Annotated in this window: 53 protein-coding genes (2 of these 53 only partly in view); 33 read left to right on the top strand and 20 right to left on the bottom strand. The window is 71.3% G+C overall.

Translation table 11 applies throughout. The annotated features are described in order from the left end of the window. Together ACIA5D_RS01360 and ACIA5D_RS01355 are read right to left on the bottom strand one after the other, a co-directional pair. Positions 1-251 carry the 5' portion of a thiol-disulfide oxidoreductase DCC family protein gene (locus ACIA5D_RS01360; RefSeq protein ID WP_396028561.1) on the bottom strand. The gene continues 157 nt to the left of window position 1, outside the view, so the window shows 251 of its 408 coding nt (coding positions 1-251); its start codon is at positions 249-251; its stop codon lies beyond the left edge, outside the window. Beyond that, positions 239-811 carry a GNAT family N-acetyltransferase gene (locus ACIA5D_RS01355; RefSeq protein WP_396027835.1) on the bottom strand — a complete coding sequence of 191 codons (573 nt, stop codon included), beginning with the start codon at positions 809-811 and terminating at the stop codon, positions 239-241. The genes ACIA5D_RS01360 and ACIA5D_RS01355 overlap by 13 nt, the downstream gene beginning before the upstream one ends. 175 nt (positions 812-986) lie before the next feature. Here ACIA5D_RS01355 and ACIA5D_RS01350 point away from each other — a divergent pair, with 175 nt between their 5' ends. From ACIA5D_RS01350 to ACIA5D_RS01325, 6 genes are all read left to right on the top strand, one after another. Next, positions 987-2,213, top strand: a complete 1,227-nt coding sequence (locus tag ACIA5D_RS01350) for a winged helix-turn-helix domain-containing protein (RefSeq protein ID WP_396027834.1) — start codon at positions 987-989, stop codon at positions 2,211-2,213. Then, a complete protein-coding gene (locus tag ACIA5D_RS01345) occupies positions 2,210-2,725 on the top strand; it encodes a DUF2752 domain-containing protein (RefSeq protein WP_396027833.1) in 516 nt (171 codons plus the stop codon). Before ACIA5D_RS01350 ends, ACIA5D_RS01345 begins: the two co-directional genes overlap by 4 nt. A 25-nt stretch (positions 2,726-2,750) precedes the next feature. Then, the gene (dapA, locus tag ACIA5D_RS01340) at positions 2,751-3,644 is read left to right on the top strand and encodes a 4-hydroxy-tetrahydrodipicolinate synthase (protein ID WP_396027832.1); all 894 of its coding nucleotides are present in this window, start codon (positions 2,751-2,753) and stop codon (positions 3,642-3,644) included. Positions 3,645-3,660: 16 nt separating this feature from the next. After that, positions 3,661-5,349, top strand: a complete 1,689-nt coding sequence (locus tag ACIA5D_RS01335) for a ribonuclease J (protein WP_396027831.1) — start codon at positions 3,661-3,663, stop codon at positions 5,347-5,349. Between the two features lie 78 nt (positions 5,350-5,427). Then, entirely contained in the window at positions 5,428-6,987 is a 1,560-nt protein-coding gene (locus ACIA5D_RS01330) for a S1 family peptidase (protein WP_396027830.1), read from the top strand. 60 nt (positions 6,988-7,047) lie between these two features. Then, entirely contained in the window at positions 7,048-7,434 is a 387-nt protein-coding gene (locus tag ACIA5D_RS01325; RefSeq protein WP_396027829.1) for a DUF2784 domain-containing protein, read from the top strand. On the opposite strand, the gene ACIA5D_RS01320 is transcribed toward ACIA5D_RS01325, so the two are convergent. Beyond that, a complete protein-coding gene (locus ACIA5D_RS01320) occupies positions 7,358-7,780 on the bottom strand; it encodes a YbjN domain-containing protein (protein WP_396027828.1) in 423 nt (140 codons plus the stop codon). The genes ACIA5D_RS01325 and ACIA5D_RS01320 overlap by 77 nt on opposite strands. A gap of 65 nt (positions 7,781-7,845) precedes the next feature. Here ACIA5D_RS01320 and ACIA5D_RS01315 point away from each other — a divergent pair, with 65 nt between their 5' ends. Continuing rightward, complete coding sequence (locus tag ACIA5D_RS01315) at positions 7,846-10,341, top strand: DNA translocase FtsK (RefSeq protein ID WP_396027827.1); 2,496 nt, start codon at positions 7,846-7,848, stop codon at positions 10,339-10,341. On the opposite strand, the gene ACIA5D_RS01310 is transcribed toward ACIA5D_RS01315, so the two are convergent. Beyond that, positions 10,292-11,533, bottom strand: coding sequence for a hypothetical protein (locus ACIA5D_RS01310; RefSeq protein WP_396027826.1), 1,242 nt, complete (start codon positions 11,531-11,533; stop codon positions 10,292-10,294). The two genes, ACIA5D_RS01315 and ACIA5D_RS01310, sit on opposite strands and share 50 nt — an antisense overlap. 102 nt (positions 11,534-11,635) lie before the next feature. On the opposite strand from ACIA5D_RS01310, the gene rimO reads away from it, so the two are divergent. From rimO to ACIA5D_RS01280, 6 genes are all read left to right on the top strand, one after another. Further along, positions 11,636-13,096, top strand: coding sequence for a 30S ribosomal protein S12 methylthiotransferase RimO (gene rimO / locus ACIA5D_RS01305; RefSeq protein WP_396027825.1), 1,461 nt, complete (start codon positions 11,636-11,638; stop codon positions 13,094-13,096). Next, positions 13,093-13,677: a CDP-diacylglycerol--glycerol-3-phosphate 3-phosphatidyltransferase gene (gene pgsA, locus ACIA5D_RS01300; protein ID WP_396027824.1), complete on the top strand. Its 585-nt coding sequence runs from the start codon at positions 13,093-13,095 to the stop codon at positions 13,675-13,677. The genes rimO and pgsA overlap by 4 nt, the downstream gene beginning before the upstream one ends. Positions 13,678-13,686: 9 nt before the next feature. Further along, entirely contained in the window at positions 13,687-14,187 is a 501-nt protein-coding gene (locus ACIA5D_RS01295) for a CinA family protein (RefSeq protein WP_396027823.1), read from the top strand. A gap of 157 nt (positions 14,188-14,344) precedes the next feature. Beyond that, positions 14,345-14,743, top strand: coding sequence for a helix-turn-helix domain-containing protein (locus tag ACIA5D_RS01290; protein WP_396027822.1), 399 nt, complete (start codon positions 14,345-14,347; stop codon positions 14,741-14,743). Between the two features lie 262 nt (positions 14,744-15,005). After that, positions 15,006-15,863 carry a PspA/IM30 family protein gene (locus tag ACIA5D_RS01285; RefSeq protein WP_396027821.1) on the top strand — a complete coding sequence of 286 codons (858 nt, stop codon included), beginning with the start codon at positions 15,006-15,008 and terminating at the stop codon, positions 15,861-15,863. A 46-nt stretch (positions 15,864-15,909) separates the two neighbouring features. Further along, positions 15,910-16,677, top strand: coding sequence for a hypothetical protein (locus tag ACIA5D_RS01280; protein ID WP_396027820.1), 768 nt, complete (start codon positions 15,910-15,912; stop codon positions 16,675-16,677). A gap of 635 nt (positions 16,678-17,312) precedes the next feature. Here the strand turns inward: ACIA5D_RS01280 and ACIA5D_RS01275 are convergent. The 3 genes from ACIA5D_RS01275 to ACIA5D_RS01265 all read right to left on the bottom strand — a co-directional run bounded on the left by ACIA5D_RS01275 (position 17,313) and on the right by ACIA5D_RS01265 (position 19,293). Next, positions 17,313-18,107 (bottom strand): DNA-formamidopyrimidine glycosylase family protein, encoded by a 795-nt coding sequence (locus ACIA5D_RS01275; protein ID WP_396027819.1) that lies wholly within the window; start codon positions 18,105-18,107, stop codon positions 17,313-17,315. A 7-nt stretch (positions 18,108-18,114) separates the two neighbouring features. Beyond that, positions 18,115-18,378: a hypothetical protein gene (locus tag ACIA5D_RS01270; protein ID WP_396027818.1), complete on the bottom strand. Its 264-nt coding sequence runs from the start codon at positions 18,376-18,378 to the stop codon at positions 18,115-18,117. 105 nt (positions 18,379-18,483) lie between these two features. Beyond that, positions 18,484-19,293, bottom strand: coding sequence for an S-adenosyl-l-methionine hydroxide adenosyltransferase family protein (locus tag ACIA5D_RS01265; protein ID WP_396027817.1), 810 nt, complete (start codon positions 19,291-19,293; stop codon positions 18,484-18,486). Between the two features lie 84 nt (positions 19,294-19,377). Here ACIA5D_RS01265 and ACIA5D_RS01260 point away from each other — a divergent pair, with 84 nt between their 5' ends. Next, the gene (locus ACIA5D_RS01260; protein WP_396027816.1) at positions 19,378-20,304 is read left to right on the top strand and encodes a TIGR03560 family F420-dependent LLM class oxidoreductase; all 927 of its coding nucleotides are present in this window, start codon (positions 19,378-19,380) and stop codon (positions 20,302-20,304) included. Here ACIA5D_RS01260 and ACIA5D_RS01255 read toward each other — a convergent pair. Then, positions 20,301-21,074, bottom strand: a complete 774-nt coding sequence (locus tag ACIA5D_RS01255; RefSeq protein WP_396027815.1) for an NAD(P)H-binding protein — start codon at positions 21,072-21,074, stop codon at positions 20,301-20,303. The genes ACIA5D_RS01260 and ACIA5D_RS01255 overlap by 4 nt on opposite strands. An 85-nt stretch (positions 21,075-21,159) precedes the next feature. On the opposite strand from ACIA5D_RS01255, the gene ACIA5D_RS01250 reads away from it, so the two are divergent. Then, positions 21,160-21,891, top strand: coding sequence for a helix-turn-helix domain-containing protein (locus ACIA5D_RS01250; RefSeq protein WP_396027814.1), 732 nt, complete (start codon positions 21,160-21,162; stop codon positions 21,889-21,891). 87 nt (positions 21,892-21,978) lie between these two features. Here the strand turns inward: ACIA5D_RS01250 and ACIA5D_RS01245 are convergent, their stop codons facing one another. Then, complete coding sequence (locus ACIA5D_RS01245) at positions 21,979-22,527, bottom strand: GNAT family N-acetyltransferase (RefSeq protein ID WP_396028560.1); 549 nt, start codon at positions 22,525-22,527, stop codon at positions 21,979-21,981. 22 nt (positions 22,528-22,549) lie between these two features. Continuing rightward, positions 22,550-27,097: an ATP-dependent helicase gene (locus ACIA5D_RS01240; RefSeq protein WP_396028559.1), complete on the bottom strand. Its 4,548-nt coding sequence runs from the start codon at positions 27,095-27,097 to the stop codon at positions 22,550-22,552. A 167-nt stretch (positions 27,098-27,264) separates the two neighbouring features. Between ACIA5D_RS01240 and ACIA5D_RS01235 the strand changes: the two genes are divergently transcribed. From ACIA5D_RS01235 to ACIA5D_RS01210, 6 genes are all read left to right on the top strand, one after another. Next, positions 27,265-28,119 carry a DUF4397 domain-containing protein gene (locus ACIA5D_RS01235; protein WP_396027813.1) on the top strand — a complete coding sequence of 285 codons (855 nt, stop codon included), beginning with the start codon at positions 27,265-27,267 and terminating at the stop codon, positions 28,117-28,119. 11 nt (positions 28,120-28,130) lie between these two features. Beyond that, a complete protein-coding gene (locus ACIA5D_RS01230) occupies positions 28,131-29,156 on the top strand; it encodes a class F sortase (RefSeq protein WP_396027812.1) in 1,026 nt (341 codons plus the stop codon). 78 nt (positions 29,157-29,234) lie between these two features. Beyond that, entirely contained in the window at positions 29,235-30,881 is a 1,647-nt protein-coding gene (locus ACIA5D_RS01225; protein ID WP_396027811.1) for a serine/threonine-protein kinase, read from the top strand. A 104-nt stretch (positions 30,882-30,985) separates the two neighbouring features. Beyond that, the gene (locus tag ACIA5D_RS01220; protein WP_396028558.1) at positions 30,986-32,272 is read left to right on the top strand and encodes a hemolysin family protein; all 1,287 of its coding nucleotides are present in this window, start codon (positions 30,986-30,988) and stop codon (positions 32,270-32,272) included. Beyond that, complete coding sequence (locus ACIA5D_RS01215) at positions 32,269-33,300, top strand: hemolysin family protein (protein ID WP_396027810.1); 1,032 nt, start codon at positions 32,269-32,271, stop codon at positions 33,298-33,300. The genes ACIA5D_RS01220 and ACIA5D_RS01215 overlap by 4 nt, the downstream gene beginning before the upstream one ends. 88 nt (positions 33,301-33,388) lie before the next feature. Beyond that, positions 33,389-34,390: a sporulation protein gene (locus ACIA5D_RS01210; protein ID WP_396027809.1), complete on the top strand. Its 1,002-nt coding sequence runs from the start codon at positions 33,389-33,391 to the stop codon at positions 34,388-34,390. A 204-nt stretch (positions 34,391-34,594) separates the two neighbouring features. Here ACIA5D_RS01210 and leuE read toward each other — a convergent pair whose 3' ends face one another. Together leuE and ACIA5D_RS01200 are read right to left on the bottom strand one after the other, a co-directional pair. After that, a complete protein-coding gene (gene leuE / locus ACIA5D_RS01205) occupies positions 34,595-35,212 on the bottom strand; it encodes a leucine efflux protein LeuE (RefSeq protein WP_396027808.1) in 618 nt (205 codons plus the stop codon). Next, a complete protein-coding gene (locus tag ACIA5D_RS01200) occupies positions 35,140-36,402 on the bottom strand; it encodes a bifunctional pyridoxamine 5'-phosphate oxidase family protein/GNAT family N-acetyltransferase (RefSeq protein ID WP_396027807.1) in 1,263 nt (420 codons plus the stop codon). Before ACIA5D_RS01200 ends, leuE begins: the two co-directional genes overlap by 73 nt. A gap of 52 nt (positions 36,403-36,454) precedes the next feature. Between ACIA5D_RS01200 and ACIA5D_RS01195 the strand changes: the two genes are divergently transcribed. The 7 genes from ACIA5D_RS01195 to rny all read left to right on the top strand — a co-directional run bounded on the left by ACIA5D_RS01195 (position 36,455) and on the right by rny (position 44,936). Next, positions 36,455-37,801, top strand: coding sequence for an aminotransferase class I/II-fold pyridoxal phosphate-dependent enzyme (locus ACIA5D_RS01195; RefSeq protein ID WP_396027806.1), 1,347 nt, complete (start codon positions 36,455-36,457; stop codon positions 37,799-37,801). 88 nt (positions 37,802-37,889) lie between these two features. Continuing rightward, a complete protein-coding gene (locus ACIA5D_RS01190) occupies positions 37,890-38,552 on the top strand; it encodes a UdgX family uracil-DNA binding protein (RefSeq protein ID WP_396027805.1) in 663 nt (220 codons plus the stop codon). A gap of 37 nt (positions 38,553-38,589) precedes the next feature. Beyond that, positions 38,590-38,790: a DUF3046 domain-containing protein gene (locus tag ACIA5D_RS01185; protein WP_396027804.1), complete on the top strand. Its 201-nt coding sequence runs from the start codon at positions 38,590-38,592 to the stop codon at positions 38,788-38,790. 197 nt (positions 38,791-38,987) lie between these two features. Next, a complete protein-coding gene (recA, locus tag ACIA5D_RS01180; RefSeq protein ID WP_396027803.1) occupies positions 38,988-40,034 on the top strand; it encodes a recombinase RecA in 1,047 nt (348 codons plus the stop codon). 522 nt (positions 40,035-40,556) lie between these two features. Continuing rightward, on the top strand, positions 40,557-41,255 hold the full coding sequence (locus tag ACIA5D_RS01175; protein WP_396028557.1) for a regulatory protein RecX: 699 nt from the start codon (positions 40,557-40,559) through the stop codon (positions 41,253-41,255). Positions 41,256-41,336: 81 nt separating this feature from the next. Further along, the gene (locus ACIA5D_RS01170) at positions 41,337-42,827 is read left to right on the top strand and encodes a hypothetical protein (RefSeq protein WP_396027802.1); all 1,491 of its coding nucleotides are present in this window, start codon (positions 41,337-41,339) and stop codon (positions 42,825-42,827) included. A gap of 384 nt (positions 42,828-43,211) precedes the next feature. After that, positions 43,212-44,936, top strand: coding sequence for a ribonuclease Y (rny, locus tag ACIA5D_RS01165; RefSeq protein WP_396027801.1), 1,725 nt, complete (start codon positions 43,212-43,214; stop codon positions 44,934-44,936). Positions 44,937-44,939: 3 nt separating this feature from the next. On the opposite strand, the gene ACIA5D_RS01160 is transcribed toward rny, so the two are convergent. Genes ACIA5D_RS01160 through ACIA5D_RS01145 form a run of 4 tightly spaced genes read right to left on the bottom strand, consistent with a single transcriptional unit; the run spans position 44,940 to position 48,198 of the window. Then, positions 44,940-45,806 (bottom strand): amino acid ABC transporter permease, encoded by an 867-nt coding sequence (locus ACIA5D_RS01160; protein ID WP_396027800.1) that lies wholly within the window; start codon positions 45,804-45,806, stop codon positions 44,940-44,942. Next, positions 45,803-46,477 (bottom strand): amino acid ABC transporter permease, encoded by a 675-nt coding sequence (locus ACIA5D_RS01155; RefSeq protein ID WP_396027799.1) that lies wholly within the window; start codon positions 46,475-46,477, stop codon positions 45,803-45,805. The genes ACIA5D_RS01160 and ACIA5D_RS01155 overlap by 4 nt, the downstream gene beginning before the upstream one ends. A gap of 54 nt (positions 46,478-46,531) precedes the next feature. After that, the gene (locus ACIA5D_RS01150) at positions 46,532-47,401 is read right to left on the bottom strand and encodes a glutamate ABC transporter substrate-binding protein (RefSeq protein WP_396027798.1); all 870 of its coding nucleotides are present in this window, start codon (positions 47,399-47,401) and stop codon (positions 46,532-46,534) included. Positions 47,402-47,454: 53 nt separating this feature from the next. Then, positions 47,455-48,198: an amino acid ABC transporter ATP-binding protein gene (locus ACIA5D_RS01145; RefSeq protein WP_396027797.1), complete on the bottom strand. Its 744-nt coding sequence runs from the start codon at positions 48,196-48,198 to the stop codon at positions 47,455-47,457. Positions 48,199-48,338: 140 nt separating this feature from the next. On the opposite strand from ACIA5D_RS01145, the gene ACIA5D_RS01140 reads away from it, so the two are divergent. Together ACIA5D_RS01140 and miaB are read left to right on the top strand one after the other, a co-directional pair. Next, positions 48,339-48,833 carry a hypothetical protein gene (locus tag ACIA5D_RS01140; RefSeq protein ID WP_396027796.1) on the top strand — a complete coding sequence of 165 codons (495 nt, stop codon included), beginning with the start codon at positions 48,339-48,341 and terminating at the stop codon, positions 48,831-48,833. Beyond that, positions 48,830-50,317: a tRNA (N6-isopentenyl adenosine(37)-C2)-methylthiotransferase MiaB gene (gene miaB / locus ACIA5D_RS01135; RefSeq protein ID WP_396027795.1), complete on the top strand. Its 1,488-nt coding sequence runs from the start codon at positions 48,830-48,832 to the stop codon at positions 50,315-50,317. The genes ACIA5D_RS01140 and miaB overlap by 4 nt, the downstream gene beginning before the upstream one ends. Here miaB and ACIA5D_RS01130 read toward each other — a convergent pair whose 3' ends face one another. The 3 genes from ACIA5D_RS01130 to ACIA5D_RS01120 are packed head-to-tail and all read right to left on the bottom strand — an operon-like array spanning position 50,318 to position 53,247. Continuing rightward, positions 50,318-51,178 carry an SCO2523 family variant P-loop protein gene (locus ACIA5D_RS01130; protein ID WP_396027794.1) on the bottom strand — a complete coding sequence of 287 codons (861 nt, stop codon included), beginning with the start codon at positions 51,176-51,178 and terminating at the stop codon, positions 50,318-50,320. Beyond that, a complete protein-coding gene (locus tag ACIA5D_RS01125) occupies positions 51,178-51,999 on the bottom strand; it encodes an SCO2524 family protein (protein WP_396027793.1) in 822 nt (273 codons plus the stop codon). The genes ACIA5D_RS01130 and ACIA5D_RS01125 overlap by 1 nt, the downstream gene beginning before the upstream one ends. 39 nt (positions 52,000-52,038) lie before the next feature. Beyond that, the gene (locus ACIA5D_RS01120) at positions 52,039-53,247 is read right to left on the bottom strand and encodes a DUF349 domain-containing protein (RefSeq protein ID WP_396027792.1); all 1,209 of its coding nucleotides are present in this window, start codon (positions 53,245-53,247) and stop codon (positions 52,039-52,041) included. Between the two features lie 181 nt (positions 53,248-53,428). Between ACIA5D_RS01120 and miaA the strand changes: the two genes are divergently transcribed. From miaA to ACIA5D_RS01105, 3 genes are read left to right on the top strand one after another with little or no spacing between them, the layout of a single operon-like run. Then, positions 53,429-54,340, top strand: coding sequence for a tRNA (adenosine(37)-N6)-dimethylallyltransferase MiaA (miaA, locus tag ACIA5D_RS01115; RefSeq protein WP_396027791.1), 912 nt, complete (start codon positions 53,429-53,431; stop codon positions 54,338-54,340). 7 nt (positions 54,341-54,347) lie between these two features. Beyond that, positions 54,348-55,181: a diaminopimelate epimerase gene (dapF, locus tag ACIA5D_RS01110; protein ID WP_396027790.1), complete on the top strand. Its 834-nt coding sequence runs from the start codon at positions 54,348-54,350 to the stop codon at positions 55,179-55,181. Further along, positions 55,181-55,927: a glycerophosphodiester phosphodiesterase gene (locus ACIA5D_RS01105; RefSeq protein ID WP_396027789.1), complete on the top strand. Its 747-nt coding sequence runs from the start codon at positions 55,181-55,183 to the stop codon at positions 55,925-55,927. The genes dapF and ACIA5D_RS01105 overlap by 1 nt, the downstream gene beginning before the upstream one ends. Here ACIA5D_RS01105 and ACIA5D_RS01100 read toward each other — a convergent pair. After that, positions 55,924-56,261, bottom strand: the final stretch of a protein-coding gene (locus ACIA5D_RS01100) for an NAD-dependent malic enzyme (protein ID WP_396027788.1). Its footprint extends 1,123 nt past the window's final position; the window shows 338 of its 1,461 coding nt (coding positions 1,124-1,461); its start codon lies beyond the right edge, outside the window; the stop codon is at positions 55,924-55,926. The genes ACIA5D_RS01105 and ACIA5D_RS01100 overlap by 4 nt on opposite strands.

Genomic DNA, 56,261 nt, shown 5'->3' with positions numbered 1-56,261 from the left:
ACCTGCCAGAAACGGCCGGCGTCCTTCAGTAGCAGGGCGATGGCGTCGGGGCCGGAGGCTTGCGTTTCTCCGGAGACCCACTGGACAGCCTCTTCGCACTCCTCCTGCGTGAGCCCGAGGGAGTCCAGGTCGGCGAACTGCCACGGGATGATCCGCGCGCGGGTGGGGATGCGGCGCTCGATGAACTCGGCGCAGGTGGTGCAGAAGGAGCAGTCGCCGTCGTAGACGAAGGTGGCGGTCACGACGGCAATTCTGCGCTCAGGTCGACGTGCAGGCGCAACTGGGGGACCAGCATGTCGTCGACGTCGAGCGCGCGGCCGGCGCCGTCGGGGGACCAGCCCGCCGAGGCCAGGAACTTCTGCGTCGCCGCGTCCTGCTCGTAGGCCCAGGCCACGGCGTGCGTGAAGCCGTCCTCGCGCCAGAGGTCGACGGTCGCGGAAAGCAGCCGGCTGCCGTGGCCGCGGCGGCCCCAGCGCGGCTCGACCAGCATGTCGGTGATCGCCGCGAAGTCGTCGGGCAGCGACGGCTCCTCGGGGGCCAGGGCCTCGTCGTCGGCGGGGCCGGCGGCCGCGAAACCGACCACCTCGGTGGCCGACTCGCCCTGCTCGACGGCGATGAGCACGCGATGGCGCGGCGACGGGAGCTGCTGGATCGTCTGGCGCCAGGCGCCGGCCAGGGTCGCCTCGTCGAGGCCGGCCAGGACGTGCGGGGGGAACATCCGCCGGTACGCCGTGCGCCAGGTGGAGAGCTGGATGCGGGCGATCTCCGCGGCGTCCTCGGGACGCGCGGGACGGACGAAACCGAGTGCCATGCCGCGAGCCTACAGAGGGGTGGCGTAGCGCAATTCCGGCAGCTCCGCCGTCGTGCCGCGCGGCGCCACCAGGGTCTGCGATCCGGGCGTGACCGGCCGGGTGCGCAAGTGATCGGCGCGCACTGCGGGCTCGAGCGAGTGATTTTGTCGTACCCCCGGTCTAGCGTGCTCAGCGATGGCACTCGAATCGCTCTCCGTCGCTCAGGCCCGGCGCGTCGCGCTCGCGGCCCAGGGCTTCACCGACCCGAAACCGGGCGGTGCCACCGACCTGCGTCACCTGCGCCGCGTGCTGCGCCGGCTGCATCTGATCCAGATGGATTCGGTGAATGTGCTGCAGCGCGCCCACTTCATGCCGCTCTACAGCCGCCTCGGCCCCTACCCGGTCGATCTGCTCGAGCGGGCCGCCTACCGAAAGCCCCGGGAGCTGTTCGAGTTCTGGGGTCACGAGGCCTCGCTGATCACCACCGACCTCCAGCCGCTGTTCCGCTGGCGCATGGCCCGGGCGGCCGATTTCGCCTGGGGCAACATGAAACGCGTCGTGGCCGAGCAGCCCGAGCTGGTGGCCTGGGTGCTCGACGAGGTGCGTGCCCGCGGGCCGATCACCGCGGCCGAGATCGAGCACGACGCGCCCCGCCGCAAGGACCACTGGGGGTGGAACTGGTCGGTGGTCAAACAGGCGCTCGAGTGGCTGTTCTTCACCGGCCAGGTGACTGCGGCCGAGCGCACGACGTCGTTCGCCCGGCGCTACGACCTGCCGTCACGGGTGCTGCCCGCGTCGGTGCTCGACGCTCCGACCCCGGCCTATCCCGATGCGATCCGGGCGCTGGTCGAGATGTCCGCGCGGGCGCTCGGGGTGGCCGCCGAGCCGGAGATCCGCGATTACTTCCGGTTGCCGGTCGAGGGCTTCAAGCAGGCGGTGTCCGAGCTCGTCGAAGACAAGGTGCTGATCCCCGTGACGGTGAAGGGGTGGAAGCAGCCGGCCTACCTGCACCATCTCGCCAAGATCCCGCGGTGGGTCCGGGCGGCGACTCTCGTCAGCCCCTTCGACCCGCTGATCTGGGAGCGCGGCCGAACCGAGCGATTGTTCGATTTGTCCTATCGTATAGAGATATATGTTCCTGCGCCGCAGCGCCTCTACGGCTACTACGTGCTGCCGTTCCTGCTGGGTGATCGTTTCGCGGCCCGGGTCGATCTCAAGGCCGACCGCAAGGCCGGCGAGTTGCAGATCCCGGCCGCCTGGCTCGAGCCGACGGCCGACCAAGAGGAGACCGCTGCCGCGCTGGCCGTCGAGCTCCATCGGCTGGCCGGCTGGCTGGGCCTGCACACGATCACGACCCCGGCCAAGGGCGACTTCGCCGGCCCGCTGAGCGCTGCGCTCGCGGGTGTACCGTCGCAGCCATGACCCTGGCAGATGAGCCCGTGCAGGGTCCGCCCCTGCCACCGGGGTGGGGTTACGCGCCGCCACGCCCCGACCCGGTCACCCGGTTCGTCCAGCGCGTCTGGACCAAGTCGCCGGTCTGGGCCGCCCCGGTCGCGCTGCTCGTCTGCATGTCCGGCGCGGTGGGCTACACGCTGGCCACCCACCCGGCCGACGCGGGCGCCGGCGACGCGCCGACCTGCCTGCTCAAGTACACGACCGGATTCGTCTGTCCGGGCTGCGGCGGCACCCGGGCGGCGTGGTACCTGTTGCACGGCGACGTCCCCGCGGCCGCCCGGCACCACGCGGTCTTCACGTTCGCCGTCCCGTTCCTGCTGTACATGTACGTGGCCTGGGCCGGAAAACGGCTGTTCAACTGGAACCTGCCGCAGCTCAGGATCGGTCCGGGGGCGATGATCGCCTTCGTGGCGGTCTGGGGCGTCTGGAGCGTGCTGCGTAACCTGCCCTGGGCCCCGTTCACCGCTTTCTACGTCTGAGCGGCGCGTCCGATAGGTTGTCGGTATGACGCACGACCCGCGACCCTTCGGACGGCTACTGACCGCCATGGTCACCCCGTTCGCTCCGGACGGCTCCCTCGACGTCGAGGGCGCGGCGAAATTGGCCACCTATCTCGTCGACGAGCAGCGTAACGACGCGCTCGTGATCAGCGGGACCACCGGCGAGTCCCCGACCACCTCCGACGCCGAAAAGGAGACGCTGCTCCGCGCGGTCATCGAGGCGGTCGGCGACCGTGCCCGGGTGGTCGCGGGCGTCGGCACCAACAACACGGCACACACGATCGAGCTGGCACACGCCGCGCAGAAGGCGGGCGCCAACGGCTTGCTGGTCGTGACGCCGTATTACAACAAGCCCCCGCAGGCCGGCGTCGCCCGGCACTTCCTGACCGTGGCCGACGCCGTCGACCTGCCGATCATGGTGTACGACATCCCGCACCGGGCCGGCACGGCGATCGCCACCGAGACCATGCTCCAGATAGCGGAGCACGAGCGGATCGTCGCGGTCAAGGACGCCAAGGGCGACTTCACCGCCTCCTCCGTGGTCACCGCCCGCACCGGCCTGGCCTATTACTCCGGCGACGACGCGGCCACGCTGCCGCTGCTCGCGGTCGGCGGGGTCGGCCTCGTCGGCACGTCCACCCACTTCACCGGGCCCATCGCCAAAGACATGATCGAGGCGTACGAGCGGGGCGACGTCGCCGCCGCCCTGGCCCTGCACCGGAAGGCGTTGCCGCTGTTCACCGGCATCTTCCGGTCACCCGGCACCATGCTGGTGAAGGCCGGCCTGCGAGTCCGCGGGCTGCCCGCCGGCCCGGTGCGGTCTCCGCTGGTCGACGCCGGCGACGAAGAACTGAACCAGTTGCGCGAGGACGCCGCGAAAGCCGGCATCGTCCTCTAATCAGAGAAAGACGCGAATGAGTCAAGCTCACGTGGAGCTGGATCCGCCACCGCCGCTGCCGGAGGGCGCCCTGCGCGTCACACCGCTCGGTGGGCTCGGGGCCATCGGCCGCAACATGACCGTGCTCGAGTTCGACGGCAAGCTGCTCATCATCGACTGCGGGGTGCTCTTCCCCGACGTCGAGCAGCCCGGTGTCGACCTGATCCTGCCCGACTTCACCCCGATCCTCGACCGCCTCGACGACGTCCAGGCGATCGTGCTCACTCACGGCCACGAGGACCACATCGGCGCCGTGCCCTACCTGCTGGCCCACAAGGCCGACATACCGCTGGTCGGCTCCGAGTTCACGCTCGCGCTGGTCGAGGCCAAGCTGGCCGAGCGGCGGCTCGACCCGTACACGCTGACCGTGCGGGAAGGGCAGACCGAGCGGCTCGGCCCGTTCGAGTGCGAGTTCTTCGCGGTCAACCACTCCATCCCCGACGCGCTGGCGGTCGCCGTGCGCACGCCGGCCGGCCTGGTGCTGCACACCGGCGACTTCAAGATGGACCAGGTGCCGCTGGACGGCCGCATCACCGACCTGGCCGGCTTCGCCCGGCTCGGGGCCGAGGGTGTCGACCTGCTGCTGAGCGACTCGACGAACGCCGAGGTGCCCGGTTTCGTGTCGCCCGAGCGTGACATCGGCCCGGTGCTCAGCTCGATCTTCAGCAAGGCCCGCGGCCGCATCATCGTGGCCAGCTTCGCCTCGCACGTGCACCGCGTGCAGCAGGTGATGGACGCCGCCTGGGAATACGACCGCAAGGTCGCCCTGATCGGCCGATCGATGGTGCGCAACATGGGCATCGCCCGCGACCTCGGTCTGCTGAACATCCCGGAAGGCCTGCTGGTCAGCCTCGACGAAGCGACCAACATGCCGGGCGACGAGATCGTCTTCATGTCGACCGGGTCGCAGGGCGAGCCGATGAGCGCGCTCGGCCGCATGGCGACCGGCGATCACCGGCACATCACCATCGAGCCGGGCGACACCGTCGTGCTGGCCAGCTCGCTGGTGCCGGGCAACGAGACCTCGGTCTACCGGGTGATCAACCGCCTCTCCCGGGCCGGCGCCACGGTGATCCACAAGGAGACGGCCCGGGTGCACGTCTCCGGCCACGCCCCGGCCGGCGAGCTGCTGTTCCTGCTCAACGTGGTGCGGCCGAGCAACCTCATGCCGGTGCACGGCGAGTGGCGGCACCTGCGCGCGCATGCCCAGCTCGGCATCGAGTCGGGCGTGGCGGCCGACCGGGTGGTGCTCTGCGAGGACGGCGACGTCGTCGACATGGTCGAGGGGCACGCCCGGCACGTCGGCCGGGTGGCCAACCGCTACGTGTACGTGGACGGCCTCGCGGTCGGCGACGTCAGCGAGTCGTTGCTCACCGAGCGCCGGATCCTCGGCGACGGCGGCTTCATCTCGGCCACCGTGGTGATCGACTCGGTCACCGGCAAGGTCGTCGGCGAGCCGAGCATCTCGGCCAAGGGCTTCTCCGAAGACCCCGAGGCGTTCAACCCGGTCATCCCGCTGCTGACCGCGGCGCTGCACCGCTCGGCCGAGGACGGCATCACCGACACCCACCAGTTGCAGCAGGTGGTGCGCCGTACGGTGGGTCGCTGGGTCAACGACGCCTATCGACGACGGCCGATGATTGTGCCGACGGTCGTCGAAGTCTGAACCTTCCGCACGCGAGGTCCGTACCTCAGGTCACGGTGCCGCCCCCACGGCACCTGTGGCTGAGGGGAGTTCCTCGAGATGCAGCGCAGCAGGATCGCCGTGGCGGCGGCGGTCGTGGCGGCGGTCGGAGCGGCGGTGGCCTTCACGTTGCCGTCGATGGCCGGCACCACGTCGTCGACGAAGGCCGCTCCGACCAGGTCCGATGTGTCCCCGCAGATACTCGCGGCGATGGCACGCGACCTGGGCTTGGATGGTGACCAGGCGACGGCCCGGCTCAAGCGGGCAAAATGGGCGTCCGGCGTGTCCGCCACGCTGGCGGCCAAGACCGGCTCGGACTTCGGCGGCGCTTGGCTTGCCACCGATGGCACGACGCTGAAGATCGCGATCACCGATCCGGCCGCGGAGGAAGCGGTACGCGCTGCGGGCGCGGTGCCGGTGCTGGTCAAGCGCAGCGAGCAGACGCTGATCACCGCGAAGGAGAAGCTGGACGCGGTGCGCGCGGACGCGGCCGGAGTGACCGGTTGGTACGTCGACGTGCAGACCAACAAGCTCGTCGTGGTGGCCAAGCCGGGCAGGACCGCGGCGGCGAAGAGCCTCGCGTCGGAGGCCGGCGTGAAGAGCGACGCGGTCACCGTGCTGAGCAGCTCGGCCACCCCGAAGCCGCTGTTCGACGTGCGTGGCGCCGACCCGTACTTCATCTCGTTGGACGGCGGCACCGCCCGCTGCTCGATCGGCTTCTCGGTCGAGGGCGGCTTCGTGACCGCCGGACACTGCGGCACGCCGGGCGACGAGACGTCCGGCTTCAACCAGCAGGCCCAGGGTGTCGTCAAGGCGTCGGTCTTCCCCGGCGACGCCGACATGGGCTTCGTCGAGGTCAACGGCGACTGGACCCCGCGCGCGGTGGTCAACGACTTCCAGGGCAACGAGCTCCCGGTGGCGGGCAGCACCGAGGCGCCGGTGGGCGCGGCGATCTGCCGCTCCGGCTCGACCACGGGCACCCACTGCGGCACGATCCTGGCGAAGAACCAGACGGTCGTGTACCCGGAGGGCGCGGTCACCGGCCTGACCCGGACCAACGTCTGCGCCGAGGGCGGTGACTCCGGCGGGCCGTGGCTCTCCGGCGACCAGGCCCAGGGTGTGACCTCGGGCGGCTCGGGCGACTGCACGGTCGGCGGCGAGACGTTCTTCCAGCCGGTCAACGAGATCCTGGCGGCCGACAACCTCACGCTGGTGGTGAGCGGCGATGCTGCCGCCCCGCCCGCCGAGAGCGCCCCACCGGCCGAGAGCGCCCCGCCAGCTGAGAGCGCTCCGCCGGCCGAGGAGGCCAGCGCGTGTTCCCAGCTGCCCGTGCAGCGGGAGGGCGCGATCAACCGCTCCGGGTCGGCGCAGGCCACCCCGGGCAACGGCGCCTTCCGGGCCAACGCCGGCCGGCAGACCGCCTGCCTCGACGCCCCCGACGGCGCCGACTTCGACCTCTTCCTGCAGCGCCTGACCGGCAACGGCTTCCGTACCGTGGCCCGGGCGACCGGGGAGGGCGACAAGACCCTGAGGGTGAACGCGCGCTCGGGCACCTACCGGTACGTGGTCCGCGCAACCTCCGGCACGGGCTCGTACACCCTGGGGTTCTCCACCCCGTAACGGACAAGGCGGGGCCCACCCCACCTGCCGAGGGTGGCGCCCCGCCTTACCGTGGTTGATGTGTTCTTCGAAGCCGTCGCGCAAGTCGCCGTGGGCCTGCATTTCGCGTTCCTGGCCCTGGGACTGCTCGGCGGCTTCGCCGCGTGGCGCCGGCCGTGGCTGATCTGGTTCCAGGTCGCCGCGGCCACGTGGCTGCTGCTGGTGGTCGCCGCGAACCTGCCCTGCCCGCTCACCTGGGTGGAAGACCGGGCCCGCGCGCACGCCGGCCTGCCCGCGCACGAGGGCGGCTTCCTCGCCAACCATGTGGCCGGGCTCTTCTACCCCGTCGGGCACGAGCGGGCCGCGCAGATCGTCGCGGCCCTCGTGGTGCTCAGCTCGTGGGCCGGTTTTGTTTCAGCTCGGCGACGGCGTCAGCGAGCTGACAGCCCGTCGCGATCCCGCAGATGATCACCTGATCGAGCTGCTCGGGAGTGACGCCCTTCTCCCAGTCGGCGAGCACCTCGCCGATGACGTTGACCACGCCGTCGTCCTGGACGTGCACGTACGCCTTCGGCCAGAGCCGGTCGTGGTTCCACGAGTTGCAGAACTCGTAGAGCCGGACCACGTCTTCCATGCCGAACGCGTGCTGCACCATGGCGCGCACCTGGAGCATCTCGCCCTGTTCGCCGATCTGGAAGAAGTAGACCAGGTTGCCCTGGAAGTTGCCGACGACGTCGCCGTCCTCGTCGATCATGTAGCTGAACTCGCGCGCGTCCAGCACCGACTTGATCATTTCATGGGTCAAAGCCTGCACGGGACGACAGTAGCCCGCGGTGCGCCTTCACGTTCGCCGGGCGCATCGACGCTACGGTGTATTCCATGGCTGCCCGCACACCCCCGGCTCGTAAGCCGGCGCCGCGCAAGGCAGCCCCGCGCAAAGCGGCCTCGCGAAAGGCCACGCCGCGCCGGGCGACAACGACGCGTCGCCCGAGCGCGACCCGCGCGCGCCCCTCGGCAAGTTCGGTCCTGGCCGCCGGGGTCGGCCGCGGCGTCGGCGCCCTCTGGATGGGCGTCGCGCACAGCGTCGGCTGGGTGGCCCGCGGCGTCGGCCGCCAGGCCGCGACGGCCAAGGAGATCGACCCCGAGCACCGCCGCGACGGCGCCGGGCTGCTCATGCTCGGCCTGGCCATCCTGATCGGCGTCGCGGTCTGGGCGGGCAGCGCCGGCCCGGTCGGCAAGTGGCTGGCCGACGCGGTCCGGCTGTTCTTCGGCGGGCTCGCCGTGCTGCTCCCGCTGCTGCTGCTCTACGGCGCGATCCGGCTGATGCGCCGCCCCGCCGACCCCGAGCACCGCGGGCGCGGCGTGGTCGGCTGGACGGCGATCATTCTGGCCACCGCGTCGCTGCTGCACATCGCTCAGAAGCCCGAGACCCGCGGCGACCTGGCCACCGACAATGCCGGCGGCCTGCTCGGCTTCGGCGTCGGCGGGTTGCTCGAGCGGGCGGTGACCGCGTGGGTGGCGGTGCCGCTGCTGGTGCTGCTGTTCGTCTTCGGCCTGCTGGTGATCACCGCCACGCCGATCAACAAGATCCCGGAACGCGTTCTGCTGCTGGTCGACGTGCTGTTGGGCCGTAACACCGAGCGGGCGCCGCTGCCCGCGCCCGACATCGATCTCGACCTCGATTTCGACGAGGACGAGAATCCACCGGCCAAGCCCCGGCGCCCCGCGCGTCGCCGGCAGGGGTCGCTCGCCGATCTCGGCCTGGCCCCCGAGGAAGAGCCGCCGCCGGTCGACGACGACATCGTGCACGACGTCGTCCCCATTCCGAAGAGCCGGAAGAAGCCGTCGCCGCCCGACCATTCCCCGTTGCCGACCCGCGCCGAGCAGCTGGAGATCACCGCGCTCGAGGGCGACTACCACCTGCCCCCGCCCTCTCTGCTGGCCACCGGCGCGCCCGCGAAGGCCCGCAGCCGTGCCAACGACGAGGTGATGGCGGCGCTGGGCGTCGTCTTCGAGCAGTTCAACGTCGACGCCGTGGTCATCGGCTTCACCCGCGGCCCGACGGTCACCCGCTACGAGGTCGAGGTCGGCCCGGGCGTCAAGGTCGAGCGGATCACCCAGCTCTCCCGCAACATCGCGTACGCCGTGAAGTCGGCCGACGTGCGCATCCTCAGCCCGATCCCGGGCAAGAGCGCGGTCGGCGTCGAGATCCCGAACACCGACCCCGAGATGGTCTCGCTCGGCGACGTGCTGCGCTCGCGGGCGGCCACCAGCGACCACCACCCGATGCTGGTCGCGCTGGGCAAGGACATCGAGGGCGGCTTCGTGGTGGCCAACCTGGCCAAGATGCCGCACATCCTGATCGCGGGCGCCACCGGCGCGGGCAAGAGCTCCTGCCTCAACTCGCTGCTGGTGTCGATCCTGACCCGGGCCACGCCCGACGAGGTGCGGCTGCTGCTGGTCGACCCCAAGCGGGTCGAGATGACCGCGTACGAGGGGATCCCGCACCTCGTCACGCCGATCGTCACGAACCCGAAGAAGGCGGCGGACGCGCTCGAGTGGGTCGTCGGCGAGATGGACATGCGCTACGACGACCTCGCGGCCAACGGCGTACGCCACATCGACGACTTCAACCGCAAGGTGCGCAGCGGCGAGATCACGGCGCCGCCGGGCAGCGAGCGCGAGCTGAAGCCGTACCCCTATCTGCTGGTGATCGTCGACGAGCTCGCCGATCTCATGATGGTCGCGCCGCGCGACGTCGAAGACTCGGTCGTGCGGATCACCCAGCTGGCCCGGGCCGCCGGCATCCACCTCGTGCTCGCGACCCAACGCCCGAGCGTCGACGTCGTGACCGGCCTGATCAAGGCCAACGTTCCGTCCCGCCTGGCGTTCGCCACCTCCTCGCTGGCCGACTCGCGGGTCATCCTCGACCAGCCGGGCGCCGAGAAGCTGCTCGGTCGCGGCGACGGCCTCTTCCTGCCGATGGGCGCCTCCAAGCCGACCCGCATCCAGGGCGCGTGGGTGGAAGAGAAGGAGATCGCGTCGATCGTCAAGTTCTGCCGCGAGCAGCGCGAACCGGACTTCCGTGAGGGCGTGACCGACGCGCCGCCGAGCAAGAAGAAGCAGATCGACGAGGAGGTCGGCGACGACCTCGACCTGCTGCTCCAGGCGATCGAGCTGGTCGTGACCAGCCAGTTCGGCTCGACGTCGATGCTTCAGCGCAAGCTGCGGGTGGGCTTCGCGAAGGCCGGCCGGCTGATGGACCTGATGGAGCAGCGCGAGATCGTCGGGCCGTCCGAGGGCAGCAAGGCGCGCGACGTGCTGGTCAAGCCCGACGGGCTGGAAGAGGCCCTCGCCGGGCTCCGCGTGGACTGATTTCGGCCTCGAGCTCGGCCGGCGTGTCCGGGATCTCGGGCTTTTCAAGATCAAAGGCTTCTTTGAGTACGTGATGAGTCAGCGTTCCCAGGGCGGCGAGCATGAGGGCCGCCGGGACGATCAGCGGAAGCATGGCCGGCGAGCGGCCGCCGAAGAGGTAGGGCTCGTAGCAGAGCAGAGACGCCGCCTGGACGAGCAGCGGCACGGGCCACAGCCTCGGCCGGTAGAAGACCAGCACCACGGTCAACGCGTCGGCGAGGAAGAAGTAGCGCTCGTGCATGCCGGGCAGGAAGAACGGCATCGCGAGCGAGAAGAGCGCCGCGATCGCGACCAGCCGGCCCCGGACGACCCGGACATCTCGCACGATGAGGATGTAGCAGAGGCTCAAGATGATCACGGCCGTGAAGACGTAGCCCAGCGTGCGGACCGTGCCGGCGGCGGGGCCGGCCGGCATGAAGGCGTACAGGCTCGGCGCGCGATAGGTGAGGACCGGGATGTTCTTGGCCTGGCGCCCGAGGTCGTAGATGGTGAACAGCTCGACCGGGCTGCGGCCGGCCACCAGCGCGGGCAGGTCGAGCGTCAGGATGACGGCGGGTACGGCCAGGAACGTCCGCCAGGGCAGCCGCCCGCCCAGCGCGAGCAGCAACAGCAGCGGAAAGATGAAGATCCCCTGCGGCTTGATCGCGAGAGACACCGCGCACAGCGCCACCGCGGGCCACGGCCGGTCGCGTAAAAGGAAGTAGACCCCGCCGAGGGCGAAAGCCGCCCACATCGCGTCCATCTGGCCGTACCACGAGGCGTTGATCACCACGGTCGGCAGCAGGACCACCACCAGCGCGGCCGCCATCGGGATGCGGCGCCCGGCGAATTTCAGACCCACGATCTTGTACGCGAAGAAGGCGAGCAGCACGTCGAACACGACGAAGAGGGCCTTGAGCTTGAGGACGAGCGGCCCCGGCACGTAGAGCAGGGCCGCCAGCAGGTAGACGAACGGCGCGTTGTAGTTGCCGATCTCGTCGCCCACCCCGTGCCACGGGCCCACGGCCGCGATCTGGTGGTACCACATGTCGAAGATCGCCATGTCGTTCGTGCGCACTGCCCAGCCCGCCGAGCGGGCCAGCCCGGCGCACACCACGAGCGCGCCCACCAGCAGGGCCTCGGCATACGGGGGCTGTTTTCTGACGTTCGGCATCGTGCTGAGTATTACGGCCGCCGGGCCCGCGCCGATCAAACTGCGGCGTTACCGTCCGTGCGGGGGAACGGCGCCCGCCGGGCGCCCGGTAACCTTGGCGGAGTGTCGGTAACCCCTTCCCCCCGCCGTGTCGCCCTCCTCACCCTCGGCTGCGCTCGTAACGAGGTCGACTCCGAGGAGCTCGCGGCTCGTCTCGACGCCGGCGGCTGGGAGGTCAGCACCGACGCCTCCGGGGCCGACGTGGTGCTCGTCAACACGTGTGGCTTCGTCGAGAAGGCGAAGCAGGACTCCATCGAGACCCTGCTCGCCGCCGCCGACACCGGCGCCAAGGTGGTCGCGGCCGGCTGCATGGCCGAGCGGTACGGCAAGGAGCTGGCCGACAGCCTCCCCGAGGCGCAGGCCGTGCTCGGCTTCGACGACTACGCCGACATCGCCTCCCGGCTCGACGGGGTGATGGCCGGCGAGCGCTTCGACGCGCACACCCCGCGCGACCGCCGCGAGCTGCTGCCGATCACGCCGGTGCAACGCCAGTCCGCCAAGGTCGTGATCCCGGGCCACGCCACGGTCGACGAGCACACCCCCGCCCACCTGCGCACCGTGCTGCGCCGCCGGCTCGACTCCGGCCCGGTGGCCTCGCTGAAGCTGGCGAGCGGCTGCGACCGGCGCTGCTCGTTCTGCGCGATCCCGGCGTTCCGCGGCGCGTTCGTCTCCCGCGACCCGCAGGAACTGCTGGCCGAGGCCGAGTGGCTCGCCAAGTCCGGCGTGCGCGAGCTGGTGCTGGTGAGCGAGAACAGCACCTCCTACGGCAAAGACCTCGGCGACCCGCGCCTGCTCGAGAAGCTGCTGCCCCAGCTGGCCGTGGTCGACGGCATCGTCCGGGTGCGAGCCAGCTACCTGCAGCCCGCCGAGACCCGCCCCGGCCTGGTCGAGGTGATCGCCACCACGCCCGGCGTCGCGGCCTACTACGACCTCTCGTTCCAGCATTCGAGCGAGCCGGTGCTGCGCCGGATGCGCCGCTTCGGCTCGACCGAGCGCTTCCTCGAGCTGCTCGACTCGGCCCGGGCCCTCGCGCCCGCGGCCGGCGCGCGCAGCAACTTCATCGTCGGCTTCCCCGGCGAGACCCGGCAGGACGTCGACGAGCTGGTCCGGTTCCTCACCGACGCCCGGCTCGACGCGATCGGCGTCTTCGACTACAGCGACGAGGACGGCACCGAGGCGGCCGGCCTGCCCGGCAAGGTGCGGGAAGACACGATCAAGCGGCGGTACGACCGGCTGGTGTCGCTCGCCGACGAGCTGTGCGCCCAGCGGGCCGAGGAGCGTCTGGGCGCCACGGTCGAGGTGCTGGTCGACTCGATCGCCGACGGCGAGATCGAGGGCCGCGCCGAGCACCAGGCCCCCGAGGTCGACGGCTCGACCACTCTCATCTCGGGGGAAGCCGCCGTAGATCTTGCTGTCTTGCGGCCCGGTGACCTGGTGCGTGCGCGCGTGACCGCGACCGAAGGCGTCGACCTGATCGCGGTGCCGGTCGAGATGATCGACGCGGCGCCGGTGCCCCGGCCGTGACCGACGAGCCGGCCCCGGCTTCCCCGGCACGGGTGGTGTCGCTGTACAACCCGGCGAACGTGCTGACCGTGTTGCGGATCGTGCTGGTGCCGGTCTTCGTGGCCATCGTGGTCGCCTCCGGGCTCACCGGCACCGGCGCGCGGATCGCCGCCTGCCTGGTTTTCTGTCTGGCGTCGGCGACCGATTACGTCGACGGCTGGATCGCCCGCAAGTGGTCGATGGTCACCTCGTTCGGCAAGATCGCCGACCCGATCGCCGACAAGGCGCTCACCGGCACGGCGCTGATCCTGCTCTCGGCGTACGACCGGCTCCCGTGGTGGGTGACGATCGTCATCCTGGCCCGCGAGTGGGGTGTGACGGCGCTGCGCTTCTGGGTCATCCGGTACGGCGTCATCGCGGCCAGCCGCGGCGGCAAGCTCAAGACCGTGCTCCAGATCGCCGCGATCGCGTGGTACCTGTGGCCGGTGCCGGAACCGTTCGACGCGGTCGGGCCGTGGCTGATGGGCGCCGCGCTGGTCGTGACGGTGGTCACCGGCGGCGACTATCTGGTCCAGGCGTTGCGTCTCCGCCGCGATCACTAAACTCGGGGCGTGGACCTGTCGGAAGCTCGTCTCGCGGCCGCGGCCGCGGTCCATCGGCTGGTCGAGCGTTCTGAGACGCTGGCCACTGCCGAGTCGCTCACGGGTGGCCTGGTCGCAGCCACCATCGTCGAGATCCCCGGGGTGAGCGCGGTCTACCGCGGCGGTCTCGTGGTGTACGCCACCGATCTGAAGGCCTCGCTGGCCGGCGTGCCCGAGGTGCTGCTGGCCGAGCGCGGGCCGGTGGACCCGCAGGTTGCGGTGGCGCTGGCGGCCGGCTGCCGGGAGCGCTGCGGCGCCGATTGGGGCCTGGCCACGACCGGGGTGGCGGGGCCCGATCCGCAGGACGGCAAGCCGGTGGGGCTGGTCTACGTCGCCGTGGCGGGCGCGGCCGGGTCCGCCGTACGCGAGCTGAAACTCGACGGAAACCGGGCCGCCATCCGAACCGAAAGTGTGATGAGTGTTCTGAGACTCCTCTCAGACACCTTGCAAGAGACACCGAACCCGGCCTGAGCTGGGGAATGCTCCAGTGACCCCGGTTGTTGAACCGACGTCTCGCCACCGGCCCCGCCCGGAATTCGGCGGGGCGGGATGTCGGCATCGCCGGCAACGGGTACGGTTGCGGGAAGCCTCCGGCGTGTGCCGGCGGCCCGCCGCAGGAGGAGGTGCCATGGTCCTGCTACGCCGGGTTATCGGCGACGCACTTCGGGCGCGCCGGCAGGGACAGCACCGCACGCTGCGCGAGGTGTCCACCGCCGCGAATGTCAGCCTGGGGTATCTGTCCGAGATCGAGCGCGGTCAGAAAGAGGCGTCGAGCGAGCTGCTCGCCGCGATCTGCGAAGCGCTCGGCGCGCGCCTGTCCGAGGTGCTCGGCGAGGTCAGCGACACGCTGTCCTTGGCCGAAGAGATGGACGGCGTGCTCACGCCGGTCAAGCCGGCCGACGAGGCCGCCGCAGTCCGCAAGGTCGCCCGCGGGGGAGAAGTCTCCGTGTCGGTGCGCCAGGACTCGCCGCTCAAGGCGACGCTCAAAGCCACGCGCAAGCCACGGGAAGTGGTGTACGCGGCATAGCGCGTTTCACAGTCTCACCAGGGCCGGATCGCCATCGGGCGGTCCGGCCCTGCGCGTCTGGTCGTCTCCGGTACGGGATCGACCCTGACCCGGTCAGCGGCGTAGCCTCGATGCCGTGGGGGAGACCCTGATATCCCCCCGAGGTCACGTGACGCCGGTGGCGACGAGCTGTCACGATGGTGTTCACGCGCCATCGGGAGAGCACCTTTGTTTCCGGTCGGTGGCGCCGAAGACTGAGCGACATTGAGGGGATACCGCGGAGATGGCGAACCCGTTCGTCAAGGGCTGGCGTTACATGATGGCGCTCTTCGGTGCGAAGATCGACGAGTACGCCGACCCTAAGGTGCAGATCCAGCAGGCCATCGAGGACGCGCAGCGGCAGCACCAGGCCCTCGTGCAGCAGGCGGCGGCGGTCATCGGCAACCAGCGGCAGCTGGAGATGAAGCTGTCCCGCCAGATGTCCGAGGTCGAGAAGCTGCAGGGCATGGCCCGCCAGGCGCTGGTCCTCGCCGACAAGGCGCGTGCCGACGGCAACGAGTCCGAGGCGCAGAAGTACGAGTCGACCGCGCAGACGCTCGCCACCCAGCTGGTCTCGGGCGAGCAGTCGATGGAAGACCTCAAGACCCTGCACGACCAGGCCCTCGGCGCGGCCGGCCAGGCCCGCAAGGCGGTGGAGAACAACGCGATGGTGCTCCAGCAGCGCATCGCCGAGCGCTCCCGGCTGCTCAGCCAGCTCGAGCAGGCCAAGATGCAGGAGACGGTGGCCAAGTCGCTCGAGTCGATGTCGTCGCTCGCCGCGCCCGGCAACACGCCGTCGCTCGACGAGGTCCGCGACAAGATCGAGCAGCGGTACGCGAACGCCATGGGCCGCGCCGAGCTCGCGTCGAACTCGGTCGAGGGCCGCATGCTCGAGGTGCAGAAGTCCAGTCTCGACCTGGCGGGCTCGTCCCGGCTCGAGCAGATCCGGGCCAGCATGGCCGGTGAGAAGCTCGCGGCCGCGCCGCAGCAGCCGGCCGTCGAGCAGGCCCCGCCGGCCTCCGACCCGGCCAGCGTCGCCCGGCTCGACGAGATCCGCGCCAGCATGAACCAGAAGCGGGGCGACACGACCGCGGCCGGCTGAGCCGTTTCGGCTGAGCCGGCTTTTCGGCGAAGGGGGAGGACCGGCGGTGGACGAGCGGACCAGGTATTTCCGGCGGCTCAAGCGGCTGCGCAGCTCGGCGCGGCGGTGGAGCGTGCTGGGCGGCGGCCTGGTCGCGGCCACCGCGGTCCTCACTCCGTACTCGGGGATAGGCATCGTCGACGCGATCTGGGCCGGCGCGGCCGGTTCCTCGGTCGCGCTCGCCTGGTGGCGGTGGAGCGACCACCGCGCGCTGGCCGCCATCCCGCCGCCGCCCCCGCCCGACCCGGCGCTCGCCGGCCAGCGGCTGACCGCGGCGATCGAGCGCTTCCCGGCCGGCCGCACGATGATGAACGAGATGCGCCGTCAGAAGAACCGCCACGCCCTGCGCGGCTCGGCGATCACCCAGGCCTGGGACCGGCTCGACCGCGCGTCGGCCACGCTCAGCGTGCTGTCCGGCCGGCTAACCGGCCAGGGGGAGGCGGCCGTCCTCGAGGCGGCGGTGGCCGAGCAGTGGCTGCGCGACCTCGGCCAGCGGGTGGCGAGCGTCGAGCGGGCCATCCCGCTCAGCCCGCCCGGCGACCGGCGAACTTCGATCGAGCAGTCCCACGCGAGCCTCGCCCAGCAGTTCACCGAGGGCGTCACGGCCTACGAGCGGCTGGTTGCCGCCGCGGCGAGCTACGTCGCCGAGGACGGCCACCCGATGACCGACGGGCAGCACCCGGCGTTCGCCGGCCTGGTCGACGCGACCGACCGGCTGCGCGGCCTCGCCGAGGGCCTGGCCGAGCTGAAGCGCCCGCCGGCCACCTCGATCTAGACACCTGTCTGGGTGAGGGTGGGCTGGCCCGCCTCGGGGTGGTGCGGCCTGTTGCGGTGAGGCGTCGGCAGGGCGTGGGCGCGCCGTGGCCCGGGGTCGTGCATGGTCAACGTGAGTGCGGCCCGTCGCGGTCATCGGTGGTAGCCGTCTTCGGCGCCGGCTTCGAGCTCGGCTCGCCCCGGCTGCCGCGCCCTGGTGCACAGATCTTGATAAGTGGCGGTTCGCCGCGAACGGAAACTCATCAGCGCTGGCCGTCCTCGATCAACAGCCGGTCGATATAAGCGGATATTCCCGTCGCTCGGCCGGGATCCTTCCCGCACCGTAGGCCACCCGCCCACCGACCGGGACACCCCGCCAGCCCGTGGGAGCGCGTCCCACCAACTGACCGCAACCACCACATCGCGGGATCCCCGAGGCTCAGCGCGACGGGCCGGACCCACCGCACCCACCCCCGGCCCCCGGCCATGGCACGCCCCGCCCAGCCACTGATCACCGCAAGATTTTTGGATCACCCGGCGGCCCACAGACCTCCCCCGCCCCGCACCTCTGGGTGGGGACGAGTAGAACAGCTGGGTACGACAATCTCGGGCCGTCGTCCACAGGCGGCGGCCGACGACCCCGACACCGGATGGTCTCTAATCCGTCGGCTCGGGTTGGCAGCGCGGGCACCAGTAGGTGACGCGCTCGTCCTGTTCGGCCCGGCGAATCGCGGCGCCGCAGCGGCGGCAGGGTTGGGCGCGTCGGCCGTACACATAGGTGGTTTCCCCGCGCCGCAGCGAGCCGGTCGTGGTCTGGGTCCAGCGGCCCTTGTTCGAAGCGACCAGCTTCTGCGCCAGGGTGACCACGCCGTCGACGTCGGGGACCCGGGCGATCGGAGTCCAGGGCCAGAGTCCACGCAGGAACATCGTCTCGGCCTTGTAGAGGTTGCCGACGCCGGCGAGGTTGCGCTGGTCGAGCAGGGCCTCGGCGATCGTGGCCTCGGGTCTGGCCGCTATGCGCTGCGCGGCCTCGGCCGGGTCCCAGTCGTCGCCGAGCAGATCGGGCCCGAGATGGCCGACCAGGGTCTGTTCGTCGGCGGTGGGCACCACGGCGACGTCGTGCAGGTGGTAGCCGACGGCCACCGAGCGCGCGGTGCGCAGCACGACCCGGATCAGGTGGGCGGGCCGGCCGGACCAGCGCTCGCCCGGCGCGTAGGCCCGCCACGCGCCGTCCATCCGCAGGTGGGAGTGCAGGGTCAGCGGTTTCTCGCCGTCTCGGGCGAGCCGCAGCAGCAGGTGCTTGCCGCGGCTGGCCGACTCGGCGACGGTCCACCCGCTCAGATCGGCGGCGGCGAGCCGCGGCACCCGGAAGTCGCTTCCGGTCAGGACGTCGCCGACCAGCGCGCGCTCGAGCACCCGGGCCGTGTTCCAGACGGTGTCACCCTCGGGCATGGCTCCATCATTCCGCGCCGGCGTCGAGCAGCGCGATCATGGCAACCCGATCCGCCTCCCGGCGCACGGCGGCGGCCAGCGTCGTGCCGTCGTCGTCCCGGCCCAGCAGGAGCAGGGCGAGCGCCCCGGCGAGCAGGCAGCCCAGCGTGTTGCCGACGTCGTCCTCCTCCTCGAACAGGCGCACCGCCGCCCGCAGCGCGCCGCGCGGGACCGGACCCAGCGCCGGGAAGCGGTTGTCGAGCATGTCGGCGAGCTCGCCGAGTCCGAGCACCCGGCAGCGGGCCGCGGCCAGCTCCGGGGCGAGCGGGATGCCGTCGAGGGCGCGCCTTCTTGGTGAACGAACTTATCGGTCATATCGCGATTTGTTGCGGCATGGCTAGCGGCGGTCGGCGCTTTCCGTTCGTTCCGCGATCCTGATCATGTCGCCCGGGCGGACCGAGAGGACGACCACGGCGCGGCCGTTGTTCACGGCGATCGCCACGCGGCCGGCCGAATCTTCGTACACCAGCAGGTCACCGCGCTCGACGTCGGCGAACGTCGTGCCGCGCCGGGCCCGGACCGAGCCGTTGACGGTGAGCTCGTGGCCGAGGCCGGCCAGCACGTCTCCGCCGGCGGCCAGCTGCACGTTGCCGAAGCGGTCGATCGTGCCGACCTCGGACTCGATCCAGCCGTCGCCGACCGTGACGACCGGGTCGGGCAGCCGGATCAGGTCGGCCGGGTCGATCGCGGGGCCGGCATCGACCAGGTTTGCGCCGAGCGCGAGGTGGGCGGCGGCCGGGGAGAAGACGTCGCGGCCGTGGAAGGTACGTGAGACGTCGCCGAGCAGCCAGTCTTTGTTCGCGAGCTCGAAGGCGCGGTCGACACCGCCGAGCGCGTCGGCCGCCCAGATCAGCAGGCCGTTGTCGGGCCCGACCAGCAGGCCGTGCGGCGTCTCGAGGACCAGCCCGCGCCGGGCCGTGCCGACGCCCGGGTCGACCACCGCGACGTGCACCGCCGCCGGCAGGTAGGGCGCGGTCTGCGCGAGCACTGCGGCGCCGCGGGTCACGTCGGCCGGCGGCACGTGGTGGGTCACGTCGATGACGCGTACGGCGGGGGCGATGCGCGCGATCGTCCCCTGGCACGCCGCGACGAACCCGTCGAACGTTCCGTAGTCGGTGGTGAGGCTGATCCATTCATATCCGGCCATGGTGGCCAACGTTACTGCCCCGCCACGCTTCGTGTGTGACAGCCCCGACTGGGCGCGCCGGATGACATCTGGCAGTTTTGAGTCATGCGTCTTGTGATCTTCACCGAGCCCCAGCAGGGGGCCACCCACGGCGACCTCGTCAAGGTCGCGCAGACCGCCGAGGCGGCCGGCTTCGACGGCTTCTTCCGCTCCGACCACTACGTCGCGATGGGCGCGCCGGGCGAGCCGGGCCCCACCGACGCCTGGGTCACGCTGGGCGCGCTGGCCGTGCAGACGTCCCGCATCCGGCTCGGCACGCTGGTCACGTCGGCCACGTTCCGGCTGCCCGGGCCGCTGGCTATCGCGGTGGCGCAGGTCGACGAGATGAGCGGCGGGCGGGTCGAGCTCGGCCTGGGCGGCGGGTGGTTCGAGCGGGAGCACACCGCGTACGGCATCCCGTTCCCGACCGTCGGCGAGCGCTTCGACCGGCTCGAGGAGCAGCTCGAGGTCGTCACCGGGCTGTGGTCGACGCCGGCGGGCCGGTCGTTCGACTTCCCGGGCAAGCACTACCAGCTGATCGACTCGCCGGCGCTGCCGAAGCCCGTGCAGTCGCCGCGCCCGCCGGTGATCGTCGGCGGACACGGCAAGAAGCGCACGCCGGCGCTCGCGGCCCGCTTCGCCGACGAGTTCAACGTCCCGTTCGCCAAGATCGAAGACGTGGCGCCGACGTTCGAGCGGGTCCGCCGGGCCGGCGCGGAGATCGGGCGGGAGACGCCCCCGGCGTTCTCGGCGGCCGCCGTGCTCTGCGTGGGCCGCGACGACGCGGAGGTGCGGCGCCGTGCCGCGGCCATCGGCCGCGAGGTCGAGGAGATGCGCGAGAACGGCGGCATCGTGGGCACGCCCGGCGAGGCGGTCGAGGCCATCCAGAGGTACGCGGAGGCCGGCGCGACCCGCCTCTTCCTGCAGACGCTGGACCTCGCCGACCTCGACCACATCGAGCTGGTCGCCTCCGCGGTGGCTCCGCAGGTCTAGAAGTTCTTCTCGGCCCAGGCCCGGTACGTCCCGGGCCCGCGGCCGAGGACCTTCTCCACGTCGTCGGTGACGATCGCATTGCCGCCGGCGCGGACGAGAAGAGCGCCGGCGAGGGCCATGTCGGCGATCTCGGCCGGGAAATGCTCCCGGGCGGGCGGGATGTCAACCGTGGTGATCGTGGTTCCCGTCACGGCGCTGAGATGAGCCGCCTGCTCGGGAACGCTGAGCAGCTCAGGGCCGGTGAGGGTGTAGATCCGGCCGTCGTGCGCCGTCGTGGTCAGCGCCTCGACGGCCACCGCGGCCACGTCGGCGGGGTCGACGATGCCCTGGCGGCCCTCGCCGAAGATGTTGGGGATCGTTCGCCGGGCGCGAATGTCGTCGCGCCACGCGAGGGTGTTCGAGGCGAACGTCGTCGGGCGCAGGATCGTCCAGGACAGGCCGCTCGCCTGGACCGCCTCCTCGCCGGGCCGGTGCCAGATGTTCAGGCCGGCCTCCGGGGTCGCGATCGCCGACAGCTTGACCACGCGCTCGGCGCCGGCCTCGATCGCCCGGCCGAGAAGCGCCCGGTCGATGCCGGGGATGGCCGGTCCGGCCGGCGCGAGCAGGAAGACGGCACTCGCCTTGCGGATCTCCGTGGTAACCGTGAGACCCGGCCGTGGCTCGATCCGTGCGGGGTCGCGGGTCAGCGCGGTCACCTCTTCGCCCCGCGCGAGCAACTGCCCGACCAGGGCAGATCCGATGGTGCCGGTGGCGCCGGTTACGAGAATCATTCCTCGAGACTTGCGGCTTCCCGGCCGTGGGTCTTGGAGGTTTCGGCAGTGCGGTGCACGGCGTCACCGGGCTAGCGTGGGCGTCGTGGAGGTTGAGGTGATCGAGGCGGCCGGCCAGGGCACGTTCGTGCACAAGCCCGAGGTGGCCACCGTGGTCGCCTTCCGCACCGCCCCCGATCGGCGCAGCGATCTCATCGTGGTGGGCCCGCGCACCCGGGGCAGCTACAACCCGGACAAGGCGCTGCCCGTATGCATCCGGTTGCGGCTTCGGCCGGGTCATGCCCGCGCGCTGCTCGGCGTGCCGGCCGACGAGCTCGTCGACCGGACCGTGCCGCTGACCGATCTGTGGGGCCGCGCCGCGCGCGAGTTGACCGAGCGGATGGCGGCGGCCGGCGACGACATCGGTCTCGCAGTCGAGCGGCTGGCCGAAGGGTTTCGCCCGGGACCGGGCAATCCGCTCGTGACCACGGCGACGCGGGCGATCTCGCGGCCGGGTGCCCGACTGTCCGAGGTGGCCGATCGGCTCGGCGTCAGTGAGCGCCATCTGCGTAATCTCTTCGCCCGCGAGGTCGGCCTGTCGCCCAAGCATTACGCCCGCATCAGCCGCGTGCGCACGGTGCTCGACCTGGCCGGCAGCCGGCCGTGGGCCGAGGTCGCGTCGCGGGCCGGCTTCTTCGACCAGGCCCACATGATCGGCGACTTCCGCTCGATGATGGGGGTGTCGCCGGGGGCGTTCCTCGCGGGACGCCTCCCGGCGGTCACTCCGTGCGGCGGCTACGCCACGTCGATGAGCAGCCCACGCCGCGACATCCCTTGAGGATCAAGAGCAACCGCGCCGGCGCCGAGGAGCCGAGCCGTGCGCAACAGGGATCGTGATCGGAAACTCACGGGGAACGACGAATGGTCACCAGACGTCGCCGTGCCGCCAGTCGCAGGCCAGCGTGCCGGTGCGGCGCAGCTCGGCGCCGCCCGCGACGACCCGCACGAACGTGCTGTCGTCGTCCTCCTCGGTGCGGGTCAGGCCGTCCGGCGCGAGCACGAACGTCGAACCCTGCCAGGGCAGCCAGCCCCGATGCAGGTAGAGGCCGCGGCCGGCGTGTGCGGCGGAGAGCGCGCCCAGGTCGTACCCGTGGTCGACGATCCGCTCGGCCTCGGTCATCACGGTCGCCGCGTAGCCCTGCCCGCGCCGGCCCGGGTGCACGGCGACGGCCTCGACGTAGCCGCCGCGCCAGGAGCGGTCGGCGTGCAGGAAGCGGCGCTGCACCACGGCGGCGTGCGCGATCGGCTCGCCGCGCTCGAGGATCAGCACGTGCAGGCCGCCGAGGGCATGGTCGAAGTCGTCGTCGTCGAAGTTGCCGACGAACGCCAGGTCGAGGAGCTTGCGGATCGCCGATCGCTCGGCGGTGGTCAGGTCGGCCGTGGCGACCGTCCGGGTTTCAGGCACTGGCCCAATCTACGTTCGCTCCCGCGCGTTCTCAGCCGCGCAGGCGCAACCCCCTCGGTGTCGCGCGGAAGCCGGCCGTCGTCAGAGCGTCGCGCAGCGGTGAGGCGTGGACCGAATCGCCGTCGGCGCGTTCGACGGACATCGGGCCGAGGGCGCCCGAGCGAACCGCATCGGCCAGGGCCCGGCCGGCGGCGATCAATGTCTCGGGGTCGTCGGTGAAGCTCAGCAGGGTGCGGCCGCCACGTTCCACATAGAGCACCAGGTCGCCCGACACCTGGATGACCAGGGCGCCCGCCTTGCGCCCCGGACGGTGGCCGGCCCGGGTGGTGGGCTCGCCGTCGCCGCTGTCGACTATGCGGTCGGGCCACGGCAGGGCCGCGCCGTAGGGGTTCGCCGGGTCGGTGGCGGCCAGAACCTGAGCCTGGGACGCGCGGCGGGACAGCTCGTCGGGGTCGGCCAGGGCGCGCAGCCGGTCGACCGCGCCGGGCACCGCGAACTGGGCCGCGCCCAAGCCCTCGACGAAGTAGCCGCGGCGGGCGGCGCCACGCTCCTCCAGGGCGCCGAGCACCGGATAGACCGCCGCGAAGCCGCCGGTCACCCCCTCGGCCATCACCGCGCCCCGGGTCACCACGCCGTGCCGCTCGAGCAGCAGGTCGGCCAGGGCGGCCGCGCGGCGGGTCGGGTCGAGGTCGCGGTCGGGCAGGCGGGACCAGCGGCCGGCCATGTTGGGCGGGCCGCCGCGGGCGGGCATCGCCGGGCGTCCCAGGCTGCCCGGCCGGCCGGGTCGGCGGTAGCGCGCGCGGGCCGGCGCGGCCTTGGCCTTGTGAGCGCCGCTCCCGCCGAGCAGGGCGCGCAGCGGGGCGAGCGTGTCGTTGGTCAGGTGGCCGGCCCACACCAGGTCCCACACCGCGGCCGCCAGCTCGGTGTCGTCGGTGGCGCCGATGCGGTCGGAGAGGTTGCGGAAGAACAGCGCCTGGCTGTCGACGAGCGCCTCGAGGACGCGCTGGTGCAACGGGGTGAGCGCGAGCTCGTCGTCGGGCGGCGGCAGCAGCAGCGGGGCGCTGTCGGCCCAGGCCAGCGTGACCCAGCCGTCGTTGCCGCCGATCGAGCCCGAGCCGGCCCAGAGCACCTCGCCGCCGGCGCACAGCTCGTCGAGCTGCGGCGGCGCGTAGTCGGCGACCCGGGCCGGCAGCACCAGCCTTTCCCACGCCGAGGCCGGCACCGCGATGCCCTGGAGCTGCTCGATCGAGGCGGCCACCGCGTCGATGCCGCGGGCGTTGCCGCCGATCTGGTGCCAGCGGGGCAGGAACGCGGCCAGCACCCGGGCCGGCACCGGCTCGATCTCGCGGCGCAGCGCGGCCAGCGACCGGCGGCGCAGCATGCGCAGCACCTCGCTGTCGCACCACTCGCTGCCGGCGCCGCCGGGGGTGAACTCGCCCGACGCGACGCGGCCGGTCGCGGCGAGTCGCTTGAGCGCCTGCTCGACGACGAAAACGCCGAGCCCGAACCGGGCCGCGCAGGTCGCCGCCGCGAACGGGCCGTGCGTGCGGGCATAGCGGGCGACGAGGTCGCCGAGCGGGTCGGCCACCGGCGACAGGTACGCCTCGGGCAACCCGACCGGGAGCGCCACGCCGAGCGCGTCGCGGTAGCGGCCGGCGTCGTCGATGCCTATCCAGCGCTCCTCGCCGGCCACCCGCACCCGGATCGCCCGCCGGGCCGCCTCGAGCTCGATGAGCCATGCCTCGTCGACGCCGCGCAGCGCCAGCTCGGCCGGGGAGAGGTCGCCGAGCAGGCGCAGCAGCTCGGCCGCGTCTTCGGCGTCGCGCGGCTGCCGGCGGCTGGTCAGCCACTGGAGCTGGGTCTCGGTCTCGGCGACCACCGCGGGGTCGAGCAGCTCGCGCAGGTCGACCCGGCCGAGCAGCTCGCCGAGCAGCGTCGAGTCGAGCGCGAGCGCCGCGGCCCGCCGCTCGGCGAGGGGCGCGTCGCCCTCGTAGAGGAACGCGCCCACGTACCCGAAGAGCAGCGACCGGGCGAACGGCGACGGCCGCGGCGTCTCGACCTCGACGAGCCGCACCTTGCGCCCGGCCACCTCGCGCATCAGGCCGACCAGGCCGGGCACGTCGAAGACGTCCTGAAGGCACTCGCGGGCCGCCTCGAGCGTGACCGGGAAGTCGGCGAACTCGCGGGCGACGTCGAGTAGTTGGGCGGCGCGCTGGCGCTGCTGCCAGAGCGGCTGGCGGCGGCGCGGATCGCGGCGGGGCAGCAACAGCGACCGGGCCGCGCACTCCCGGAACCGGGACGCGAACAGCGCCGACGCGCCGACCGACTCTTCCACCAGCTGAGCGATCTCTTCGGGGTCGAACGCCACCAGCTCGGCGCCGGGCGGTTCCTCGGCTGTGTCGGGCAGCCGCACCACGATGCCGTCGTCGGAGGGCATGACCTGACCGTCCACGCCGTACCGCTCGGAGAGGCGGCGGGCGATCGCGAGCGACCACGGCGCGTTGACCCGGGCGCCGAGCACGCAGTGCACGGTCATCCGCCAGTCGCCGAGCTCGTCGCGGAAGCGCTCGACCAGGATCGTGCGGTCGTCGGGCAGGTGGCGGGTCGCCTCGCGCTGCTCACCGAGGTACGCCACCAGGTTGCCGGCGGCCCACTCGTCGAGCCCGGCGTCGCGCAGCGTGGCGGTGGCCGCCTCGTCGCCGGCCTTGACCAGCGAGCGCAGCTGCTTGCCGATGGCGCGGCCCAGCTCGATCGGGCGGCCGAGGCTGTCGCCCTTCCAGAACGGCATGCGGGCCGGGGCGCCGGGCGCGGGGGAGACCAGCACCCGGTCGGGGGTGATGTCCTCGATGCGCCAGGAGGTCGAGCCGAGCAGGAAGACGTCGCCGACGCGCGACTCGTACACCATCTCTTCGTCGAGCTCGCCCACCCGCGACGCGCGCTCGGCGCCGGCCAGGAACACGCCGAACATGCCGCGGTCGGGGATGGTGCCGCCGCTGGTGACGGCGAGCCGCTGCGCGCCGGGGCGGCCGGTCAGCACGTCGGCGCCGCGGTCCCACACCAGGCGCGGGCGCAGCTCGGCGAAGGCGGTCGACGGGTAGCGGCCGGAGAGCATGTCGAGCACCGCGTGCAGGGCCGACTCGGGCAGCTCGCCGAAGGGCGCGGCCCGGCGCACCAGCGCGGCCAGCTCGTCGACCTGCCACGCGTCGAGCGCGACCATCGCCACGATCTGCTGGGCCAGCACGTCGAGCGGGTTGCGCGGGTAGTGCAGCTCCTCGATCGCGCCGGCGCTCATCCGCTCGGCCACCACGGCGCAGGAGACCAGGTCGCCGCGGTGCTTGGGGAAGACGACGCCGCGCGAGACCGCGCCGACCTGGTGGCCGGCCCGGCCGATGCGCTGCAGGCCCGCCGCGACCGAGGGCGGCGCCTCGATCTGCACGACGAGGTCGACCGCGCCCATGTCGATGCCGAGCTCGAGGCTGGAGGTGGCGACCACGGCCGGCAGGCGGCCGGATTTCAGCGCTTCCTCGATCTGTTTGCGTTCCTCGCGGGAGACGCTGCCGTGGTGGGCGCGGGCCACCACGGGCGGGGCGCCGCCGGCCTGCCCGGACTGCGCCATGACCTCGGCGGGCGACCGCGCCGGGACCGGCAGCACCTCGCCGGCCCGCTCGGCGGCGAGCTCGTTGATGCGGGCGCAGAGCCGCTCGGCGCCGCGCCGCGAGTTGGTGAAGACGATCGTCGAGCGGTGTTCCTGGATGAGGTCGAGCACCCTTTCCTCGACCGCGGGCCAGATCGACGGGGTACGCCGGTTGCCGTCGGGATCGTCGAGGCCATCTTCCGGCGCCTCGTCGAGGCGGGTCATGTCTTCGACCGGGACCTCGACGGACACCTCGATGGTCTTGGCGCTGGGCGGCTGGACGATCGTGACGTCTTGCGCGCCGCCGAGGAAGCGGGCGGTCTCGTCGATCGGGCGGACCGTGGCGGACAGGCCGATGCGCTGCGCGGGGCGGGGCAGCAGCGCGTCGAGCCGCTCGAGCGACAGCGCCAGGTGAGCGCCGCGCTTGGTGGCGGCGACCGCATGCACCTCGTCGACGATCACCGTCTCGACGCCGCGCAGCGACTCGCGCGCGGCCGAGGTGAGCAGCAGGAACAGCGACTCGGGCGTGGTGATCAGGATGTCGGGCGGGGTGCGGGTGAACAGGCGCCGCTCGTCGGCCGGGGTGTCACCCGTGCGCATGCCGACCGTGATGTCGGGCGGCGGGATGCCGAGCCGGCCGGACGCCTGGCGGATGCCGGTGAGCGGGGCGCGCAGGTTGCGCTCGACGTCGACCGCGAGGGCCTTGAGCGGACTCACGTAGAGGACGCGGCAGCGGTGTTTCGGATCTTTGGGCGCGGGTTCGTGGGCCAGCCGGTCGAGCGACCAGAGGAACGCGGCGAGCGTCTTGCCGGAGCCGGTCGGGGCGACCACCAGCGCGTTGCGGCGATCGCCGATCGCCTGCCACGCGCCGGCCTGGGCGGCGGTGGGCGCGGCGAAGGCCGCCGTGAACCACTCCCTGGTGGCCAGGCCGAAATCGTCCAGCACGTCTCGCACCCGACCATCCTCTCTCGGGGGTACGACAAAAAGTCGCGCAGGGATGACCGTCTATCGAGCTTTACTGACACAGCGGACCATGGTGGGGTCGGTGAGCGAGGCATATACAGATCAGCACCTGAGAGACACAAGAGGCCCCCACCCCGACAGGAGGCTCCGTGTTCATCCGCGCACCACATGTCCGGCGCCTCGGCAGCGCCGCCACGGTTCTCGCCGCGGTCGCCGTCGTCGCCCTCTTCGCTTCGCCCGCCCGCGCGGCCGGTGACGGCTACGTACGTCTCGCCCACCTTTCTCCCGACACCCCGGCGGTGGACGTCTACCTTCGCTCCACCTCCAACACGATCAAGCCGCAGACGTTCAAGGCGGTCGGCTACGGCGACATGTCGGCCTATCTGCGGCTGCCGACGGGCACCTACCAGGTCGCCATGCGCAAGGCCGGCGCGCCGGCGACCAGCGCGCCGGTGCTCACCACCCAGGTCGGCGTCGAGAACGGCGCCGCCTACACGGTGGCCGGCGTGGGCCGCTTCGCCGACCTCGGGCTGCGCGTGATCGAGGACGACCTCAAGCTCCCCGACCCGGGCAAGTCCAAGGTCCGGATCATCCAGGCCTCGGTCAAGGCACCGGTCCTGGACGTCACCAGCCCGAACGGCAACAAGATCGCCGGCGGCGTCGAGTTCGCGACCACCACCGACTACCGGGAGGTCAGCCCCGGCAAGTGGACCGTCGAGGTGGTGCCGACCGGCGGCGGCAAGACCAGCACGCTGCCGTGCACACTCGGTGCGGGCAGCGTGTATTCGCTGCTCGTGCTGGACGACACCAGCGGTGGCCTGAAACCCGAGCTGCACGTGGACGCCGAACGGCAGGGCACCGTCCCGCTGGGCGGCGTGGCCACCGGCGACGGCGGCAGCCAGCCGGCCTCGCCCATGCCGATGGCGCTGCTGCTCGCGGGCGTCGCGGCCGTGCTCACCGGCGGTCTCGTCGTGGTGCTCCGGCGCCGCCTCCGGGCCGCCTGAGGTTTCACGCCATGGCCGACGGGATGGACGACGAGACGGTCCACGCCGTGGGCGTGGCGGCGGTGCCGGGTGCGCTTTCCGTGCCCCGGCGCCCGCCGCCGGCGCGGCCGATCCCGCCGCCGCCCGTCCTGTTCGAGGCGCCGGTCAAGGAACTGTTCGAGGCACTGGCCAACGAGAGGGCAGCCAACGAGAGGGCAGCCAACGAGAGGGCAGCCAACGAGAGGGCAGCCAACGAGAGGGCAGCCAACGAGAAGGCGGCCGGAAACAGGGAAAAGCCGCCGCCGATCCGCGCACCCGCACCCACCACCGCTCCAACGGACGAAAACGCCGAATCCGGCGATAGACCCCGAAAACCCGTACGAAATAGGGGTTTTCTGAAACGTCTCGGACGCCGCGCCGCGCTGCCCGCCCTGGCCGCCGCTTTGGCCGCGTTTGTCGTCGGCACCACCTATGTCGCTCTTGCCACCCGTACCACCGAGGCACGCGACCCAGAAACCAGCCCTGACTTGGGCAGATGGGCAGCTACGGGACAGGCGGTCCAGGGCGCCGGCAACGCCGCCCGGTCGGCGGGCGATCCCTTCGGGAGCGCTGATGTGGTCGCCAGCGGCGTGCCGACCCGGGTTCGTATCGGCGCGATCGGCCTCGACAGCGGGCTGGAGACGCTGCGCATAACCAAGAACGCGCTCCAGCCGCCGAAGCGATTCGACCGTGCGGGCTGGTATGCCGACGGGACCATTCCGGGCGACGTGGGGCCGGCTGTGATCGCGGGGCATGTCGACTCGAAGGCGGGGCCGGCGGTGTTCTACCGGCTGCGCGAGCTCACCGTGGGAGACCGGATCGACGTGGTGCGCGGCGGTCAGGTCGTAAGTTTCGTCGTCACCCGGACGGCGTGGTACCCGAAGAGCGCGTTTCCGACCGAGGAGGTGTACGGCCCCACTCCCGACCGTCAGCTCCGGCTGATCACGTGTGGCGGCGTCTTCGATCACCGGCTGCGTTCCTACAAGGACAACCTCGTGGTCTACGCGGTGGCCGGGTGATCGCCGTTCCGCTGGTCGGGGCGGCTTGACTATCCTGAAAGCGAGTCGACGGGTGGGGGGAGTATGGCGGTCAGACGCATGCTCATCGCCGGTCGGTATCGCCTGCTGGAGCCGGTCGGCTCCGGTGGCATGGGCCGGGTCTGGCTGGCCCGCGACGAGATGCTCGACCGGGACGTCGCGGTCAAGGAGTTCGTCCCGCCGGACTGGATGACCGACGACGAGAAGACGCGGCTGCGCGACCGCACCCTGCGCGAGGCACGCAGCGCCGGGCGGCTCAATCACCCGCACGTGGTCCGCGTCTACGACGTCGTGCACGCCGAGGGGCTGCCCTGGATCGTGATGGAGTACGTCCCCTCGCGGTCGCTCCACCAGGTGATCAACGAGGACGGGCCGTATTCGCCGGTCGCGGCCGCCCGCATCGGGCTGTCGGTGCTCGACGCGCTGAGCGCCGCGCACCGGGCGGGTGTGCTGCACCGCGACGTCAAGCCGCACAATGTGCTGATCGGCAAGGACGGGCGCGTGGTGCTGACCGATTTCGGGCTCGCCACGTTCGTCGACGACGGCGCGGTGACCGGGCCGGGGCTGGTGGTGGGCTCGCCGCAGTACGTCTCGCCGGAACGGGCGCGCGACGGTGCATCCACGGTGGAATCCGACATGTGGTCGCTCGGCGCGACGCTGTACGCGGCCGTCGAAGGGCGGTCGCCCTATGCGCGCGAGAACGCGATGTCGACGCTGATGGCGCTGGCGACCGAGTCGCCCGATCAGCCGGAGCGCGCCGGGACGCTCGGGCCGGTGCTACTCGGCCTGCTGCGACACGATCCGGCCGCCCGCCTGACGGCGAGCGAGGTGGAGCGCCGGTTGCGCATGGTGGTGGCCGCGGCGCCGGGTGGGGGAAACGTGCCGTCGCCGCGGCGCGCCCGGGTGAGCGCGTCGGCGGCTGCGCCGGTTTCCGTACGCACATTGCCGGCGCAACGGGTTGCGACAGCGCCGGTGTCGCCGGCCCCGGCCGCGCCCGCTCCGCCCGAGCCGCAGCCCTCGCGTTCGCGGCCGATCGCGCTGCTCATCGCGGTGGGGCTGGCCGGCGTGGTGCTGATCGGGGCCGGCGGATTCCTGCTCAGCCGCGCCGAGGACGATCCGGTGGCCCGGCCCTCGTCGTCGGCGGTCGCACCCTCTTTTGTGACCGTCGGCTTCTCGCCCGCCTCGTGTTCATCGACCATCCCGTCCACGGCGCCCCGCCTGCCGCAGAGGAGCGCCGCGACGGGCGTCAACGGTTGGCGGCTTCTGCCAGGTTGGTCGTACTTCACCGATGGCTCCGGCTTCCACATCCCCGTTCCGGACGGTTGGACATATACGAAATCTGGCACGATGTACTGTTTTAGGGATACGCAGGGCGATCGCGTGCTGAGCCTCGACACCGGGCGCAATCCCTTGGGTGACCCGGTGAAGGCCTGCCGCACCGAGGCGTCGCGGCTGGTGGCGGTGGGCGCGCTGCCGGAATATCACGAGATCTCCATCGAGAAGCGGCCGCTGCTCAACAAGGCGGCCGACTGGGAATACCAGTACCGCGACCCGGCCGGGGTCGCGCTGCACGCGCAGACCCGCTGGTTCACGAACAACGGCCGCGGCTTCGCGCTCAGCTGGGCCACCCGCGAGATCGACTGGTCGGCCGACCTCAGCAAGATCAACATGGTCCTGAGCACCTTCTACACCGACAGACCCAGTTAGCTCACAGCAACCACTCAGCCGGCATTGTTACCGTCTTGTCCCATGATCGGCAGTACCCAGCCGGGCTCGGCCCGGCTCTTCGTCTCCTGCTGCTTCCCCCGGCCATGTTGATCCTCATCGGGCTGGCGCTGGTCCTGGTCGTCACGGCCGTCACGGGCTATTTCGTGGCCCAGGAATTCGGATATGTCGCCGCCGACCGCGGGCGCCTTCGCCACGAGGCCGCCCAGGGCGATCGGGCCGCGGCACGCGCTCTCAGGGTCACCGAGCGTCTCTCCTTCGTCCTCTCGGGCGCCCAGCTGGGCATCACCGTCACCGCGCTGCTCGTCGGATATGTCGCCGAGCCGTTCCTCGGCGAAGGCCTGGCCGCGCTGTTCGGCGTGGCCGGCGTGCCGGCCGCGGTGAGCATGCCCGTCTCGGTGGCCCTCGCCCTGCTGGTGGCGACGGTCGTGCAGATGGTCCTCGGCGAGCTCGCGCCCAAGAACCTGGCCATTGCCCGGCCCGAGGCGCTGGCCAAGGGGCTGAGCCGGTCGACGCTGATGTATCTGGCCGTCTTCGGGTCGGTCATCCGCCTCTTCGACCGCGCCGCCTCGCGATTGCTCCGCCGCATCGGGATCACGCCCGTGGAGGAGCTGCCCGAGGGCGCAACGAATGAAGATCTGTCGCAGATCATTGCCTCGTCCCGCGAGGGTGGGCAGCTGTCGGGCGAGTTGTCGACGCTGCTCGACCGCGGGCTCGACTTCCGCGGCCGCACCGCCGCCGAGGTGATGATTCCCCGGGTCGACGTCAAGTTCGTGTCCGCGACCGCCTCCGCCGCCGACGTGGTGACGCTGCTGTCCACCGGGCACTCCCGCTTCCCGGTGCGCGGCGCCACGTCCGACGAGATTCTCGGCATCATCGCGATCTCGGACATCATTTCCGTGCCGCCTGCCGCGCGCTCGTCGGCGCCGGTGTCCTCGCTGCTCCGCGAGGCCATCCTGATCCCGTCGTCGCTACGCCTGCCGCACGTGCTCGAGCGCCTGCGGGCCGCCCACAGCCAGATCGCCTGTGTGGTCGACGAGTTCGGCGGCTTCGCCGGCATCGTCACGTTCGAGGACATCGCCGAGGAGCTGGTGGGCCCGATCCGCGACGAGGACGATCTGCCCGAGCCTGCGCCGGTCCGGCAGGACGACGGCTCGTGGCTGGTGCCCGCCCGCTGGCGGCTCGACGAGATCAGCGACGCGACCGGCGTCGACCTTCCGGTCTCCGACGACTACGACACCGTGTCCGGCCTGGTCATGGCGAGGCTCGGGCGGGTGGCCAAGGCAGGCGATTCGCTCGAGCTCGACAACCTTTCCGTACGGGTGGAGAGCGTCGCCCGCCACGTCCCGCACACCGTGAGGTTGTCCCGATGAACGCCGTCTGGGCTCTTCTGCTGCTCGCCGGCAACGCGTTCTTCGTGGCCGCCGAGTTCGGCCTGGTCGCGAGCAAGCGCCACCGTCTCGAGCAGGCCGCCGCGTCGGGTGGCCGGGCCGCGCAGGCGGCCCTGGCCGGCAGCCGCGAGCTGCCGCTGATGCTGGCCGGCGCCCAGCTCGGCATCACGCTCTGCTCGCTGGGCCTGGGCGCCCTGGCCGAGCCGGCGCTGGCGCACTGGCTCGACCCGCTGCTGCACACGCTCGGCCTGCCGTCGTTCGCGAGCCACGCGGTCGCCTTCCTGATCGCCCTGGCGGTGGTGACCTTCCTGCACCTGGTCGTGGGCGAGATGATGCCGAAGTCGTGGGCGATCACCGATCCGGAGCGCTCGGCCACGCTGCTGGCGGTGCCGTTCCGGGCGTTCGCGCGCGTCGTGGGCCCGGTGTTGCGGGTGCTGAACGCGCTGGCCAACGCGGTGCTGCGGCCGTTCGGGGTGCGCCCGCAAGACCAGTTGGCGGTCTCGCACGGCCCCGCCGAGATGAAGATCCTCCTCGACCGATCGCGCGAGGAGGGCCTGCTGGAGGCCGAGCAGACCGAGCTGCTGACCAGCGTGCTCGGCCTGGAATCGCTGACGGTGCGCGAGGTCGCCTTCCCGTTCGCCGAGCTGGTGACCGTTCCGGCGCCGGTCTCGGCCGCCGAGGTGGAGCTGGCCTCGATGGGTGGCGGCCGTTCCCGCCTGGGCGTGACGTCTCCCTCGGGCGAAGTGATCGGTTTCGTCCACGTGCGGGAGGCCGTCCGGGCCACCGCGGCCGGGCACGGCTCCACGGCCGCCGACCTGATGGATCCGGTCTTCACGCTCGCGGCCGGCGACCGGGTGGTCGAGGCCGTGGTCGCGATGCGCTCGGGCCGGGCCCAGCTGGCGCTGGTCCGCGACGACGATGCGGTGGCCGGCTTCGTCGCCCTCGAGGACCTGCTCGAGCAGGTGCTGGGCCGCTTCGACGACGAGACCGACCCGGTGCCGGTCCCGTGATCAATTTCGGCTCCCTTGTTTCGATAGTTGTCTCCACAAGACCCTGATTTGTTGCCACCCCCGTGTTTGTTCGAGGAGGAATGACCCGGTGGTTTTCAAGAAGATGATGCGCGCCTTCGGCGTCGGCGGACCGTCCGTCGACACCGTGCTGGCCAACCCGAACACCCGTCCCGGCCTGGCCCTCCACGGTCAGGTCCGCATCCTCGGCGGCGACCACGACGCCGCCATCGAACAGGTGGTTTTCGGCCTGGTGACCCGTGTGGAGCACGAGCACGGCGACGGTTTCGTCGAGTTCCACCGCGTCCCGGTCGCCGGCGCGTTCCAGCTGCGCGCGGGCGAGCAGCGCGACCTGTCGTTCTCTTTCGCCGTGCCGTGGGAGACCCCCATCACGGACGTCTACGGCCGGCGCCTGCGCGGCATGACCATGGGCCTGCGCACCGAGCTGGCGGTCGCGAAGGCCGTGGACAAGGGCGACCTGGACGAGGTCGCGGTGCACCCGCTGCCCGCCCAGGAGCGGATTCTGGACGCCCTCGCCCAGATGGGCTTCCGATTCGCCAAGGCCGACCTGGAGCACGGCGGCATCTACGGTGTCCACCAGCAGCTCCCGTTCTACCAGGAGATCGAGTTCTACCCCGCCCCGCAGTTCGCCGGCACGATCAACGAGGTGGAGCTCACCTTCGTCGCCGACCCGCAGGGCGTAGAGGTGATCCTCGAGTTCGACAAGCGAGGCGGCTTCCTGGCGCCAGGCCACGACGCGTACGGCCGTTTCCGCGTCTCCCACGCCGAGGCCGACACCACGAACTGGACGGCGGTGGTGGAGTCCTGGGTCCGCGAGGCGACGGGCCGCTACCAGGGCCTACGCGGCGCCGGCGGGCATGGCTCCCACGGTGGCTACCCGGGCGGGCACGGCTATTCCGGCGGGCACGGCTCCCACGGCTACGGCGGCCACCACGGTCACTACCGCCGGGGCGGCTCGGGCGCGGGCGCGATGGCCGCGGGCATCGCCGGAGGCGTCCTGGGCGGCATGGTCCTGGGCGAGGTAGCCGAGGAGATCTTCGAAGACGACGACGGCGACTTCGGCGAGGAGTAGCCGTTTGCCCGCGGTGGCGTTCCGAATCGACCCGGGGCGCCACCGCGCGCTCGTGCCGTGCCCTCGCCGCGCTCGTGCCGTGCTCGTGCCGTGCCCGCGCCGTGCCCGCGCCGCGCCCGCGCCGCGCCCGCGCCGTGCCCGCGCCGTGCCCGCTGTCGGCCGGGCCCGCGTCCGCTGTCGCTCGTGCCCGGCGCTTGGGCGCGGTCAGCTGATGCTGGCCGTGGCCAGCCTTATGCCGAAGCCGACGAACAGCGCGCCCACGCCGGTCGTGACGCCGGCCGCGAGTTTGCGGCGGCGCCGGAACTGGCTGGCCAGGAACTTACCGCCGAAGATCAGCGCCGTCAGATAGAGCGAGCTGAACAGCTGCACCACCGCGCCCAGCACCAGGAACGACAGCACCAGGAACGACAGGGCCGGATGCGCGTAGCCCGGCTCCACGAACTGGATGAAGAACGACACGAAGAACAGAATCGCCTTGGGGTTGAGCAGGCTGATCACGGCCGCCCGCCGGAACGGGTGTCGCAGGTCGCCCGGCGCCTCGCCGTCCGCCGCCCCCGAGCCCGGCACCGGACCGGACGCGGCCGGCTCGGCTCGCGCCCGCGGTTTGCGCCACGCGCCGCGGACGATGTTGAAGCCGATCCAGAAGAGGTAGGCGGCGTCCGCGTGCTTGATGAGCAGGAACAGCGGCGGGTACGTCCGTAACAGCGAGGCCACCCCGGCCGCCGAGAGCGCCCAGCACGACGTCGACCCTAAGCGTTCGCGAGGGTGGACGGCCCACCCGCGGCCAGCCGTTCCTGGAGGCGCTCGGCCGCGGCCGGCCACTCCTCGACCGTCATGGCGAACAGCACCGTGTCACGCCACGTGCCGTCGGGCCGCAGCCGCTGCCGACGGATCACGCCGTCCCGGGTCGCGCCCAGCCGCGCGATGGCCCGCTGGGACCGCTCGTTGCGGATGTCCGTGTACCAGAACACCTTCTCGGCGCCGAGCGTCTCGAAGGCGTGTTCCAGCAGCATCAGCTTCGCCTCGGTGTTCACCCCGGTGCGCCACCAGCGCCGGCCCACCATGGTGTGCCCGATGCCGAGCGAGCGGTTGACCGGATCGATGTCGTGATAGCTCGTTATGCCGATGACCGTGCCGGTGCCGGGCTCGACCTGAGCCCACGGAACCTGGAAGCCGGTCCACTGGCGACGGTGCAGGTCGCCCACGTAGGCGGCCATCTCGTCGCGGGTGCGTGGCTGAACCGTCGGCAGATATCGCCAGACCTCTTCGTCGGCGAGCGCCTCGACCAGCCCGCCGGCGTGGGCGGGGGCGAGCGGCTCGAGCCGCACGTGCCGGCCCTCGAGGATCACCGGGTTGACCCAGGGCGACCCGCCGCCCGGGAGGTAGGAGGGTGGCGCGGCCGCGACCCCGGCGTCGGGCTCGGGCGGCCCGAAGGCCCGGCTCACCGGCAGGATTCCCGCCCATTGCGGGAGGGAGACGTCTTCCGGCTCGTCGATGACCCCGGCCGCGCGGGACCGCACCGAGACCTCCACCAGCGGCAGGGCCAGCACGGCGGTCTCGGCCAGTTCCTTCCTGCTGGGCGGGCGGGTGTCGGCGGCGCGGCCCGCGCCCACCTTGTCGGCGAGCGTGCTCATCACCGCGAGCTTCGTCTCGGGGTCGCTGACCGGGCGCGCGACGCCGTGCACGACGACGGACCGGTAGTTGGCGCTGTGGTGCACCTGCGACCTCGCGTACACGATGGCGTCGAGCAGCGTGACGCTCACGCAGACCCGGACTCCCTCGCCTCGTGCCGACAGGCCGAGGCGGCCGCCCGACGAGCCGTGCAGATAGAGGGTGTCGCCGACGCGGACATGCAGGGTGGGCAGCACTCGGGGCTCGCCCTCCACGACGAACCCGACCGAACAGTCATACGCCTCGTCGAGGATGGCGTGCGCGGCCTCGCGGTCGTAGGCCATGCGGTCGCGATAGCGGGTGGCGGTCGTGCGGTCGGTCTGGGGGTAGAGGTCGGACATTCCGGCTCCCTCGTGCTTGCCAACTGGCCTGTGCTAGTACAGACTCCTTCTTGTGTCAGCACAGTATCAGGTCAGCGGTGACAGCGCCGCCTCGATTTCCGCCAGCATCGAGTCGGGCGTCCTCCGCGGCGACTTCGTCTGGGGCGCCCCGCTGCCGCCGATCCGCGGGCTCGCCGGCGAGCTGAGCGTCAGTCCCGCCACGGTGGCGAAGGCCTATCAGGAGCTGCGACGACGCGGTGTGGTCGAGGCCGACGGGCGCAAGGGCACCCGGGTCCGCTCCCGGCCGCCCATCGCGAGCGAGCGGTCGGCGATGCGCCTGCCGGTCCCCGATGGTGTGCTCGATCTTTCCTCCGGCGAGCCCGACGTGCGGCTCCTGCCCCCGATCGGCCCCGCCCTGCGCCACATCGCCGACGACAGCGGCCCGCCGAAGGGCTACGCGTCCGCGATCGCGATGCCTCAGCTGATCGACATCGCGCGACCGCGCCTCGCCGCCGACGGCGTCCCGATGGAAAACGCCGCGATAGCCGCCACTTCGGGCACCCTCGACGCGATCGAGCGCCTGCTCACCGCCCATCTGCGGCCGGGCGACGCGGTCGCGGTCGAAGATCCCGGCTGGGCCAACCTGCTCGACCTGCTGGCCGCGCTCGACCTGCGCGCCCTCCCCGTCGTGATCGACCAGGAGGGTCCCGACCCCGACTCGCTCGCCGCCGCTCTCCACTCCGGCGCCCGCGCGTTCGTCGTCACCGTGCGCGCGCAGAACCCGACCGGCGCCGCCGTCTCCGCCCGCCGCGCAGCTCAGCTCCGCGAGGTGCTGTCCGGCCACCGCGGAATCCTGCTGATCGAGGACGATCACGCCGCCGAGCTCGCCGGCGCGCCGCTGCACTGCCTCGGCCCGGTGACCGAGGCGTGGGCGTTCATCCGCTCCGCCTCCAAGCCGTTCGGCCCCGACCTGCGCATCGCCGTGGTCGCCGGCGACGAGACCACGATCGCCCGTGTGGTCGGCCGCATGCGCCTCGGCACGGGCTGGGTCTCCACGGTGCTGCAGCGCCTGCTGGTCTGTCTTTGGCTCGACGAGGAGGTGACATCCCTGGTGCTCAGTGCGGCCGCGGGCTACGCCCGGCGCCGCGAGGCTTTGCGTGACGCGTTCCAGGAGCGCGGGCTTACGGCCGAGGGGGCGACAGGCATCAACGCATGGGTACGCGTTCCCGACGAGACCCGTGCGATCGGCCTGCTCCGCGACGCGGGTTACGCGGTCGCTCCCGGCTCCCTGTTCCGTATCAACACCCCGCCCGGCGTCCGCATCACGATCAGCCCGCTCGACGAGGACGCCATCCCCGCCCTGGCCGACGCGGTGGCGATCGCGGCCCGCCGACCCGGCCTGACCGCGCCGTCCCGATGACCGTCCCGTAGCGACCCAGGGAGATGAACGGTCTGTCAGGGGAGTGCCCGCTGTGTATGGCTCGTGCCCGTTCGGGTAAAACGGTGGGATGCCAAGGACCGATGCGCCGGTCGGCGCGCAGGAGTGGGTGCCGGCCCAGCCGCGGAACATCGAGGACCTCAAGGCGGCCGCCGCCGGCTGCGAGGGCTGCGAACTGCACGAACACGCCACGCAGACCGTATTCGGCCGCGGCGCCGAGCACGCGCGCATCGTGTTCGTCGGCGAGCAGCCGGGCGACGTGGAGGACCAGCAGGGCCTGCCGTTCGTCGGGCCGGCCGGCCGGCTCCTGCGCGAGGCGGTCGACGACGCCGGAATCGACCCGGCCGACCTCTACATCACCAACGCCGTGAAGCACTTCCGTTTCGAACTGCGCGGCAAGCGACGCATCCACCAGACGCCCGGCCCGGCGCACATCGTTGCCTGCCGGCCCTGGATCGTCGCCGAGTTCTCGCTGCTCAAGCCGGAGCTGGTGGTGCTGCTCGGCGCGACCGCGGGCAAGGCCCTGATCGGCCCGTCGTTCCGGGTCACCCAGCAGCGCGGTCGCCTGCTGCCGTGGCCGGCCTCGGCTCAGCATCCGGAGGACTTCCCGGTGGCCGAGATCCGGGCGATGGCCACGATCCACCCGTCCGCGGTGCTACGCGCCGACGACCGCGACACGGCGTACCGCGGGCTGGTCGACGACCTCAAGGTCGCCGCGGCGGCGGTGTACTGAGCGGCTCTGTGTACTGAGCACTGAGTAGGCTCGTGGGGTGCGGTTGACGGATTTCTGGGCGCGGCTCGACGAAGCTTTCGGCGCCACCTACGCGCGGAGCATCGCGGCCGACCAATCTTTCGCGGCTCTCGGCGACCGGACGATCGCCCAATCAATAGCGGACGGTATCGACACCGCTACTATCTGGCGAGCCGTGGTGGACGCTTACCCCGATCGGGTGCCTTCCCGCCTGCGCTGACCCATTTTCGTACGCTTGTTCTGGCGTGTCGCCTCGATCTAGTACAAGTGTTCGGTTATTGTCCACAGCAGCCCGGTTATCCACAGCTCGCGGCAGGGCGGCAGATTTTTGTCATACCCTCCGCCTACCTTGTAGCCGTGGTGAACAGAGGCTCATCGGCGAAGACGCCTGCGAAATCGAATACAGGGGTGGCGGACATGGTGGCAGGACCTGACCGAGACAAAGCGCTCGATCTGGCGTTGGCCCAGATCGACAAGCAGTTCGGCAAGGGCTCGGTGATGCGGCTCGGGGAGCGTCCGGTCATCCAGACCGCGGTCATCCCGACCGGCTCCATCGCCCTCGATGTGGCGCTCGGTGTCGGCGGCCTGCCGCGCGGCCGGGTCATCGAGGTCTACGGGCCGGAAGCCAGCGGCAAGACGACCGTCGCCCTGCACGCGGTGGCCAACGCGCAGCGCAACGGCGGCATCGCGGCGTTCATCGACGCCGAGCACGCGCTCGACCCCGACTATGCGAAGGCGCTCGGCGTCGACACCGACGCCCTGCTCGTCTCCCAGCCCGACACGGGTGAGCAGGCGCTCGAGATCGCCGACATGCTGATCCGTTCCGGCGCGCTCGACGTCATCGTCATCGACTCGGTGGCCGCGCTCGTGCCGCGCGCCGAGATCGAGGGCGAGATGGGCGACAGCCACGTCGGCCTGCAGGCCCGTCTCATGAGCCAGGCCCTCCGCAAGATCACCGGCATCCTCAGCAATTCCGGCACCACCGCGATCTTCATCAACCAGCTCCGCGAGAAGATCGGCGTCATGTTCGGCTCGCCCGAGACGACGACCGGTGGCCGCGCGCTCAAGTTCTACGCGTCCGTGCGTCTCGACGTGCGCCGCATCGAGAGCCTCAAGGACGGCACCGACGTGGTCGGCAACCGCACCCGCGTCAAGGTTGTGAAGAACAAGGTGGCGGCCCCGTTCAAGCAGGCCGAGTTCGACATCATGTACGGCAAGGGCATCTCCCGCGAGGGCTCGCTCATCGATGTCGGCGTCGAGCAGAACATCATCCGCAAGTCCGGCGCCTGGTACACGTACGACGGCGACCAGCTCGGCCAGGGCAAGGAGAAGGCACGGGAGTTCCTCAAGGAGAACCCCGACGTCGCCGCCGAGATCGAGAAGAAGATCCTCGAGAAGCTCGGCGTGGGCCAGACCACCGGCGACGCCGCCGGCGGCCCCGAGCTCCCGCCGGTCGACTTCTGATCGGGGTAACGCCAGATGGCCGGACGGCGCGGCGCACGGTCCGGGCGCGGGTGGGACGCACTCCCACCCCGCCCGCCACGCCATCCCTCCGATGAGCACCCGCCCGACGAGACCCCCGGCGGCGCGGCGGAACGCGGCAACGTTCCCGCCCGCCGCCGGCGCCCCTCGCCGGGCGGCTACCCCACCGACCCGACGTTCGGCGACGACCAGTCCTTCGCCGACCACGCCAATCAGGGTTCCGCCGACGGCGGCGACTCGGGCCCTGACGGAGAGCGGGGCTTCGCCGCCGACCCCGACGGCCTCGGCTCCCGCGACGGCTTACGCGACCGCGACTCAGGCTTCGGCGACCGCTGGGCCAGGGCCGCGCGAGCGCTGAGAGCCGGACAGGAAGCCACCGAGCAGCACGCCGAGGCCGTCCGGGAGCAGCCATCACGCGGGCGCGGGGCCGGTTCGGCAGCGGGGGAGACCGGGGCCGGCCTGAGCAGGAAGTCGAGCGGGCGATGGGGCCGCCGCGGCACTGACGTGGACGGTCCAGACTCGGGGCAGGGGGGCGACGAGGACCGGGAGCGCGAAGGACGAGGGCGCGGCGAGAACCTGGGGCGCGAAGACCTGGGGCGCGAGGGGCGAGGGCGCGGCGGCCGGGGCCGCTGGGGCCGCGGTGAGCAGGAGGGCAACGCGCGGCCGGAGCAGACCGAGGCCGAGCGGGCGAGGGAGATCTGTCTGCGGCAGCTTGCTCTCCGGCCGCGCACGCGGGCCGAGCTGGCCAAGGTGCTGGCCCGTAAAGAGATCTCCGAGGAGGTGATCGCCGAGGTTCTCGACCGCTACGACGAGGTCGGGATCATCGACGACGCGGCGTTCGCGCGGGCGTGGGTCTCCAGCCGGCATCACGGGCGCGGGCTTGCGCGCCGGGCGCTGGCCAACGAGCTCCGGCAGCGTGGGGTGGACGCCGAGGTGGCGGGCGAGGCGCTCGACACCCTCGACGACGAGGACGAGGCTGCGACGGCGCGTGCGCTGGTGGATCGCAAGCTGCGGACCGCCCGTGGCACTCCCGAGGCCGTGTTCCGGCGCTTGGTCGGCATGCTCGCTCGCAAGGGCTACCCGGCCGGTGTGGCGATCCGCGCGGTCAAGGACGCCCTCGCGGCCCGCGACGCCGGGGCGGCCGAGTTCGCCGACCAGATCGACCCCGACGCCGTGGCCGACGAGACAACCGAACCGAACTGACCAGCCGGGAAGCGAGCAGGCGATAGCTGCACGTCGATTGAAGAGATCGACATTCGCCACTGGCTGCTAGCGTGAGTTGGCGTGACCGAGGACTCGCGGAACCACGTGCGGGGCTACGGTTCCTTCCCGGAGGGTTCCGAGCCGACCGAGCAGATCGCCGCGCGCATCGCGGGTGGCGACCCGTTGGCCGACCAGCCTGCTTCGCCGTCATCCGCCCACCCCAGCATCCCCATCCCGCACCTCACCCCGTCGGCCGCCCGGCCCTCCAACCCCTGGAGCGCCCCGCCGCGCGACCCCCACGCGCCGCCCGAGTGGGACGAGCCTCTGGACATCGCTCCAGCCCCACACCCGGTGAATACCTACTCCATGTCGGCGGGCAGCGCGGAGCGGCCGGCCATGAGGTCCCGCCCCGACAGCCCACCGGGCCGAGTCGACTCGCTGACCGAGCACCCCGAGCAGATGACACACCTGTCTGCTGCGGGCGGGCCCTACTTCGCGCCGAGCAGCCCCGCTCCCGCGGAGCCCGGCGGCCCGTGGGCGGCCGACCCGGCCGAGGACGCCGCGCCCCCAGCCCCAGCCGACGACGCCCCACCGGCAGCCGCGCCGACAGCCGCGCCGACAGCCCTGCAGCCAGCGCATCCGGCAGCCCCGCAGGCAGCGCACCCGGCAGCCCCGCAGGCAGCGCACCCGGCGCCGGAGACCCCGGACCCCTATGACGACCTGGACGCCTGGGATCCCCTCCCGATCCGCTCCGCGCCGGTAAGCCCGGCGAGCGACGCCCCTTACGACCCGTGGGACCCCTACGCACCCCCGCTGACCGAAGACCGTTCGGCGAGCAGTGCCCTCTATCCGGCCTTGTCCGACTCCGGCCTCTACACGCCGGCGGTGAACAAAGCCCCGAGCGCCGACCCCTACGGCCTCCCCGTCACCCCGATGCCCCGCATAGAGCCCACCCCGCCCCCGCCCCGGCCGACGCGTCTGCTGGCCGGCCTGCTGATCGGCCTCCTGGCGGGCCTCCTCCTCTTCGGCGTCACCGGCGTCCTGGTGGGCCGCACCACGGCCCCCCAGCCCGAACCGCCCCGAGCGCCCGAGCCCACCCCCAGCCTCTTCGAGCAGACCCAGGCGAGCCTCAACCGCCCCAAGTTCGCCAACAGCAGCCTCCTGCCGCTGGCCCAGGGCTGGCTTCCCTACCTCTCCACCTGTGCCCGCTCCACCCCCAACGCCGGCGACGGCGAATCGGTCAGGATCCGCTGCACCGCGAGCGGCATGAGTGCCTTCTTCGTGCAGTACAAAACCACCGCAGACCGCGACAAAGCCCGCGCCGATCTCAAGAAGCAGGCCGAGGACGCCCGCACCCTCGCTCCGGGCGTGACCCAGACCGCCCCGAAGACCAGCGGCAACTACGTTGAGTACGCATATCGGTTGACCGAGGGTGGCGTCACCCGCACGGTCGCCGGGATGTGGTGGGAGGACCCGCAAGCGCCCACCGCTGCCTACCTTCTCGCCTACTGGAAGGATGGGCTGGGCGAGCGCTGGGAGCCGATGCGCGATCTCTGGTCCCGGTACGCCTGAAATGCCCACCAAGTTCGTGAGCTGCGCGTAAGCGGGTCTGTGCCCTAAGTCCCATCCCGGACCCAATCATGGATCCTTGACCGAAGTGGCACTCGCGACCTAGCCTCGCGTTACACAAGGTTTGTTCGACCATCGCATGCAACACTCACAACATAGATCGCATTACATTACGGCATCACTTGTGATCCCCACCGTCACCGAACGAAGGGTCACAACTGGAGAACGGGAGACCGGGCGTGCCATGAATTGGCGCGCCGCGGTCCGGCATAGCCTGCGTTCAGCCAGCCTTGGTCGGGCATCCCGCAGACGGCCTGTGCGCGCTACCGCGTGCCAGGCGCGCGGCGCGCACGAAGCGCGCGGCGCGGCGAAGGGAGACGCGGCGAGATGACCGCCCTGGACTGGGTGCTGGTGGTGGCTATCGTCGTCCTCGGCGCCCTGGTGGTGGCCGGTTTGGTGCTCGGGGCCCGGGCGCTGCGCCAGATGCGGACCGACCGTGCCGACGCTCAGGAGCGGCAGGACCAGGCCGTCGGCGCCGCCCAGGCGAAAGTCGCCGACGCGAACGCCAAGGCCGCATCCGTACGCGCCGAGGTCGCCGCCGCCAAGGCCGAGGCCACCGCCGCCCGCGCCGAGGCCCGCCGGGTGCTCGAAGACGCGCACAGCGAGGCCGACACGATCCTGGAGCGCGCCCACCGCCAGGCCGAGGCCGACGCCGAGCAGGTCCGCTCGGCCGCCCGCCGCTCCGGCGAGCGCGAGGTCGCCCTGCTCAACGCGACCGCGAAGGAGCAGGCCGCCGAGGTCGAGCGCCGCGCCGGCCGGATCGACGAGCGGGAGCGGCTGCACGCCGAAGAGGTGGAGCGACTGGTCGAGCGGGAGCGCCGGCTGGCCGCCCAGGATGCCGATCTGAGCTCTCGTGAGAACGCTCTCACCGCCCGTGAGTCCGAGCTGATCGACGCCGAGGAGCGCAAGCGCCGCGAGCTGGAGCGGATAGCCAAGCTGACCGCCGAGGCGGCCCGGGCCGAGCTCGTCGAGAACATCGAGGTCCAGGCCAAGCGCGAGGCCGCGATCATGGTGCGGGACATCGAGAACGAGGCGAAGAGCACCGCCGACAACCGGGCCCGCCGGATCGTGGTCGACGCCATCCAGCGGATCGCCAGCGAGCAGACCGCGGAGAGCGTGGTCAGCGTCCTGCACCTGCCCAGCGACGAGATGAAGGGCCGGATCATCGGCCGCGAGGGTCGCAACATCCGGGCCTTCGAGTCGGTCACCGGCGTCAACCTGATCATCGATGACACCCCGGAGGCAGTGCTCCTCTCCTGCTTCGATCCGGTCCGCCGCGAGGTCGGCCGGCTCACGCTGGAAAAGCTGGTCCTCGACGGCCGCATTCACCCGCACCGCATCGAAGAGGTCTACGACAGCGCCAAGAACGAGGTGGAGGTCCTCTGCGACCGGGCCGCCGAGGAGGCGCTGGTCGACGTCGGGATCACCGACATCCACCCCGAGCTGGCCAAGCTTCTCGGTCGGCTGCGTTACCGCACCAGCTACGGGCAGAACGTGCTGAAGCACCTCGTCGAGACCGCCCACATCGCCGGGATCATGGCGGCCGAGCTGGGCCTCGACGTCCCGTCGATGAAGCGGGCCGCCTTCCTGCACGACATCGGCAAGGCGCTCACCCATGAGGTCGAGGGCAGCCACGCGCTGATCGGCGCGGATCTGGCCCGCAAGTACGGCGAATCGGAAGACGTCGTGCACGCCATCGAAGCGCATCACAACGAGGTGCCCCCGCAGACGATCGAGGCCGTGCTCACCCAGGCCGCCGACGCGTGCTCGGGGGGTCGTCCCGGTGCGCGCCGGGAGAGCCTCGAGGCGTACGTGAAGCGGTTGGAGCGCATCGAGGAGATCGCCGCCGGAAAGGTGGGCGTCGAGAAGGTCTTCGCGATGCAGGCCGGGCGCGAGATCCGGGTCATGGTGCGGCCCGACGACATCGACGACATCGGCGCCGCCGTCCTCGCCCGCGACGTCGCGAAGCAGATCGAGGAGGAGCTGACCTACCCGGGTCAGATCCGCGTCACCGTCGTCCGCGAGTCCCGGGTCACCGAGCTCGCCCGCTGAGGATCACTGCTCGGCGGCCTCCACCAGGGCCGGCGGCCCCGTCGTGCGCCGCGGTGCCTTCCCGCTGCGTCGCGTCCGCCGTGACAGCCAGCCCGCCGTCGCGGTCAGCGCCGAGTTGATCGTGATGTAGATGATCGCGGCCACGATCGCGGCCTGCACCACGTTGCCGAAGTTGGCCGCCAGGTTGTTGACGCCCAGCTGGAGCAGCTCGCTGTAGGAGATGATGTAGCCCAGCGCGGTGTCCTTCACCAGCACCACGAGCTGGCTGACGATCACCGGGAGCATCGCCCGCGCCGCCTGCGGGATGAGGATCTGCGCCATCACCTGGCTCTTGAGCATGCCGATCGCGTACGCGGCCTCGCTCTGCCCGATCGGCACCGACCGCACGCCGGCCCGGAAGGCCTCGGCCAGCACCGATCCGTTGTAGAGGGTCAGCGCGATCACGACCGCCCAGAAGTTCGACATGGGCTTCTCGGTCACGAACGGGATGCCGAAGAAGATGAAGAACATCAGCAGCAGCAACGGCACGGCCCGGAAGAACTCGACCACCACCCCGGACGGGATGCGCAGCCACCAGTGGTCGGAGAGCCGGCCGACGGCGAAGAACACGCCGAACACGAGCGACAACACCATGGCGACCGCCGCCGCCTCGAGCGTGTGCTGCAGGCCGGGCAGGATGTAGTCGGTCCAGGTGCTGGACTTGGTGAACGGCTCCCACAGCGCGGCCGCCCACTGGCCCTTCTCGTCGAACTTCGAGTAGATCCAGTACAGCAGTGCGAGCAGCAACACCCCGAAGGCGACCGTGAGGATCCGGTTGCGGGCGCGAGCGCGCGGCCCGGGGTGGTCGTAGAGGACAGCATCGGCGCTCATCGCTTCACCGCCAGTCGGTTGGCCAGCCAGCCGAAGCCGTAGCCGGTGGGAATGAGGACCACGGCGAAGGTGCCGGCGAAGACGAAGAAGATCGTGAAGACCGCGTTGCCGTTCGAGTTGATCAGATCTTTCATGGCGTTCGACGACTCCATGAGCCCGATCGTGCCGACGATCGTCGCGTTCTTGCTGAGCGCGATGAAGATGCTGCCCAGCGGCGCGATCACCGCACGCCCGGCCTGCGGCAGGACGATCATCGTGAGCGTCTGCCGGAAGCTCATGCCGATCGCGCGGGCCGCCTCCGCCTGTCCCGGCGGCACCGTGTTGATGCCGGAGCGGATCGCCTCGCAGACGAACGCCGCGGTGTAGACCGACAGGCCGATCACACCGAGCCAGTAGTTGTTGAGCTCGAGGTCGTCCGAGGCGGTGAAGCCGAGCACCGCGTACAGGCCGAAGTAGCAGAAGAAGACGATCAGCGTGAGCGGGGTGTTCCGGAAGATGTTCACCCAGGCCGTGCCGAAGGCGCGCAGCACCGGAACCGGGGACACCCGCATCGCCGCCAGCAGGGTGCCGAGCACGAGCGCGCACACCGACGACGCCAGCGTCAGCTTCAGGATCCAGAGGAACCCGGTCACATAGACGTCGCGATTGGCCGGATCGGAAAAAACGTCCATTGTCACCTCAAAAAGGGAGGGGCCGGAGTTACCCGGCCCCGCCACCTAATAACCTCAGGAACAGTTGGTCAGCTTGGAGGTGTCCAGCTCGGGTGCGGCCTTGCCACTCTTGCCGAGCGAGTCGTCCCAGGCCTTCTTGTACGACCCGTCGGCCGCGGCCGCCTTGAGGATTTCGTTGATCTTGTTGCAGCCCGCGGTGTCTTCCTTCTTGACGCCGATGCCGTACGGCTCGGTGCTGAAGGGCTTGCCGACGACCTTGAACTTGCCCGCGTACTGCTCCTGCGCGGCGTACCCGGCGAGGATGATGTCGTCGGTCGTGACCGCGTCGACCTGGCCGCCGGCCAGCGCCGTCACGCACTTCGAGTACGAGTCGAACTGCTGGAGCTGAGCGTCCTTGTAGTCGGTCTGGATCCGCTTGGCGGGCGTCGAGCCGCTCACCGAGCAGACCTTCTTGCCGGCCAGCGCCTCCGGCCCGGTGATCGTCGAGCTCACCGGCACCAGCAGGTCCTGCCCGGCCACGAAGTACGGCCCGGCGAAGTTGACCTTCTGCTTGCGCTCGTCGTTGATCGTGTAAGTGGCCACGACGACGTCGACCTGGCCCTGCTGGATGTACGGCTCACGGTTGGCCGACACGGTGGTCTTCCAGGTGATGCCGCTCTCCGGCACGCCCAGGCCCTTGGCGATGATCTTCGAGATCTCGATGTCGAAGCCGGTGTACGTGCTGCCGGTCTGCAGGCCGAGACCGGGCTGGTCGGCCTTGACACCGAAGGTCAGCTTGCCGCTCGACGCCTTGCCGACGATGCCCGAGCCGCCGCCGCTGCTACCGGTGCCGCTCGCGTCGTCGGAGTCGTCCCCGCCGCACGCGGCCACGGCAAACAACATGGCCATTGCACCGAACGTCGCTGCCAATCGGGTGGTGCGCATCATTACGCTCCTCGAAATAGTTGCTTGCGTTTGGACGAAGAGTGTTCGCACGGTCAATGCGTAAGGATTTTGGAGAGAAAGTCTTTGGCCCTGTCGCTTTTCGGACTCGCGAAGAACTCGGCCGGCGGCGCCTCTTCGACGAGTTGACCGTCGGCCATGAACACCACTCGGTTGGCGGCGTGCCGGGCGAATCCCATCTCGTGCGTGACGACGACCATCGTCATGCCGTCACGTGCCAGCGAGGTCATCACGTCGAGCACCTCACCGACCATCTCGGGGTCGAGCGCGCTGGTCGGCTCATCGAAGAGCATCGCCTTCGGCTGCATGGCGAGGGCCCGGGCGATCGCGACGCGCTGCTGCTGGCCACCGGAGAGCTGGGCGGGATATTTCTCCGCCTGGTTGCCGATGCCGACCCGGTCGAGCAGCGCCATGGCCCGCTCGCGAACTTCGACGGTCTTCTCCTTACGCACCTTGACCGGGCCGATCATGACGTTCTGCAGGATCGTCTTGTGCGCGAAGAGGTTGAACGACTGAAACACCATGCCCACCTCGCTGCGCAGCCGCGCGAGCGCCCGGCCCTCCGCGGCCAGCGGCCGGCCATCGAAGGTGATCGTCCCGGAGCTGATCGGCTCGAGTCGGTTGATCGCCCGGCACAGGGTGGACTTGCCGGACCCGGACGGTCCGATCACGACGACCACCTCGCCGCGTGCGACGGAAAGATTCACGTCGTCGAGCACGTGCAGCGGGCCGAACCATTTGTTGACGTTCTCGAGGACGATGAGAGCATCGTCGGACACTGTGAGACCACCGTCCGTTCGTTGCGGATCACCCGGATGGGCCAACTCTAAGTGGACCGTAGTATCGGTTCACCACGAGAATGGTCACGGAGCGGTAACTTAACCGATGGAAGGTCCTCGCATTGTCCACCATGTTCGGTATGGCTGACGGGGATCCGACACCCGGCCTGTGGAACTGGGCGTTGGGAAATCTAATTGACGCGGATCGAGTCCGCGGCGCACTGGCCGGCGCGCTGGAGCGCAGCGTCGTTCCGCTGGGTGACGACGGCGCTATTCTCTGCGACGTCTACCACGTGGGTGGCGAATTCCCGACGCTTGTCGATGTCTTCCTCGCGCCCGCCGGCGTCGCCGAGGCCACGGCCGCGAGCGCCGTCTCGGTCCGGCTGGGCGAGGCGCTCCTGCTTCCCGACGACACGCTCAATCCCACCAGGTACGTCCTCGCGGAGCCGGACGGGACGCTGCGGCCGGTGCACGTCGACGAGATCGAGACGGACGACGGTTCGGAACGCCGCCACCTCCGCGTCTGCACGGGCACCGACCCCGCGTGCGCGCTCGGCCCCGGCTGCGGTGGCTCCCGCTTCGAGCCAGGCACGCAGTACCCTGGTCACACGCAGTACCCTGGTCAATTGCCATGACTGTTGAAATCCAGGGCGGCCCGCGCACCTATGACGTGCGCACCTACGGCTGCCAGATGAACGTCCACGACAGCGAGCGCATCTCCGGCCTGATGGAAGATGCGGGCTACGTGCGCGCCCCGGATCCGGACGCCGCCGACGTCGTGGTCTTCAACACCTGCGCCGTACGCGAAAACGCCGACAACCGCCTCTACGGCAACCTCGGCCACCTGCGCCCCACCAAGCTCAAGCACCCCGGCATGCAGATCGCCGTCGGTGGCTGCCTCGCGCAGAAGGACCGCGGCGACATCGTCAAGAAGGCGCCCTGGGTCGACGTGGTCTTCGGCACCCACAACATCGGCTCGCTGCCGGCGCTGCTCGAACGCGCCCGGCACAACGAGGAGGCCGAGGTCGAGATCCTCGAGTCGCTCGAGGTGTTCCCGTCGACGCTGCCCACCAAGCGCGAGTCGTCGTACGCGGGATGGGTTTCGATCTCGGTGGGGTGTAACAACACCTGCACGTTCTGCATCGTGCCGTCGCTGCGCGGCAAGGAGAAGGACCGCCGCCCCGGCGAGATCCTGGCCGAGGTCACCGCCCTCACCCAGGAGGGCGTCCTCGAGGTCACCCTCCTCGGGCAGAACGTGAACTCGTACGGCGTCGAGTTCGGCGACCGCCTGGCCTTCGGCAAGCTGCTGCGCGCCACCGGTGAGATCGAAGGCCTCGAGCGGGTGCGCTTCACCAGCCCGCACCCCAAAGATTTCACCGACGACGTGATCGCCGCCATGGCCGAGACGCCGAACGTGTGCCACTCGCTGCACATGCCGCTGCAGTCCGGCTCCGACCGGGTGCTCAAGGCGATGCGCCGCAGCTACCGCCAGGAGAAATACCTCGGGATCATCGACAAGGTGCGGGCCGCCATGCCCGACGCGGCGATCACCACCGACATCATCGTCGGCTTCCCCGGCGAGACCGAGGAAGACTTCGAGCAGACCCTCGAGGTCGTCCGGCGGGCCCGCTTCTCCAGCGCGTTCACGTTCCAGTACTCGATCCGCCCCGGCACTCCCGCCGCCACCATGGCAGACCAAATTCCCAAGGCCGTGGTCCAAGACCGCTACAACCGGCTGATCGCCGAACTGGAAGAGATCACGTGGGCCGAGAACAAGAAGCTGGTGGGGGAGAAGGTCGAGGTCCTGGTCGCCGTCGGCGAGGGACGCAAGGATGACCGCACGGGCCGGATGAGCGGCCGTGCCCGTGACGGCCGCCTGGTCCACTTCGCGACCGGCGACCTGTCCCCGCGCCCCGGCGACATCGTCGAGACCGTCGTGACGTACGCGGCCCCCCACCACCTGAACGCCGACGGCGCGCCGCTGTCCTACCGCCGCACCCGGGCGGGCGACGCGCACGAGGCCGGCCGCGCCCCGCGTCTCCAGGGCGTGTCCCTGGGTCTGCCCACGATCGGGGTCCCCGCCCCGCTGCCCGCCACCACGGGCGGCTGCGCCCTCTGATCACAGCGTTTCCCATGCCGCGTCGTCGGCGAGGCGCATGGCGAGCCTGTCGAAGGCATCGCGGGTTTCGGGGCGGGCGATTCCCTCAGCGACATCGGTGTCGGTGATGAGCCGTTCCCCTTGCTGCAGCACGGCATCCCACGGCACGCTTCCCAGCACCCGCTCCACGCCGGCCCTTCGCTTACTCGCAAGGGCGCCCAGGCGATCGGTGTTCCGGAGCCCGGAGGGGGTGGCGGTGCGGACGAAGCGTAGGTGCTCCGCGAATTCGCCGCCTTCGTGGCCGGACATCACGGCCGTGTCGATCAGGCCGCGGGCGTCATAGGCCAGCTTGCTGGCGGCGGCCACGTGCTGGGTCGTCCATCGATGGAACACCAGCCAGCGGGACCGAACGTCTCGCATCGCCGGCTGGGCGGTCGCGGCCAGGGCGATCTCCGCGGCGCCGCTGCGGCCGGCGCTGAGGTCGACGACGATGACGCTGAACTCCTCGTTGAGCCGCAGGAAGAGGTTGACGCATCGGCTCACTGGTCCCGGGTTGTCGTTGGCGAGGTCGCCGCCGCCGCGGTCGCCGGGCATCAGGACCAGTTGTCCCGAGCCGGCCGGGCGGTGTGCGAAGGCCTCCGACCAGACGTCGAGGCGTTCCGGCGAAGGCGTCTCTCCCCGGAGGTAGCGGTGCGTGCCGTAGCCGGACGTCGTGCCGTCAGCGGCTCGTCCCATGGCGAAGACCGCGCCGGCCGTGGGGGAACCGAAGTCGAAGTCGAGGTAGCAGACGTCGTTGCCCGCCAGCGCGCTTCGGTACAGCATGTTGCCGCTGGTCACCGAGCGTCCGGCGCCGTCCGCGCCGGCGGTCGCGAAGACCAGCATCAGCGGGCCCTCCCGTCGATGTCGGCCGTGTCTTCGAGGTAGACCTGCGGCGCGTCGGCGACGACTCCCCACGACCAGCCGCACGCGAACAGACGAGAGTCGGGGCCGAGATCGACGGTCTGACCCGACCCGATCAGAACCTCATCGAACGACGCGATGGTTTCCCGCAGCGCCGTGCGGAGCTCGGACACGACCTGCCGGGCGGGCCGGCCGTTCCGGTTCACCGTGGCGATCAGGGTCTGACCCGGCTCGCTGTCCGCGTCGAAGACGTCCGTCGAGAAGCTGCGCAGCAGGCCGACCATGGCCGCGGTGAGCCGGGCTCTCGCCAGTCGTTCCAGCCTGCGCACCTCCTCCTGGAGCATTGCCCGGCGCACCGAGGGCTGGAAGATCCGGAGGAAGCCGAGGACGGTCAGCGACAGCGTGAGGCCGACGGCGAAGGAGTCGACGACCTCGCGTTCGCGTTGCCAGTCGTGCAGCTCGTCCCCGCCGAAGTAACTGCCGCCCGCGAAGACCGGATGGCCGTCGGGCCCGGCGTACCGCTCGAAGTACTGGGTGGCGATCCGGACCAGGGTCACCGGAATGTCGTTCGCGTCGCCCAGCGGCGCCAGAGCCGTCCGCACACCCTCCGATGTGGAGTCCGGGCGGTCGAGGGCCAAAGGCTGAACGCGGGTCGCCGGCAGCAGGATGCACAGCAGTTGCTCGGCATCGGCGATCGAGTTGGACCCGTCGCGCCCGCCCCAATACCAGACGCCGCCTCGCCACGAGGACCGGACCGTCGCCGCCCAGGTCTCCAACAGTTGCTGCCGCGGTTCGATCCTCACCGGACTGATGATTCCGCACCCGGCGAAACTTGGCGGGAGCTAGTTGGCCTGCTCGGCCAGGGCGAGGAACTGCTTCTTGGAGGAGAGCGCCTGCTCCGCTTCGCGGATGCGGCGGGCGTCGCCGGCCGCCTGGGCGCGGGCCAGCTTGTCCTCGGCCTCGGCCACCTGCTCGCGCATCTGCTGGAGCAGCGGGTTGTCCTGCGGAGTGGTCTTGCGCCACGCCGAGTCCATCGCCACCCGGATGCGCTCCTCGGCCGCGCGCCAGCGGCGGTCGAGCGACGTCGCGTTCTCGCGGGGGACGCGGCCGGCGTCGTGCCAGGCAGCCTGCGCGTCGCGCAGCTTGTTCTGCGCGGCGCGCGGGTCGACGTCGACGTCGACGGCCTCGATCTCGGCGAGGATGGCCTGCTTCTTGTCGAGGTTGCCCTTGTACTCGGCGTCGCGGGCCGAGAAGACCTCACTGCGGCGGGTGAAGAAGCCGTCCTGCGCGGCGCGGAACCGCTCCCAGAGGCGCTGCTCGGCCTCCTTGGCGGCGCGGGGCGCGGCCTTCCACTCGGTCATGAGCTCCTTGAGGCGGTTGGCCGTGGTCGACCACTCGGTCGACTCGGCCAGGGCCTCCGCCTCCTTCACCAGCTCTTCCTTGGCCGTCTGAGCCTGCTTGCGCTGCCCGTCGAGGGTGGCGAAGTGGGCGCCGCGGCGGCGGGTGAAGCCGTCACGGGCGGCGGCGAAGCGCTTCCACAGCTCACCGTCGGTCTTCTTGTCGACGCCGCGGATGGTCTTCCACTCGTCGAGGATCTCCTTGAGGCGGTCGCCGGCCGACTTCCAGCCCGTGGCGTCGGCGGCGATCTTCTCCGCCTCCTCGACCAGGGCGGTCTTGCGGGCGAGGGCCTCGCCGCGGGCCGCCTCGCGGGCCGCGCGAGCCTCGCCGGCCTTCTCGTCGGCGATACCGGCCAGCTTGTCGAGCCGGGTCGCGAGCCCGTCGATGTCGCCGACGACGTGCGCCTCGTCGAGCTGGGCGCGCAGGCGTTTCACACTGGCGAGCGAATGCGACGCATCGGCCGCGCCGGACTTGAGTCGTGCCTCGACCAGGTCGACCTCGGTGACCAGGTCGGCGAACCGGCGGGCGAAGTGGGCCAGGCCCTCCTCGGGCGTGCCGGCCTGCCAGGAGCCGACCACACGGTCGCCCTCCGCGGTCTTCACGTACACGGTGCCGTCGGCATCCACGCGCCCGAAGGCCGTCCAGTCGTTCATAACCCGTCCTCAAGTCTCCCGGTAGCCACCCGCCCGGAAGGGCCGGCGACCGCCGCCACAGCGCAGTCGAACGCCAAAGCGTCTCATCGGCATTCTTTCTCGCGCATTGTCACAGGTCCAACCCGGTTATGGGGAAGCGCCCGCCGATGACCGTGACACAACCTTGTCCTACGGTTGCTCCGTGCCGTTCGATTTGGTTCCGCGCGTGATCACCGTCGTGGGACCGACCGCGGCGGGTAAGTCCGCCCTGAGCATCGCTCTCGCCCATGAGCTGGGCGGCGAGGTGGTCAACGCCGACTCCATGCAGCTGTACCGGGGCATGGACATCGGCACGGCCAAGCTGACGGTCCCCGAGCGTGCGGGCGTTTCGCACCATCTGCTGGACATCTGGGAGGTGACCGTCCCGGCCGCCGTCGCGGAGTATCAGTCGCTGGCGCGGGCCGCGATCGACGACATCCTGGCCCGGGGGCGGGTGCCGCTGCTGGTCGGCGGCTCGGGGCTGTACATCCGGGCGGTGCTGGAGGAGTTCGAGTTCCCGGGCACCGACCCCGAGGTGCGGGCGCGGCTCGAGGAGGACCTGGCGGCGAACGGGCCGGCCCCGCTGTTCGAGCGGCTCCGGCACTGGGACCCGGTCGCCGCGGCGCACATCCTTCCCTCGAACGGGCGGCGGATCGTGCGGGCGCTCGAGGTGATCGAGCTGACCGGCAAGCCGTTCACCGCGACGCTGCCGTCGCCGACTCCGCATTACCGGTCGGTGCAGATCGGGGTCGACCGCGAGACGGAAGCGCTGGACGAGCGGATCGCGGCGCGGGTCGACCTCATGTGGGCGGCGGGTCTTCTGGACGAGGTGCGGCGGCTGCTGCCGCAGGGGCTCCGCGAGGGGCGTACGGCGAGTCGCGCGCTCGGCTACCAGCAGGCGCTCGCCCAGCTCGACGGCGCGATGTCCGAGGCCGAGGCGAAGGACGACACCGTGCGCGGGACCCGCCGGTTCGTGCGCCGCCAGCGGTCCTGGTTCAAGCGTGACCCCGCGATCCACTGGCTGGACGGGGCGTCGGACACACTCGTGGCGGACGCGCTGGCGCTTGCGGGATGATGGGCGGGTGCTATTCACCAAGGGCCACGGCACCGGCAACGACTTCGTCATCGTCCCCGACCCGGACGGCGCTCTCCTGCTGACCCCTGAGCGGGTCGCGCAGCTCTGCGACCGCCGGTTCGGCATCGGGGCCGACGGCGTGCTGCGTGTGGTGCGCGCCGCCAAGGACGCGGACGGCGCCGCTTTCGCCGCGAACGCCGAGTGGTTCATGGACTACCGCAACAGCGACGGCTCGATCGCCGAGATGTGCGGCAACGGCGTGCGCGTCTTCACGAGGTACCTGGTCTCGAGCGGCCTCGCCACGCCCGGCCCCGAGGGCCTGCCGGTGGCGACGCGAGCGGGCGTCGTGGTCGCGGTCGTCGAGGGCGACGAGATCCGGGTGCAGATGAGAGACCCAAGGGTGTACGCGGCCAGCACCGCGACCGTGGGTCCCCTGACGTTCCCCGGTATGGCCGTCGACTGCGGCAACCCCCACCTGGTCTGCGCCCTGCACGACGGGCTGGAGCTGCCCTCGCTCGACCTCTCGGCGGCGCCGGGCTTCGACCCGGCGCTGTTCACCGCCGGGGTGAACGTCGAGTTCATGGTGCCCGCCGAGCCGATCGAGGGCGTCTCGCGGCACGTGACGATGCGGGTGTACGAGCGTGGTTCGGGCGAGACGCTGTCCTGCGGCTCCGGGGCGCTGGCGGTCGGCGCGGTGACGCTGCGCGACGCGGGGCTGGAGTCGGGCGTGGTCGCGATCGACGTGCCCGGCGGGCGCCTCACGGTGACGCACGACGAGGCCGGCCGCTGGTGGCTGGCCGGTCCGGCGGTGCTGGTGGCCGGCGGCGAGGTTCTCGACTGATGCGGCACCGGGTGGCGCACCGCGGCTATGCGGCCGCGGCGCCCGAGAACACGCTGCCCGCGTTCGCGTCGGCCGTGCGCGGCGGCGCCACCCACGTCGAGTTCGACGTGCGTACCACCGCCGATGGCGTCCCCGTGGTCATCCACGACCGCACCCTCGATCGCACGACGACCGGCACCGGATATGTATGGGATTCGCCAGCTTCGAGTGTTTTGGCGGTTGATGCCGGATCCTGGTTCTCGCCGGCCTTCGCGGGCACGCGGGTGCCGACCCTGGCGGCCACCCTCGACCTGCTCGCCCCGGCCGGAAGCCAGATTCTTCTGGAGATCAAGCCGCCCGCGACGATCGACCAGGTCAAGGCCATCGTCGCGCTGGTCGCCGAGCGCGGGCTGCTGTCCCGCACGATCATCCAGAGCTTCGACCCCGACGTGGTCCGCCAGGCCCGCGAGGCGGCGCCCGGCGTCCGCCGTGGCCTCCTGCGGCAGGGGTTCAGCCCCGAGACGGTCGCCCTGGCGCGCGAGCTCGAGGTGGTCTGCTGCAACCCGTCGGTCGACGACGTCCTGGCCGGCCCCGGCGCCGTGCGTGCGCTGACCGAGGCCGGCATCGAGGTCATGCCCTGGACGGCGAACGACATGTCCCAGTGGGCCACCCTGGCGTCCGCGGGCGTCGCCGGCCTGATCACCGACCACGTCGCCGAACTGACCGGCTGGTCCGCCGCTCGGCAACCGCGATCGCCCCGCGACTAGAAGCTCTCCTCGGGGGCCTCGTCCAGCGTGGCCTCGGGCATCGCGGCCGGGTTGTGCGGCGCCGCGGCGCCTCGGACCACGGCCCGGATCGCCGCCGCCACCGCGGGAGTGACCCTGGGATCGAACACGCTGGGGATGATCACCGTGGGGTTGAGCTTGTCGTCGCCCACCACGCCCGCGATGGCATTGGCGGCGGCCAGCGCCATCTCCTCGGTGAACTCCTCGGCGCTCGCGTCGAGCATGCCGCGGAAGACGCCGGGGAAGGCCAGCACGTTGTTGATCTGGTTGGGCTGGTCGGAGCGGCCGGTCGCCACCACCGCGGCGTGCTTGCGGG

It is taken from the genome of Actinoplanes sp. NPDC051513, from assembly GCF_044454685.1.
In the GTDB taxonomy this organism is placed as follows: domain Bacteria; phylum Actinomycetota; class Actinomycetes; order Mycobacteriales; family Micromonosporaceae; genus Actinoplanes.
Note: the sequence above shows the minus strand (reverse complement) of the source record. Positions and strands in the feature narration are given on the sequence as shown.

Coding starts and splice junctions, on each gene's coding strand:
- ACIA5D_RS01330 (WP_396027830.1), top strand. CDS start 5,428: ATGCAGCGCAGCAGGATCGCCGTGGCGGCGGCGGTCGTGGCGGCGGTC.
- ACIA5D_RS01275 (WP_396027819.1), bottom strand. CDS start 18,107: ATGCCCGAGGGTGACACCGTCTGGAACACGGCCCGGGTGCTCGAGCGC.
- ACIA5D_RS01160 (WP_396027800.1), bottom strand. CDS start 45,806: ATGAGCGCCGATGCTGTCCTCTACGACCACCCCGGGCCGCGCGCTCGC.
- ACIA5D_RS01155 (WP_396027799.1), bottom strand. CDS start 46,477: ATGGACGTTTTTTCCGATCCGGCCAATCGCGACGTCTATGTGACCGGG.
- recA (WP_396027803.1), top strand. CDS start 38,988: ATGGTGGCAGGACCTGACCGAGACAAAGCGCTCGATCTGGCGTTGGCC.
- ACIA5D_RS01315 (WP_396027827.1), top strand. CDS start 7,846: ATGGCTGCCCGCACACCCCCGGCTCGTAAGCCGGCGCCGCGCAAGGCA.
- ACIA5D_RS01140 (WP_396027796.1), top strand. CDS start 48,339: ATGGCTGACGGGGATCCGACACCCGGCCTGTGGAACTGGGCGTTGGGA.
- ACIA5D_RS01260 (WP_396027816.1), top strand. CDS start 19,378: ATGCGTCTTGTGATCTTCACCGAGCCCCAGCAGGGGGCCACCCACGGC.
- ACIA5D_RS01200 (WP_396027807.1), bottom strand. CDS start 36,402: ATGTCCGACCTCTACCCCCAGACCGACCGCACGACCGCCACCCGCTAT.
- ACIA5D_RS01350 (WP_396027834.1), top strand. CDS start 987: ATGGCACTCGAATCGCTCTCCGTCGCTCAGGCCCGGCGCGTCGCGCTC.
- ACIA5D_RS01335 (WP_396027831.1), top strand. CDS start 3,661: ATGAGTCAAGCTCACGTGGAGCTGGATCCGCCACCGCCGCTGCCGGAG.
- ACIA5D_RS01120 (WP_396027792.1), bottom strand. CDS start 53,247: ATGAACGACTGGACGGCCTTCGGGCGCGTGGATGCCGACGGCACCGTG.
- ACIA5D_RS01345 (WP_396027833.1), top strand. CDS start 2,210: ATGACCCTGGCAGATGAGCCCGTGCAGGGTCCGCCCCTGCCACCGGGG.
- ACIA5D_RS01105 (WP_396027789.1), top strand. CDS start 55,181: ATGCGGCACCGGGTGGCGCACCGCGGCTATGCGGCCGCGGCGCCCGAG.
- ACIA5D_RS01355 (WP_396027835.1), bottom strand. CDS start 811: ATGGCACTCGGTTTCGTCCGTCCCGCGCGTCCCGAGGACGCCGCGGAG.
- ACIA5D_RS01150 (WP_396027798.1), bottom strand. CDS start 47,401: ATGCGCACCACCCGATTGGCAGCGACGTTCGGTGCAATGGCCATGTTG.
- ACIA5D_RS01255 (WP_396027815.1), bottom strand. CDS start 21,074: ATGATTCTCGTAACCGGCGCCACCGGCACCATCGGATCTGCCCTGGTC.
- dapA (WP_396027832.1), top strand. CDS start 2,751: ATGACGCACGACCCGCGACCCTTCGGACGGCTACTGACCGCCATGGTC.
- ACIA5D_RS01220 (WP_396028558.1), top strand. CDS start 30,986: ATGTTGATCCTCATCGGGCTGGCGCTGGTCCTGGTCGTCACGGCCGTC.
- ACIA5D_RS01265 (WP_396027817.1), bottom strand. CDS start 19,293: ATGGCCGGATATGAATGGATCAGCCTCACCACCGACTACGGAACGTTC.
- ACIA5D_RS01230 (WP_396027812.1), top strand. CDS start 28,131: ATGGCCGACGGGATGGACGACGAGACGGTCCACGCCGTGGGCGTGGCG.
- ACIA5D_RS01215 (WP_396027810.1), top strand. CDS start 32,269: ATGAACGCCGTCTGGGCTCTTCTGCTGCTCGCCGGCAACGCGTTCTTC.
- rny (WP_396027801.1), top strand. CDS start 43,212: ATGACCGCCCTGGACTGGGTGCTGGTGGTGGCTATCGTCGTCCTCGGC.
- ACIA5D_RS01290 (WP_396027822.1), top strand. CDS start 14,345: ATGGTCCTGCTACGCCGGGTTATCGGCGACGCACTTCGGGCGCGCCGG.
- ACIA5D_RS01225 (WP_396027811.1), top strand. CDS start 29,235: ATGCTCATCGCCGGTCGGTATCGCCTGCTGGAGCCGGTCGGCTCCGGT.
- ACIA5D_RS01190 (WP_396027805.1), top strand. CDS start 37,890: ATGCCAAGGACCGATGCGCCGGTCGGCGCGCAGGAGTGGGTGCCGGCC.
- ACIA5D_RS01285 (WP_396027821.1), top strand. CDS start 15,006: ATGGCGAACCCGTTCGTCAAGGGCTGGCGTTACATGATGGCGCTCTTC.
- ACIA5D_RS01310 (WP_396027826.1), bottom strand. CDS start 11,533: ATGCCGAACGTCAGAAAACAGCCCCCGTATGCCGAGGCCCTGCTGGTG.
- ACIA5D_RS01130 (WP_396027794.1), bottom strand. CDS start 51,178: ATGCTGGTCTTCGCGACCGCCGGCGCGGACGGCGCCGGACGCTCGGTG.
- miaB (WP_396027795.1), top strand. CDS start 48,830: ATGACTGTTGAAATCCAGGGCGGCCCGCGCACCTATGACGTGCGCACC.